Here is a 57,671-nt window from a genome sequence, read left to right on the forward strand (position 1 = left end):
CTGTAAATATGATTTTAGCAATGGTCATTTACACTGGTTTACTCATGGCTTATGGCGAAGAATATTTACCTATGAAAAATGCTACCAATGGTATTATGGTGGTAGATAGTATTGGCTATGATTTAGGTTTACAAGATGGCGATAAAATTATTAGCATTAATGGCAATGCAGTAGAAAATTTCAACGATTTTGAAGGTGATTTATTACTCAACCAAGCTAAAACAATTAGAGTTTATAGAGACAACCAATTTGTAGATTTGCCTGTAAAAAGTGGTGTTATTAATAAATTTATTAAGAAAAGTGGTAAGAATGGTGGTGTTGCTATTATAGAACCAAGATTTCCAACTATAGTAGATCAAGTAACAGATGGTAGCAATGCAAAAAAAGCAGGTTTACAAGTAGGCGATAAATTTCTAGCAATCGATAGTGTAGCTACACCTTTCTTTGATGAAGTAAAAACTCAACTCAGTTTACATAAAAATGCAACGATAAATATTTTGGTAGATAGAAATGGAACAGAAAAAATATTAACTGCAAATGTTACTAAAGAAGGCACATTAGGTTATGCTCCAAATCTTAGCTTATCAGAATTTTATAAAACAGAAAAAAAATCATACGGTTTATTCGCTGCAATTCCAGCAGGAATCAAACAGTCGTTTGAAACTTTAGCAAAATATTTTAAAAGTATCAAAATGTTGTTTACTTCACCAGAAGTAAAAGCAAAAGATTCTTTAGGTGGCTTTTATAGTATTGGTAAAATTTTTCCTAGAACTTTTGATTGGCGTGCATTTTGGAGTATTACAGCATTAATTTCTGTGATATTAGCATTTATGAATATACTACCAATACCAATGCTAGATGGTGGTTATGTATTGTTTTTGTTGATTGAAATGCTTATAGGCAGACCAGTTCCTCAAAAAATACAGAATGCAGCTCAAACTGTAGGATTTGTAATTGTATTATTCTTATTATTTTACTCTAACGGATTAGATATAATGAGAGCATTTGGAAAATAATTGTATTTTTATTTTTACATTTGCACCGCAGTTCTTTTTAAGTACAGAGTATTGAGTACTAAGTATTGAGACCTTGTACAATACTATTGACTAATAACTTTTTACAAATGACCAATAACTAAACATGCCGTGGTGGCGGAATTGGTAGACGCGCACGACTCAAACTCGTGTTCTACGGAGTGTGGGTTCGATTCCCACCCACGGTACAAAATTTTAAACTCCTTGTAATCTTTATTGCAAGGATTTTTTGTTTTATCAAGATTATGCATTAGAAATATAGTCTAACCTAAATGCTATTTGAATTTACAATCCATTTACTTCATCAACTACTCGCTTCGCTTCACCAATGTTATAAAAGTCTACTGCTAAAAAGTTCACAAAATGATTTTGTTCTACACTACAACTATCTATTCTTTTCTTAACAATGTCATATTGATTCGCAACATGAGCTTTACTTTTATTTGGCAAACCACCATTCGACAACCAATGATTTACTAAAAAGAGTTCTTTGCTTCCAGAACGACCTCTAAAAATATTGCAATTAAAATCAGAAAGTTTTTCATATTCAAAATGCGTATCAAACATAATATCATAGGCATTCATCATCCAAGCAGGTTGACTTTCACTATCATATCCATACTCAACATAAATTACTAATCGCTGATTATTGTCAATCATTTGTTGTAGCGTTTGCCATGTACCATTATGCGTGTATAAGTATTGGTCTAAACCAGCATCATCAATAGCATTGATTAATTGTTCTAACGGACAATAGTTTTCAAAAACAATACTTACTACTTCTTGTGTATTATTATCTAAAAATGTTTTTATTTCATCAAGTACTTCCGTTAAAAATTGATTTCCACCAATTGAAACACCATGATAGACTAAAGCTTGGCTAGTGCCTTCATAAGCGTCAATCATCAAACCACGAACACCATCTGCTAGCTGTCTTGTAATGCCATAATCTTGATTAGGCAATAAATAATAATTTTCTTTTGCATTAAAAGCATTATGTGTAGTTAAAAAACACACTTCATTATATTTTTTTTGAGCTAAAGGATTTGCTGAGTTATTTATATTGCTACCTTCTTTTTTACATGCATTGAGTAATAATAAAGATGATGCTAATACAATAATATGAAAAAATCTAAAATTAAGCATAAATTATTATTTCGTTGAATTTACTAATAATTTTGGTTAGAATAATATTTTATCTTAAATTTCTATTTCTTTAGGATAAAAAAATGGCAAAAAAAAATACAACCATATTAAAACAAATTTTTAATGATGATGGAATAGATGAATTCATCAATGTTTTTCCAAATAAAGTTGGCTCTAAAGGTTTTGATGCTTGGGGATTTAATTTAAGAAGTTTAAAAGATAGTTTAAGAGTAATTAAATTCTTATATGAAGACTATTTTAGAGTAGAAGCGTTTGGCTTAGAAAATATACCTAAAGAAGGCAGATGTTTAATTATAGCCAATCATAGTGGTCAACTACCTATTGATGGTTTGCTAATAGCTTATGCTATGGTTAGTAATACTCATGGAGCAAGAGCACCAAAGGCAATGGCAGAAAAATTTTTTCCTACAGTTCCTTTTGTAGGCAATTGGCTAAACTCTGTAGGTGCTGTAGTTGGCGATACTACTAATTGCGAAAGAATGTTGAATAATGAAGAAGCTATCGTAGTATTCCCAGAAGGTGTTAGAGGTTCTGGAAAACTATTTTCAAAAAGATATCAATTAGCAAGATTTGGCAATGGATTTATGCACTTAGCCATGAAAAACAAAGCACCAATTATTCCTGTAGGTGTTGTTGGTTGCGAAGAGTCTATCATTTCTCTTACAGATATGAAACCTTTGGCTAAATTATTAGGAATACCATATGCTCCATTAGTAGTACCGTTTGTAATTCCTTCAAAAGTATATTTGCATTTTGGAGAACCAATGTATTTTGAAAATGATGTACATTCAGAGCATTTAATTACTAAAAGAGTAGATACAGTTAAAGCAGCAATTAATAATTTAATTAAAGATGGATTAGATAAAAGAACTTCAATTTTTCAGAAATAATGAGTGCAAGAAAAAAAATAATGGTTACAGGTGCAGCTGGTGCTTTAGCCAAGAAAGTTATTGAACATTTAAAAAAGGACTTTAAAGTTATTGCTGTTGACTTTAGAACTAAGGTAGATTTGGGTGTTCCTGTTGAAAGCTATAAAGTAGATTTTAATAAAAGAATTTTCGAAGATATTTTTAGAGAACACCAGTTTGATGGTATTATTCACTTAGGTAGAATTTCTACACAAGAAATGAATCGTTTTTCTCGTTATAATGCTAATGTAATTGGTACTAGAAAATTATTCGATTTAGCTAAAAAATATAATGTACCAAAAACATTAGTTTTATCTACCTATTTTGTTTACGGAGCAAGTCCTTATAATCCTTCTTTATTAGATGAAAAAACACCATTAAAAGCATCTGAACTAACTATGGATTTAGTAGACTCTGTAGAGTTAGAAAATTTATCAAACATATATTTATACAAACATCCTGAATTAAATATCACTATACTAAGACCTTGTAATATTGCAGGACCAGGAATTAGAAATACTTTTTCAATGATGTTAGCGGCTAAAAGTTCACCAGTACTTTGGGGCTTTTCTCCATTAATGCAGTTTATACATATCGATGATATGAGAGATGCCATTTGTACTGCATTCGAGCAAAACAAACCAGGCGTTTACAATGTTGCACCAGCAGATTATATTGCGCTACAAGATGCAGTAAAAGAATCAGGATGTATTCCAATACAAATACCATCTGTACCACCAGCACTTACCGAGCGAATTGTAAAATCTTTCAAACTCAAAACAATGCCATTGTATTTAATCAATTATTTCAAATATCCAGTAATTATAGATGGTAGCTTATTTGAAAAAACATTCAATTTTCATCCAAAGAAAACACTACATCAAATCTTTGCATACTATAAAAATATAAAATAAATACACATAATATTAATTTAAACTTATTAGCGACATTACCAAATTAGCTAATTATAAAATTTACTACCTTTACAGCAATGGCAAGCATCAACCAAAGTTTTGAATCATTAGTTGCTGAAGAACAAAAACAAAAAAATCAAGCAACACCATTGCAACACTATATTGCAGGAAAAGCTCCTTTTTTAAGAGGACCATATCCAACAATGTATGTTCAAAAACCTTGGACAATTAGACAATATGCTGGATTTTCTACAGCAGAAGCATCTAATGCCTTTTACAAACGAAATTTAGCTGCTGGTCAAAAAGGTTTGTCTGTCGCTTTCGATTTACCTACACATCGTGGCTACGATAGCGACAACAATAGAGTTACTGGCGATGTAGGAAAAGCTGGCGTTGCTATCGATACCGTAGAAGACATGAAAATTTTATTCGATGAAATTCCACTCGATAAAATTTCTGTATCGATGACGATGAATGGTGCTGTTTTACCAATCATGGCATTTTATATTGTTGCAGCACAAGAGCAAGGCGTAGCACAAGAACAACTCAGTGGTACCATTCAAAACGATATTCTCAAAGAATTTATGGTGCGAAACACTTACATCTATCCACCACAAAATTCCATGCATATTATCGCTGATATTTTTAAATATACCAGTCAATATATGCCAAAATTCAACTCTATTTCTATTAGTGGTTATCACATGCAAGAAGCTGGAGCTACTGCTGCTATAGAATTGGCGTATACCATTGCAGATGGTTTAGAATACATTAAAACTGGTTTAGCTGCTGGTTTAAATATTGATGACTTTGCACCACGATTGTCTTTTTTTTGGGGAATTGGCATGAATCATTTTGAAGAGATTGCTAAAATGCGTGCAGCAAGAGTTTTATGGTCTTTCGTAGTAAAACAGTTTCAACCAAAATTACAAAAAAGCTTGATGTTGCGTACGCATTGTCAGACTTCTGGTTGGAGTTTAACAGCTCAAGATCCTTTTAATAATGTAGCAAGAACTTGCATCGAAGCAATGGCAGCTGTACTTGGTGGAACACAGTCTTTGCATACCAATGCATTAGATGAAGCTATTGCATTACCAACCGATTTTTCTGCTAAAATTGCTAGAGATACACAATTATATCTACAAAAAGAAATTGGAGTTACACAATCTATCGATCCTTGGGCTGGAAGCGAATTAGTAGAAAATTTAACTTTAAATATTTTAAATGAAGCTATTGAGTTATTGAAAGAAATTGATAGTTTAGGTGGAATGACTAAAGCGATTGAAGCTGGAATTCCGAAACAAAGAATTGAAGAAGCTGCTGCAAAAAAACAAGCAAAAATAGATAGTGGTGAACATATTATTGTTGGATTGAATGATTTTATCACCGATGAAAATACAGATATTGACATCTTGGAAATTGATAATACAGAAGTTAGAAATAAACAAATAGAACGATTACAGCACATTAAAAGTACTAGAAATGCAAGTAAAGTACAAGCGAGTTTACAAGCATTAGCAGATGCCGCTAAAAACAAAGGCAATAATTTATTAGCTTTAGCAATAGAAGCAGCTAAGGCAAGAGCAACATTAGGCGAAATATCTGATGCTTTAGAAACACATTTCAGAAGATACAAAGCCAATAATGCAGTAATTGCTGGCGTTTATAAATCGTCGATTAAGATGAATAGCAATTTTAATAAAGCACAAACATTAACGGAGCAGTTTGCTAAACAATATGGCAGACAACCAAGAATTTTAGTAGCTAAGATTGGTCAAGATGGACACGATAGAGGTGCTAAAATTATTGCAACAGGTTTTGCAGATATTGGCTTTGATGTGGATATTGGTGCTTTGTTTCAAACAGCAGCAGAGGTAGCCAAACAAGCAGTAGAAAACGATGTACATATTGTAGGTGTGAGTTCATTAGCTGCTGGACATAAAACACTAATTCCAGAGTTAATTCAATGCTTGGCAAATTACAATAGAGCAGATATAAAAGTAGTTTGTGGAGGCGTTATTCCAAAGCAAGATTATCCATACTTATATGATAATGGTGTAGCAGCAGTCTTCGGACCAGGAACTCCAGTTGCAGATGCTGCTATTACCATCTTAGAACAATTTATAAGCAACTTACAATAAATTGATCGAAATAAAAAAAGCAAAAACCAATGCAGTATAGCGTAGAAGCATTTTTAGCAATAGATGTAAATGTATCGAAATTGTATTGCGAGGAACGAGCAATAAGCATGAAGATATAAATTTATCATCGGTTTACTTCACCAAAATAAAAATAGAGTAAAGTAAAATTGCCTTAAATGCTTCTTGACTCTTGCCTGCTGGCAAGCAGGTTTTGATTTGTTTTGCCTGTTTACCAACAGGTAAATATCAAGACAAAATGAATAAAAGTCTTCTTTTAATATGAAAAAATATTTATTAAATATTATATTTATATGTGAAAATAATTTTTAGAATAAATTTCAAATGCGTAATTTGAGCTTTAAATAATCTTTGATGAATGACTAAAACAAAACTAGCACTACATTGGAAAATTATTATAGGAATGCTATTAGGTGTATTAATAGGTTATCTTGCCAACCAATGTAATGCTCAAAAATTAGTCATTGAATTCATTCAACCATTTGGTACTATATTTATTAATGTACTCAAACTAATTGCAATACCATTAATAGTAACATCACTAATCAAAGGCGTAACAGATATTAAAGACATCACCAAACTATCTACACTTGGCGTTAAAACAATTGGCTTGTATATATTAACCACAGTTATTGCAATCAGCGTAGGTTTAATTATGGTATCTATAATCAAACCAGGAAAAAGTGTACAACCAGAAACCAGACAAATTTTATTAGAGCAATATGCATCAGAAGCAATTCAAAAAAAAGAAAATGCAAATACTACAAAAGCCAATGGTACACTACAACCATTGGTCGATTTATTTCCTAGTAACATCATTGAATCTGCAAGTAACAATGGCAATATGCTACAAATTATTGTAGTAACACTTTTCTTTGGCATTGGATTAATATTAATTCCTTTTGAAAAAGCACAGCCAGTAATTGCTTTTTTTGATGGAGCGAATGAAGTATTATTAAAATTGATTGATTTAATAATGAGCGTAGCACCAATTGGTGTGTTTGCACTAATGGCAGCTATGATAGTCAATATTCCAAGTGCCGATGTTTTTTTAGCATTAGGAAAATATATGTTTACAGTCATTTTTTCACTACTATTCTTAGTAATCATTATATATGGATTCTTAATAAGATTTTTTGTAAAAATAAATTTGCGTCGATTTTTTAGTGCAATAGCACCAGCACAACTTCTAGCATTCTCTACCGCATCATCAGCCGCTACATTGCCATTAACTATGGAAAGAGTAACTGAACATCTTGGTGTAGATGACGACATTAGCAGCTTTGTTTTGCCATTAGGTGCTACCATAAATATGGACGGAACTAGTTTATATCAAGCAGTAGCAGCTGTTTTTATAGCACAAGTATTAGGCATCGATTTAAGCTTTGCTACACAATTAGGCATCATAGTTACCGCAACATTAGCATCTATTGGTTCAGCAGCAGTTCCAGGTGCTGGTATGGTAATGTTGGTTATTGTTTTAGAACAAGCAGGAATTCCTTTAGCAGGCATTGCTCTTATTTTTGCTGTTGATAGAATATTAGATATGTGCAGAACAGTTACTAATGTAACAGGCGATGCAACTGTTGCAACACTCATTGCCAAACAAGAAAATTTGTTGCGTTAGCTATATTCTCTCCTTCTTAGAATGGGCAGTCTCTACATGGGTTGACTTGCATATCAAATCTTTGTAGTGATTTGAAGTCGTAGCCACCTCCTACTATTCTAAACTCTGTTCTTCTGTTTCTTTGGTGTTCGTACTCGCTACATGGTACACCATCGGTACAGCCATTCACTGGTTGTGTTTCACCATAGCCTTTGGCTTGTAGTCTATTCTTGCTGATGCCTCTTGCTATCAACCAGTTCACTACACTCTGTGCTCTGCGTTGCGATAGCTTGATGTTATAATCATATGGTGCTCTTGAGTCGGTATGTGAGCCAATTTCTACTATCACACTTGGGTTCTCTTGCATGAAGCTAAGTAACTTGTTTAAGTCGCCTTCACTCTCTTCTCTTATATACCACTTGTCAAAGTCATAATAAATGTCTTTTAACACGATTGGCTCTGATATGGTTCCATCTGGATAGCTGTCTGGTATGCCATCGCCATCTGTGTCTATCATACCACCTGGTATTGGATCTAGTATTACTTCTACTTCTTTTGGATTAACACCACATCTCATGTCTATCTTACAATCGCCATCATCTTTGATTACTTCTGTATATCCTGGTAGGTATCCTTCTTTGTTGGCTACTACTATGTAATCACAGTCGCATCTTACTATCTCGCATATCTTACCATTCTCATCTGCTACTAGTGCTTTTGTCCATCCTTCACACTTGCTAGACAATAGTATCTTCGCTCCTGCCAGTGGATGTGTATTCTCTGGTGTTTTGTTGTCTATGTTTTCTATGCTTTCTGGTGTCGTAGTATTTGGTGTGTTTAAGCTCTCTAAGCTCTTACCTAGTACCGTGATGCTCATAGCATATTCTTTGCTCTTCTCTAATGGTATTTTTACAAATACTGTTCCACCTGGCTCTACGCCTTTGGTTGTAGCACACACACTATTGTTGCTTGCATAACCTTCTGCACTCGCCTCAAAACAGTAATCCATATTCTTAATCACTCCAAACTCAAACTCACCATCGCACTCCGTTTCTGTTCTACCTTCTTCACTGCTCGTAGTTTTGGCGATCATCTTTACTTTACTCTCACAGATTGGCTCGCCTGTTTGTGCATCTACTACTATTCCTTCTAGGTAAATTCCATCATCCTCAAAGCTATAAATGTCATCTAATCCATGTCCGCCTTCTCTGTTTGATGTAAAATATCCTGTGCTTTTGTCTTCGCCATATACTAAGCCAAAGTCATCATAAGAGCTGTTGATTGGTGCTCCTATGTTTCTTATCTTACCTACTTTGTCTGTCTTTGCGTCTACTTTCGTTCTAAAGATGTCTAGACCGCCTAAACCGCCATGTCCATCACTAGCAAAATATAGGTTATTATCCTTATCTACATACGGAAACATCTCCATGCCTTCTGTGTTGATTTCTGGTCCTAAGTTCTTTGGTGTACCCCAACTGCCTTCGCCTTCTTTCTGTGTTACATATACATCTGTACCACCGTAACCACCTGGCATATCACTGATAAAATACATCGTATTACCATCTGGTGTAAGTGCTGGATGTCCTACACTATACTCATCATTGTTATACGCAAACTCTTTGTCTTTGTCCCACTTCAGTCCATTCACCTCCGATTCGTATATCTTTAACTTTACTATCTTATCATCACTCTTGCCTGTCTTGCCATGATAATAGTTGTTTCTGGTGAAATAAACCTTATTCCCTTCTGGTGTGAAGCTTGGTGTTGCTTCGTGATACTTCGTACTGGCATCGTCTTTTAGCTGTTTTGGCTTGCTATCGAACTTCGTACCTTTTCCTTCTACAAAATACATATCAAAAAACTGTGTCCCTGTCCATGTGTGTTCTCTGCCTATTGCTTTTGAACTGTCTCTACTTGAGGAGTAGTATAAGCCACCGTCTTTGTAATATGGTCCAAAATCATATCCACCACTGTTAAAATCTAAATTATGTATTTCGTATCTATCTCTACTTAGTAAGTACTGTCCGTAGTCCGCACTTGCTTTGAGTTGATTCCCTGCTCTTTTATCTTCTGGTACACTTTGCTTGTAATTGGCATACCACTTTGCTGCTTCTTCATACTTCTCATTTGCCTGTAGCATTTGTGCGTAGTATAGCTTGTATTTTGGATCTAATTCATCTCCTGCATTTACTGCTTTGCCATACCAATACTCTGCTTGTACAAAGTTAGATGTTAATCTATAGCAATCGCCTAACTCGCTCATCGCTTTGACATCGCCTTCACCTTTTTTCTTTAGGTAATCTTCATATAATGGTATCGCTTCTTTGTAGGCTAAGTCGTTGTATAACTTCTCTGCTTTGCTTATGCCTCCTATTGCATTTTCTGTAACTCCACCGCCTTCTATTACTTGTGCTTTGGTTTGCATGCCTAAAAACAGGAGCATCATAAGTAATAGTACTATTTTGCTTATGTTTATTTTTATTGCTCTTTTTATATATTTTTGTCCCTTTTTCATTTGTATTTCTGTTTTAGGTCTTTTTAAAAATATCTTGGTGTGATTACTTTTTTCTTCTCAAAGCCAAAGTCATAGCCTAGTATCACTTCATAACTACCATTGTTATAATCTCCGAGTTTGGTTAGTGTATAATCATAGGCAAAGCCTATTAACAGTTGTTTGGTTGGCCATACCTCTAAAAGTGCATCGAAGCTATCGCTGTTCGTTAGTCCTGTCTTCTTGTTGTGAAAGGCAGTTCTATAGGTTCCGCCTATGTTTACTCTATCGTAAATGAGTAAGCTTAAGTTAAAGTCAAACTCATGTGGTATCTTTTGCTCTGCACTAGCTATGTATTTGTACATTATCTGTGGTCTGATTTTAAGTACCTTACCTGCTGGTATTACACCTCCTGCTAGTGCAAAAAAGTGTGGTGTTCTGCTTGCACTTGTAAAGCTACCTTGTGAACTCTGTGCTAGTGCGTCTACTTGGTCTTTGTTGTACAAGTCGCCTTTGATAAAGTTAGGTACACTCGCTCCTACATAAAAATACTTGTGATAGATATATAGTCCTGCTCCTACATCTGGAAGTATTCTACTTACATTCTCTTGGAATACTGGATCTTGTTGTTCCAATGGATTTAACTCCGATAAGTTGCTCTTATACCATAGTATACCTGCATTGATACCAATGCTTAACTTTACGCCTTTGCCTAGTGGTACTCGGTATGCGTAACTTACATCAAACCATGTTTGGTTCGTTACACCTAGTCTGTCGTTCACTAAGAAAAAGCCCATGGCTGAGTGTTCTTTCTTAAACGGTGAGTGAATACTCACTGTCGTTGTCTGTGGTGCTCCATCTATGCCTGTCCACTGGTTTCTATACAGTGCCCTAATGCTTAGCACCTCTCTAGAACCTGTGTAACCTGCGTTGATTGGCAACTTGTTATACATGAACTGCGTGTACTGTGGTTCTTGTTGTCCGTATACCACTCCTGCTTGTAATAGTAACAGTAGCAACGCCATTTTACCGAATACTTTAAGACTATTTATCATCTCTTTTCTTTTTATTTGTTCCTTTTATTGTTCCCTTTTTTGCCTTTGGGGCAGCATGCCTTCTATTACACGCTGCCTTATTGGCTTTTTGGTATTCTCTCTCTTTTCTTATCTATTACCTGTGAATGACTATAAATCCTGCTTTGTTCACCTGCTCTCCTTCTCTGGTTAAGTATTTCAACACATAGTAGTAAGTACCATCTGGTAGTGGTGCTCCTTTGTACTCGCCATCCCAGCCAGACAAGTTGCTATATGCCTCGTTTCTATACACCTCTATGCCCCATCGGTTGTAAACGCATAACACTACATCTACTGACTCTTCTATACATGGTATGTACCAAGTATCGTTGATACCATCTCCGTTTGGTGAGATCGCATTTGGTATGATACAGCTTTCTATCTCTATAAATACCCATGCTGTATCGTTACCATCTGGATCGCAGATTACATACTGGAAGCTGTCTACTCCTCTGTAGTCTACCTGTGGTGTATAGGTTATCGTGCCGTCTGTATTCACTACCACACTTCCATGCTCTGGTGCTGTAATGATACCTTCTGGACTACATACTTGTAGTGGATCACTATCGGTTTGTTCGTCATTACCTAGTACCGTTATTGTAATTGGTGTGTTTACATCGGTTACCACTGTATCATTATTTGCTACTGGTGGCACGCCTGTTACCGTGATGATAACCGTAGTCTCGAAGCATTCGCCGTCCTCATTACATGCACTTATACATAGTGTATCTGTTCCCTTAACATCACCTGCCGTGTAAACCAAGCAACCTTCCTCATTAATGTACCAACTAATATAGTCTTCTACGCCTGCTGTCGCTCCTGTGCATGCCGTTATCGTAATAGCTGTGCCTGCCGGCGTAGTGAACTCACAGATGCTGTCCGTTTCGTTGATTGGTAGTGTCTCTCTTATAGTATCTTTTGGCTCTTCTACTGTAATGATAATAATTGTCGTATCACACATGCCTAAGTCATCGCATACTGTAATACATATCGTATCGTTGCCTGTAAAGCCATCCTCTGGTGTATATACTATACATGGATCTGTGCCTGTTATCTCTACATTTGCATTGTCATCGCAGGTAGCAATACTCGTTACTGTACCTGATAACTGTGTAGTATCTAAACATACTGTTATCGGACATCCATAACAGGTCGTATCTCTAATCGTATCCACTGGTATACAGCCGCTGAGATCTACACATACCCATACACTATCTCTACACAAGTTCTCCTTGCCTTCTACTACTACCCAATGACAACCACCTGGTACTACTATCTCGCTACCTAAATAGGTGATTTCGTAGTTTGGTTTTACATATGAACTTAACAGTGGTGATACTGAGAATATGGAGATGATGGTATCTGTTGCATCTGCAAAAATATGTGGATTGTCTGAATAAATTGTCAAACCATTTAATCGCCACGCTCCTTCTGGATTTACACTATTCATATAAGCTACCAACTCATCTAGTGTAGTAAAGCTTACGCTATCTGCCTCTGTTATTGTTAAGCTGTCATTTACTATCCACTGTTCTAAAGTATGTGGTATTCCATCTACATAGGTTTGTGCATTGATGGAGTATCTTCCTACTATCTGTTCATCACATATATCTATTCCTGAGGTATATAAATCTCCACTTACATAAATGTTATAATCCTCTATTCTATTCATTGGTATTGGTAAGCACAATTTACCTTCGTAGTTATCACATACTAAGTCTATCGTATCCTCTACTATTAAACTATCGCAGGTTGGACATACGATACATATTTGTGCTGTATCGCTACACCCTGTCATCGTATCTACTAAAATCACTTCATGACAGCCTTCAGTAAGTGTTAATTTAGTAGCACTATAGCTAATTCTATTATTATACTGTGCTGTATAAGTAGATGCTTCTGGTGTCCATGCAAAATAATGAATGCCTGTGCCTGTACTGTACGATAAATTTGGATTGGCAGACTTGACATTCAGTCCATCTACAAACCACATGCCTGATGCGTCTACACTATTCATATAAATTGCTAACTCAGCTAATGTATTAAAGTTAACCATTGGATAGATGCTTGTCGTATCATTGATACTCCACTCTTCTAACAAGTGTGGTACATTGTCTACATATCTTGTAATCTCAAAGTTATAACCTCCCTCTACACTTGTCTCGCCACAACCACTTGCACTGCTAAACTGTTGTGCACTTAGCGTACCATCTATATAGATTTGATACCTTTGAATAGTATTCAAATCTAATGATATACAATAGTCGCCTTCTCCATTAAAGTTACATGCAATTGTAGTATCAGATATAAAGTCGCAATGGTCTGGTAAATTACTCACTATTAGTACCGTCGTGTCTTTTATTCCTGTTACCGTGTCGGTCTTAATAATACATAGTGTGTCTAAATTATAGCCTGCAGTTGTACTTCTGTCTATCACTATACAGCCATTCTCATCTAAAGTATACACATTGCCACTGTTGTTACTATGCCCACAGTCTTCTATCTCCGTTATGATACCACTCATCATTGGCTCCACCTCAACACATATCGTATCTAGTGTTAATATCACGCCAGTATCATATATTGTCTCTGTTGTTGGTAGCTTCTGAATAATTATCACCGTAGTATCACAACTGATAAATACTAGTGTATCTACCTCTACCGTGTCTTTGCCATAATATATTAAACAGCCGGTAAGCGTATCAAAACCCCAGTCTTCTCGATATAAACCAACCACTGCTCCATCTACTATTCTACCAACTTCTATAATTGGTTGATTATTGCCATCTATACAAATAGTATCAAAACAGAATATGGTAGAATCATTAGCATAGATGGTATCTGTAATAGTATCGTTTACAGGAAGTACGCTTACAATGACTTCCGTTGTATCGCAAACGCCTAGTGTATTGTCACATACTACTACACAGAATTTATCTTCGCCGATGTTTGTTCCTGTATAAGTTACATTGATGCAACTACCATTAATTGTAGTCGTTGGCATAGTGATATTATCTAATGTGCCGTTACATAGCACAATACTAATATCGTCTGCATCCATACTTTCTTCTATCTGTACACATACACTATCCGTCTGACCTATCTTGATTGTATCTGGAATTGTATCTGGAATTGGTAACTTATGAAGAATTATCACTGTAGTGTCACAACTAATAAACACTAGTGTATCTACCTCTACCGTATCATTGCCATAATATATTAAACAGCCAGTAAGCGTATCAAAACCCCAGTCTTCTCGATATAAACCAACCACTGCCCCATCTACTATTCTACCAACTTCTATAATTGGTTGATTATTGCCATCTATACAAATAGTATCAAAACAGAATATGATGGAATCATTAGCATAGATGGTATCTGTAATAGTATCGTTTACAGGAAGTACGCTTACAATAACTTCTGTCGTATCGCATACGCCTAGTGTATTGTCGCATACTACTACACAGAATTTGTCTTGTCCAATATTCGTGCCTGTATAGGTGATATTGATGCAATTACCAGTGATGTTTGTTGTTGGTGTTGTGATGTTATCTATCGTGCCATCACAATATACGATTTGTACATTGTCTGCTGACATGCCTGCTTCTATCTGTACACAAATGCTATCTGTCGTACCTATGCTTATCGTGTCTTCTACTACATCTACTGTTGGTGTAATTTGGATTACTACTGGTACGCTGTCGCAGATGTTGTTTATCGTATCACATACTATAATACATAGTGTGTCTTTTCCTATGATTCCGTTCGATGTGTAAGTGATACATCCTGTGGTACTGTCTATTGAATATGTTCCTAGTCCACTTGTTGCTTGCTGTGTTCCATCGCATAGTGTCCAATGGCCTGGTGTGATGTTAAATATCGTATCTAAACATAGTGTTTCGGTACATGTATCACACACTGGTAAGATTGGTGTGCTGTCTTGTGGTAACACTGTAATGATGACTTCTGTGGTATCACATACGCCTAGTGTATTATCACATACGACCACACAGAATTTGTCTTGTCCAATATTCGTGCCTGTATAGGTGATATTGATGCAATTACCATTGATGTTTGTTGTTGGTGTTGTGATGTTATCTATCGTGCCATCACAATATACGATTTGTACATTGTCTGCTGACATGCCTGCTTCTATCTGTACACAAATGCTGTCTGTCGTGCCAATAGTGGTTGTGTCTTCTACTACATCTACTGTTGGTGTAATTTGGATTACTACTGGTACGCTGTCGCAGATGTTGTTTATCGTATCACATACTATAATACATAGTGTGTCGCTACCTATAATACCATTTGATGTATAAGTTACACAACCTGTGGTACTGTCTATTGAATATGTTCCTAGTCCACTTGTTGCTTGCTGTGTTCCATCGCATAGTGTCCAATGGCCTGGTGTGATGTTAAATATCGTATCTAAACATAGTGTTTCGGTACATGTATCACATACTGGTAATGTTGGTACTGTGTCTTGTGGTAAAACTGTAATGATGACTTCTGTGGTATCACATACGCCTAGTGTATTGTCGCATACTACTACACAGAATTTGTCTTGTCCGATATTCGTGCCTGTATAGGTTACATTGATGCAATTACCATTGATGTTTGTTGTTGGTGTTGTGATATTGTCTAGTGTGCCATCACATAGTACAATGCTTACATCATCTGGTGACATACCTTCTTCTATTTCTACACAAATGCTATCTGTCGTACCTATGCTTATCGTGTCTTCTACTACATCTACTGTTGGTGTAATTTGGATTACTACTGGTACGCTGTCGCAGATGTTGTTTATCGTATCACATACTATAATACATAGTGTGTCTTTTCCTATGATTCCGTTCGATGTGTAAGTGATACATCCTGTAGTGCTGTCTATACTGTATGTGCCTAGTCCACTTGTTGCTTGCTGTGTTCCATCGCATAGTGTCCAATGGCCTGGTGTGATGTTAAATATCGTATCTAAACATAGTGTTTCGGTACATGTATCACATACTGGTAATGTTGGTACTGTGTCTTGTGGTAAAACTGTAATGATGACTTCTGTGGTATCACATACGCCTAGTGTATTGTCGCATACTACTACACAGAATTTGTCTTGTCCGATATTCGTGCCTGTATAGGTTACATTGATGCAATTACCATTGATGTTTGTTGTTGGTGTTGTGATATTGTCTAGTGTGCCATCACATAGTACAATGCTTACATCATCTGGTGACATACCTTCTTCTATTTCTACACAAATGCTATCTGTCGTACCTATGCTTATCGTGTCTTCTACTACATCTACTGTTGGTGTAATTTGGATTACTACTGGTACGCTGTCGCAGATGTTGTTTATCGTATCACATACTATAATACATAGTGTGTCTTTTCCTATGATTCCGTTCGATGTGTAAGTGATACATCCTGTAGTGCTGTCTATACTGTATGTGCCTAGTCCACTTGTTGCTTGCTGTGTTCCATCGCATAGTGTCCAATGGCCTGGTGTGATGTTAAATATCGTATCTAAACATAGTGTTTCTGTACAGGTATCACACACTGGTAATGTTGGTACTGTGTCTTGTGGTAACACTGTAATGATGACTTCTGTGGTATCACATATGCCTAGTGTATTGTCGCATACTACTACACAGAATTTGTCTTCGCCAATATTAGTACCTGTATAGGTTACATTGATGCAATTACCATTGATGTTTGTTGTTGGTGTTGTGATGTTATCTATCGTGCCATCACAATATACGATTTGTACATTGTCTGCTGACATGCCTGCTTCTATCTGTACACAAATGCTATCTGTCGTGCCTATGCTTATCGTGTCTTCTACTACATCTACTGTTGGTGTAATTTGGATTACTACTGGTACGCTGTCGCAGATGTTGTTTATCGTATCACATACTATAATACATAGTGTGTCGCTACCTATAATACCATTTGATGTATAAGTTACACAACCTGTGGTACTGTCTATTGAATATGTTCCTAGTCCACTTGTTGCTTGCTGTGTTCCATCGCATAGTGTCCAATGGCCTGGTGTGATGTTAAATATCGTATCTAAACATAGTGTTTCGGTACATGTATCACATACTGGTAATGTTGGTACTGTGTCTTGTGGTAAAACTGTAATGATGACTTCTGTGGTATCACATACGCCTAGTGTATTGTCGCATACTACTACACAGAATTTGTCTTGTCCAATATTCGTGCCTGTATAGGTGATATTGATGCAATTACCAGTGATGTTTGTTGTTGGTGTTGTGATGTTATCTATCGTGCCATCACAATATACGATTTGTACATTGTCTGCTGACATGCCTGCTTCTATCTGTACACAAATGCTATCTGTCGTACCTATGCTTATCGTGTCTTCTACTACATCTACTGTTGGTGTAATTTGGATTACTACTGGTACGCTGTCGCAGATGTTGTTTATCGTATCACATACTATAATACATAGTGTGTCTTTTCCTATGATTCCGTTCGATGTGTAAGTGATACATCCTGTGGTACTGTCTATTGAATATGTTCCTAGTCCACTTGTTGCTTGCTGTGTTCCATCGCATAGTGTCCAATGGCCTGGTGTGATGTTAAATATCGTATCTAAACATAGTGTTTCTGTACATGTATCACACATAAGACCACTGTGTCTTGTGGTAACACTAATGATGACTTCTGTGGTATCACATACGCCTAGTGTATTATCACATACTACTACACAGAATTTGTCTTGTCCGATATTCGTGCCTGTATAGGTTACATTGATGCAATTACCATTGATGTTTGTTGTTGGTGTTGTGATGTTATCTATCGTGCCATCACATAGTACAATGCTCACATCGTCTGCTGACATGCCTGCTTCTATCTGTACACAAATGCTATCTGTCGTGCCTATGCTTATCGTGTCTTCTACTACATCTACTGTTGGTGTGATTTGGATTACTACTGGTACGCTGTCGCAGATGTTGTTTATCGTATCACATACTATAATACATAGTGTGTCTTTTCCTATGATTCCGTTCGATGTGTAAGTGATACATCCTGTGGTACTGTCTATTGAATATGTTCCTAGTCCACTTGTTGCTTGCTGTGTTCCATCGCATAGTGTCCAATGGCCTGGTGTGATGTTAAATATCGTATCTAAACATAGTGTTTCGGTACAGGTATCACACACTGGTAATGTTGGTACTGTGTCTTGTGGTAACACTGTAATGATGACTTCTGTGGTATCACATATGCCTAGTGTCGTATCACATACGACTACACAGAACTGGTCTTCGCCGATGTTTGTGCCTGTATAGGTTACATTGATGCAATTACCATTGATGTTTGTTGTTGGTGTTGTGATGTTATCTATCGTGCCATCACAATATACGATTTGTACATTGTCTGCTGACATGCCTGCTTCTATCTGTACACAAATGCTATCTGTCGTGCCTATGCTTATCGTGTCTTCTACTACATCTACTGTTGGTGTAATTTGGATTACTACTGGTACGCTGTCGCAGATGTTGTTTATCGTATCACATACTATAATACATAGTGTGTCTTTTCCTATGATTCCGTTCGATGTGTAAGTGATACATCCTGTGGTACTGTCTATTGAATATGTTCCTAGTCCACTTGTTGCTTGCTGTGTTCCATCGCATAGTGTCCAATGGCCTGGTGTGATGTTAAATATCGTATCTAAACATAGTGTTTCGGTACAGGTATCACACACTGGTAATGTTGGTACTGTGTCTTGTGGTAACACTGTAATGATGACTTCTGTGGTATCACATATGCCTAGTGTATTGTCGCATACTACTACACAGAATTTGTCTTCTCCTATATTCGTTCCTGTATAGGTTACATTGATGCAATTACCATTGATGTTTGTTGTTGGTGTTGTGATGTTATCTATCGTGCCATCACAATATGTCTGCTGACATGCCTGCTTCTATTGTACACAAATGCTATCTGTCGTGCCTATGCTTATCGTGTCTTCTACTACATCTACTGTTGGTGTAATTTGGATTACTACTGGTACGCTGTCGCAGATGTTGTTTATCGTATCACATACTATAATACATAGTGTGTCTTTTCCTATGATTCCGTTCGATGTGTAAGTGATACATCCTGTGGTACTGTCTATTGAATATGTTCCTAGTCCACTTGTTGCTTGCTGTGTTCCATCGCATAGTGTCCAATGCCTGGTCATCTATAAACATAGTGTTTCTGTACATGTTAAATATCGTATCTAAAAACAGTAGTACTACACAGAATTTTGTACATTGATGTAATTACCATTGATATCACTGTATCACATACAGAACTGTTGCCGATGTTTGTGTGTATTGTCGGCCTAGTTGTGCATCGTGATTATTGATAATGATGACTGCTGACATGCCTGCATGCACAAATGTATCTGTCTGTTTCCCTATTCTACTACAGTGTTTCTACTGTTGGTAATTTGATTTGTATTACTTTCGCATACGTATCACAGAATAATACATAGTGTAATTCCTATGATTCCTATTGATACATCCTGTGGTACTATCTATTGAATATGTTCCCTAGTCCACTTGTTGCTTGTATGCATATGGCTATTGCCATCTATATACCACACACACTGGTAATGTTGTACTGTGTCTGTGACTAACACTTTATCTGTACACAATGCTATCACATTACATACGACATCTACAGAACTGTTGTCGATGTTTCGTATGTGAATTGACTACAGGTAGTTGTGGCATCTGATATTGTCTACATCACATAATACTATTGTTATTCTATCTGTACACAAATGCTATCTGTCGTGCCTATGCTTATCGTGTCTTCTACTACATACTGTTGGTATGATTTGGATTACTACTGGTACGCTGTCGCAGATATTTCACTATGTATGTATCACATACTATAATACATAGTGTGTCTTTTTCCTATGATTCCGTTCGATGTGTAAGTGATACATCCTGTGGTACTATCTATTGAATATGATTTTTGCTGTGTTCCATCGCATAGTGTCCAATGGCCTGGTGTGATGTTAAATATCGTATCTAAACATAGTGTTTCGGTACTGTATGCACACTGGTAAATGTTGGTACTGTCTTGTGGTAACACATCACATGAAACTTCTGTATATCACATATGCCTAGTGTCTAGTGTATCACATAATACTACTGAAACATACTGGTCTTCGCCGATGTTTGTGCCTGTATAGGTTACATTGATGCAATTACCATTGATGTTTGTTGTTGGTGTTGTGATGTTATCTATCGTGCCATCACAATATACGATTTGTACATTGTCTGCTGACATGCCTGCTTCTATCTGTACACAAATACTATCTGTCGTGCCTATGCTTATCGTGTCTTCTACTACATCTACTGTTGGTGTAATTTGGATTACTACTGGTACGCTGTCGCAGATGTTGTTTATCGTATCACATACTATAATACATAGTGTGTCTTTTCCTATGATTCCGTTCGATGTGTAAGTGATACATCCTGTGGTACTGTCTATTGAATATGTTCCTAATCCACTTGTTGCTGTTTGACTGCCATCGCATAGTGTCCAATGGCCTGGTGTGATGTTAAATATCGTATCTAAACATAGTGTTTCGGTACAGGTATCACACACTGGTAAGATTGGTGTGCTGTCTTGTGGTAAAACTGTAATGATGACTTCTGTGGTATCACAAATACCTAAGTCGTTGTCGCATACTACTACACAGAATTTGTCTTGTCCGATATTCGTGCCTGTATAGGTTACATTGATGCAATTACCATTGATGTTTGTTGTTGGTGTTGTGATGTTATCTATCGTGCCATCACAATATACGATTTGTACATTGTCTGCTGACATGCCTGCTTCTATCTGTACACAAATGCTATCTGTCGTGCCTATGCTTATCGTGTCTTCTACTACATCTACTGTTGGTATGATTTGAATCACTACTGGTACTGTATCACAGAAATTGTATATGCTATCACATATGACAACACATAATGTATCTCTGCCTATAATACCATTTGATGTATATGTTATACAACCTGTAGTACTGTCTATTGAATAGCTTCCTAATCCACTTGTTGCTGTTTGACTGCCATCGCACAATGTCCATATACCTTCTACATTGTCAAAGATGGTATCTAAACACAATGTTTTCGTACAAGTATCACACACTGGTAATGTTGGTGTACTATCTGCACATAATGAAATTGATAATGTTACTGTAGTGGTTATAACACTGTCGCAACCTGCTGCTGCCATACAAGTATCTTGATATACTCCTGCTGTTTTATATACATTGCCACTACACATTACTAAACTATCGCCCAAACACAATATTACATTCTGTACTTTTGAAATAATTGTACTTGATGTTAAAATGGTTGTTATTATACTATCGCAACCATTTACACTTGTACATGTATCTATATAAGTACCTGATGTTTTATATACATTGCCACATACAACTATACTATCGTTTAAACAAATTTGGATATCTCTAGTAATTGTATCTAGTGGTCGTACTGTTAAGTTGGTATTGATGATGCTATCGCAACCTTGTGCGTTGGTAAGTGTATCTGTGTAGTTGCCTGTTGTTGTATAGGTATTCGCTCCTACTGTTACGCTCTCACCGAAGCATACTGTTGTATCCTTGATTCTTACATCTTCTGGTAGTACAGTTAAGTTTAAGTTGATGATGCTATCGCAACCTTGTGCGTTGATGAGTGTATCTGTGTAGTTTCCTGTTGTTGTATAGGTATTCGCTCCTACTGTTATGCTCTCACCGAAGCATACTGTCGTATCTTTGGTTCTTACATCTTCTGGTAGTACAGTTAAGTTTAAGTTGATGATGCTATCGCAACCTTGTGCGTTGATGAGTGTATCTGTGTAGTTGCCTGTTGTTGTATAGGTATTCGCTCCTACTGTTACGCTCTCACCGAAGCATACTGTTGTATCTTTGGTTCTTACATCTTCTGGTAGTACAGTTAAGTTTAAGTTGATGATGCTATCGCAACCTTGTGCGTTGATGAGCGTATCTGTGTAGTTGCCTGTTGTTGTATAAGTATTTGCTCCTACTGTAACACTCTCACCGAAGCATACTGTTGTATCTTTGGTTCTTACATCTTCTGCTAATACTGTTAAGTTTAAGTTGATGATGCTATCGCAACCTTGTGCGTTGATAAGCGTATCTGTATAGTTTCCTGTTGTTGTATAGGTATTCGCTCCTACTGTTACGCTCTCACCGAAGCATACTGTCGTATCTTTGGTTCTTACATCTTCTGGTAGTACAGTTAAGTTCGTATTGATGATGCTATCGCAACCTTGTGCGTTGATGAGTGTATCTGTGTAGTTGCCTGTTGTTGTATAGGTATTTGCTCCTACTGTTACGCTCTCACCGAAGCATACTGTTGTATCCTTGGTTCTTACATCTTCTGGTAGTACAGTTAAGTTCGTATTGATGATGCTATCGCAACCTTGTGCGTTGATAAGCGTATCTGTGTAGTTTCCTGTTGTTGTATAGGTATTCGCTCCTACTGTTACGCTCTCACCGAAGCATACTATTGTATCTTTGGTTCTTACATCTTCTGGTAATACTGTTAAGTTCGTATTGATGATGCTATCGCAACCTTGTGCGTTGATGAGCGTATCTGTGTAGTTTCCTGTTATTGTATAGGTATTTGCTCCTACTGTTACGCTCTCACCGAAGCATACTGTCGTATCTTTGGTTCTTACATCTTCTGCTAATACTGTTAAGTTTGTATTGATGATGCTATCGCAACCTTGTGCGTTGATAAGCGTATCTGTGTAGTTTCCTGTTGTTGTATAGATACTTGTTCCTACTATTACACTATCGCCAAAACAGATTGTTTGAGTATCTTTAATTGTATCTGCATAATTAACTATTACATAAACGGCATTACTTGTATCTGAAGAACAACCTAATGTATCTGTTCCTACAATTCTTCTATACCATAAATCTGTAGTAGCAGTGCTTAAGCCATAATTTTGCGTTGTTGCACCACTAATAGTAGTCCAAGTTATACTATCTGTACTTGATTGCCATATGTATATAGAATCATCTGCTGGAGTTATCGTTGGTACTGTACCAAAAATAGAATCTGTTGTGCTTCCGAAACACATTTGATTCACAGCATTAATAATATTATTCGATATATCTGAACAACAAGCATTAATTGTACTATCTAATGCTAAATTTAGATATGTACTTGTGTAAGTTACAGTTGCATTAATACTATCATTTGTTTCAATACTATTGGCTAAACCATTTGTACCATAAGGTCCATTAACTATTGAATCTGTAGAAGAACCATTTTTTGTAGCACCAGTTACACCTGCTTCATAAGAATCTGGACAGCCATCTCCATCACTATCTAAGTCCAAATAATTTGGTATTCCATCGCCATCATAATCCTGAGCAGAGCAATCGTAATCTATAATATTAAAGCTAAAACCAAATGCTTCTAATACATTACCCGCAAATGCTTCTAAGTGTAATTTATTTACATTTGGCACGATAGATGTAACAGACCAAGCTAATGAACCATTATTTTCATCTACCCCTTGAAAGAAAGTATCTAAAGCACTATAAAAATCTCCAGTATTGTAATTGGTAATTTCTGATTGAGGATCATTGAATACTCCATCATAGTTTAATATATAGTAATCGTAAATTGAAATTGGATTATAATTTGCTGAACTACCATAAACAGTAACACCAAAATCATTTCCTGTTATAGTTCCTGTTTCTGTATGACTTGTAATTTGGAAATCAAAGACATCATCATGAGTAGTACCGTTGGTTTGCACTGCTACTCTACCACTGCTACTAGCAACTACACCATCTAATGTTCCAGTTCCGTTTGGTCCTCTTGAATAATTTAGTTGCCAAGTACCATTTCCACTAATACCTGCACCATCATTATAACTAAAGGTACCAGTTGCTACACCAGTAGCACCAGTAGTAACGCTACTTACTGTAAAAGTAGCTGGAAGTATACTATTGATGAAACAAGGTACATTTTCATCAATATCTAAAATGCCATCATTATCATCATCTATATCTATTAAATCTGGAATACCGTCACCATCTGTATCTATACATAGAGATAAAGTGCTATCTAAAGCATATGCGTTATAGGTACTAGAATAAGTTACTTGAGCATTTGAATTATCATTAGTTTCTATACTATCTGCTAGACCATTATTTCCGTAAGGACCAGCAACAGTATCTACTGAAGCTATGCTTCCTGTAACATTTGCTTCGTATGTATCTGGACATTTATCTCCATCTGAATCTAAGTCTAAGTGATTTGGAATGCCATCGCCATCAAAATCATCGGAACAAGTTTGTTTTGGATTTGCACTTGAACCATAAGCTACTAAACTACTTAATGTAAAGTGTAATTCTGGAAAAGTATATACATTTGTAGCTAATGTAGTACCTGCACCATTTACAATTTTAATACTATAGTATTTATATGCAGTTGTATTAGTTGTTGGAAAATTTTCTGGATTATAAGCACCGTCACCTATATTAACATCAGCAGTACTTAAACTCACCCAAGTTGAACCATCATTAGAACCGTATAAACGAGCAGTAGCACTTGTATTGCTGGTTACTCTACCTACAAAATCTATATTAGATAATACTATTGGATAAGCAAATTCTACTGTAAACAATTCTGATCCTGCAGTTAATGCTTGAGATGCTGTAAAGTTAAAACTATTAGCTAAGCTAGCTCCTGTTTCTTGTCCATCGATTAGCATAATTAAACTATCTGTAGCATCAAAAGCATAGTCTGTTGAAATATTTGTAGGTATAAGTATTTCGGTTGCAGAATAAAAACAATCTGGACTTTCTACTGCATCTAAGATACCATCATTATCATCATCAATATCTATTAGGTCTGGAATACCATCATTATCTGTATCTGCACATGCGTTTAAGTTAGTACTTAATGCTATTGGATTATATGTACTTGTATAAGTTGTTTGAGCAGTAGTACTATCGTTAGTTTCTATATTATTTGCTAGACCATTGTTTCCATAGTCGCCTTCAACTATTGCTCCATCTACTACTGTTGAAGTATAGTTACTTCCATCATAATTGACAATGGTTCCTGACAATAGATTTCCACTTACACTTGCTTCCGTTGCATCTGGACATCCATCGCCATCACTATCTAAATCTAAGTGGTTTGGAATTCCATCGCCATCAAAATCATCGGAACAATTTGGCTTTGGATTTGCACTTGGTGAGTAGGTTGATGAATTAGCTATAATGGAAATTTCTTCTACACCTGTGCTTAACATTGTACCAGCCAATCCTTGTAATCTGTATTTAGTATATGAACCACTATCTTGAGTTACTGGTATGGTATAAACTGATCCTGTACGCAATATTGGACTTTGTGGATTTAGTTGAGCTGTTAAATTAACCCATGCAGTTCCGTTCCATGCTTGTAATTGTATAGAAGCTGCTGTACTAGAAAATAAGTTTGCAGCAGCAGCAAGTGTAATTTCAAAACTACTCATGGTAACTGGTGCATTAGACTCGAATTCAAATATTGTTTTATTGGTTTTATCTTGACCATTATCGAAGTTAAAACCTCCACCAGATATTTGTCCGTCTATAAGTGTATTGATATTATCTGTAGATGGATAAGTTAATTGTGTTGAAACTGATTTTAATGATTTTGCTTCATTGAATGTATAAAAACAACCTGGACTTTCTACTGCATCTAAGATACCATCATTATCATCATCAATATCTATTAGGTCTGGAATACCATCATTATCTGTATCGGCACATATATTTAATACATTTGATGAAGCATATATGTATTTATAAATGTCTTTATAAGTATTAGTATCTGCTACTGCTTGTAATGCATCTGCAAAGCCATTGCCATTATATGGTCCTGGTGCTATACTATCTGTTGCACTAGCATTTTTTGTTGCACCTGTTACACTTGCTTCATATGAATCGTAACAGCCATCGCCATCTGAATCTAAATCTAAGTGATTTAAGATGCCGTCTCCATCTGTATCATTTGTACAAGTTGGTTTTGGATTATATGATGCTGAATATTTGTTTGGATTTATGTATATTTCTTCTAATCTACCATTTACTAAGCTTGTTCCGCCTGCACTTCCTACTATTCTATATCTACTATAATAAACTCCTGCTGTACTTATAGTTTTGGTAAATGTATAGGTAGTATTTATTGTGTTTAATGCTTGTGGTGCAGATAAAGTATCCCATGAATTACCATTCCATGCCTCTAAATAAAATGTTGATGAAATATTTTGCGATATAGCCACTCCTCCTACTTCAATTTGTACATTTCCTAATGGTACTGGTGCTGCTAATTGAACATCAACCAAGGTTTTATTTGCTATGCTTGTTCCTGATAAATCTGTTATCTGACCATAGGTAGTATTATTTCCATCATATGTTCTATCTAACGAGTTAGTTCCATTCCATGAAAAATCTGATTTAACTGCTGTAATTACTTTTGCCTCTGTTTCTGTATAATAACAGCTTGGACTTTCTACTGCATCTAAGATACCATCATTATCATCATCAATATCTATTAAGTCTGGAATGCCATCATTATCTGTATCTGCACATGCATTTAAAGTTGTACTTAATGCTATTGGACTATAAGTACTAGAGTAAGTTGTATTGGCAGTAGCACTATCGTTGGTTTCTACAGCATTAGCAAGACCATTATTACCATAAGGTCCTTCTGCTATTGCTCCATCTGTAATGATATAAGTATAAGTAGTTCCATCAAAATTAATTACGCCACCAGAAACTAAGTTACCACTTACACTTGCTTCTGTAGCATCTGGACAACCATCGCCATCTGAATCTAAATCTAAGTGATTTGGAATACCATCTCCATCTGTATCTTCAAGACAAGTTTCTGCTCTTGGATAATATTCTGGAACGAATGAATCGCACAAAGTAACAAATAATTCGTTTGTAGTACCATTAACATTTCCTGTACCTGAGATACCCAATAATCTATATTGTTGATAGTAATTACTGTTTTTTGTAACTGTAAATATTTCTTGACTTGCTGTTGCCACAGCATCCATTGTTATAGTATCTGTTAGATTGTACCATGAACTACCATCGAATGCCTGAAGTACAACTGTTGAAGGATTATTAACAAAGCTTGTTGTTGAGCTCATTTTAAATCGGAACTGGCAAACTTTTAATGGAAGATTGTATGTCCAATTAAAGATATCTTGACCTGCAAGTGATTGACCTGCCAAGAATCTGTAGCCAGCAGTTACTGAGTCGTTATCTATTAATTTAGTTATAACTGAAACTGAATTAAAAGGTGCCATATCTGTAGTGATGCTAAATTCTTCGGTTACTTCTGCTAAACTACTATAAAAACAGCTTGGAGATTCTGTGGCATCTTTAATACCATCATTATCATCATCTAAGTCTTGTACATAATCTTTAATACCATCATTATCGCTATCGGCACATATATTTATGCTTTTTGAAGCTGCATAGTAATATGTAATAAAAGGAAAGATAGTAGTTGTATTATAAGCATCTGATACCTCTATTGAATTTGCATAACCATTGTTTCCATAATCACCTTGAGCTATAGCACCAGCTATAACAGTGGTAGAATCTCCATTGACAACATTGCCTGATAATAGTGTACCTACAACTGAAGCTTCTATAGCATCTGGGCAACCATCTCCATCTGAATCTAAATCTAATTGATTTGGTACTCCATCGCCATCTATATCAAAAAAGCAATTTGGTTTTTGATAGGTACTAGCACCAAATGATGATGGTAAGTTAAATTCTGCCTCAAAACGAGAATTTGTTGCAGTAGTACCAGAAAGACCATATAAACGATAGAACTTATATTTTCCTGCATTTTGTGTAACTTTCATTGAATCGAAGCTTGTTAAAGTACCACTTAAATTTGTCCAAGATGCACCCGTACTACTTCCTTGTAATACTAAACTTGATCCAGCAGTTAACACTTTAAATGTATTGTCATATATAAATGAAATAGCTTTTATTTCGACTGGAATAGGAAATTCTACTTGATATATGGTTTGATTTGCAGCCGGTTGAGCTCCTGTAAAACTTGTATTGCTTGTAGGATAAATACCATCAATACTCATATTTAATGTAACACCACTTACTAAATCCAAATCGGAAGTAATATTTAATATTGAAGTTCTATCTCCAGTACTAATTTCGTTTTTGGTGTAATAACAAAATGGACTTTCTACAGCATCGAATATCCCGTCATTATCATCATCAATATCTAATAAATCTGGTATTCCATCTCCGTCAGAATCAATACATATACTTAAAGTACTATCTACGGCATAGTAATAAGTTGGAATATAATTACTAGATGCATTAAATGAATCGTTAGTTTCTACTGAAAGACCATAACCATTGTTACCATAAGGAGCAGCCACTATACTGTCATTAGCATTGGTAACTGAACCAGATTCGTAACTATCAAAACAACCATCATTATCACTATCTAAATCTAGTCTGTTAGGAATACCATCTCCATCTGTATCAATATCTGTAACAGTACAAGGAGCAGTTGAATTATAAAAAGTATTTGGGATAGGCGCCCAATTAGTTCCACCATCAGTAGAGTATTCCATATAGTGTGGAGCCCATTGATTGACTGGATCGACTTGCCAGTTAGAAAAGTAATGACCGTCTGGACTTACTGTAATTGTAGCATGAAAAGCAGTTGGTTGATTTCTTGGAGCAGGAATAATAGCACCATCTCCACCATTAGCTGGAGATTGAGCACCTGAAAGTCCTTCGTATCTAGGATAATCTGTAAAACCAAAAGGTGGTTGATTCCAACCTTGTACTGGATTATAGAAACCAGTAGTATTGTTCATATCTAGTAATGGAACACCTGTGCTTGTTGTTGGATCTATCCAATTATATGGATTTTCATCTGTAGAAATAACCCATGCACCAGCACCAACATTACCAGCAACAAAATTAGAAGTTCTTATTGTAATAGTTTGCCCATAAAGTTCTGGTGGAAAATGAATCCAACCTTGCCATCTTAGTACATCTATATTTTGTAAAAAATCTGTACCTGCTGGACCATTTATGCCATTTACAGTTCCTGTTGTAGTTGGTGTTAAATTATTAGTTGGTAATCCGTATTCATCTACATCTGGCCAAATATTTAAAGTATAAGGACCACCAACACCACTAATAGGAATCATATCGTGCCAACCAATAGATGTCCAATAATCCCAGTATTGATAATTTGTTTTTCCATCTGGTGCAGTAGTAGGACATGTTGCTTGTTCATCGATATCTAACACCCCATCGTTATCATCATCTATATCATAAATGTCTAAGATTCCGTCTCCATCTGTATCTAAACATCTGGAATTTGTAGAGTCTAATGCATATTCATCATAAGTACTAAGGTAAGTAGTTCTTGCTGTAGCTGTATCTTTATTTTCTATACTATTCGCCAAACCATTAACTCCGTATGGACCAGCAATAGTATCTATAGTATAAATACTACCAGTTACACTAGCTTCAAATACATCAGGGCAGCCATCGCCATCGCTATCTAAATCAAATTGATTGGGAAATCCATCATTATCCATATCTGCAATACATGGATTTTTAGGATAATATTCTGGAATAAAGGCACAAATAGTTGTATTAATTTCTGCGATATTTCCAATAGAATAAACCGTACCATTATTTCCTAATAATCTATATTGTTGATAATAATCTGCATTTTTTGTAACCTTAAAAATTTCTAAACTGCCTGTAGCTATTCTATCATAAGCAACAGAATCTGACAAATTGATCCAAGAAGTTCCATTAAAACCTTGCAATGTTACATAGGTATTAACGCCTACAGTAAGTACATGATTTAAAAAACTATTAGAGTTTTCCATTTCAAAAATAAAATTGCAAGCTTTAATTGGAAATGGATAAGACCATTTAAAAATTTCTTTGCCTGCAACACTTTGAGCATTTGTTGTAAAATTGAAATAAGTGGTATTATTGTTATCGTATAAATTAGTTAGTGAAGCAGTACTTATTAATTGAGTTGTTACGCTTGTTATTTGAGTAACTTCTGCTTCAGTATAAAAGCAAGAAGGTGACTCTGTAGCATCTTTAACGCCATCATTATCGTCATCTAAATCTATACTATTGATGATTCCGTCGCCATCAAAATCGCAAGAAGCACAAGTATCTGCCAATGTCCAAGCTAGATTGAAATTATAGTCGGGAAAATAAATAGGGTTTTTATGTTTCCCGACTTCCAGTGTCCAATCGCCATCTTTACCTGTAATATTTGTAGATGCTGCGATGTTTATATTTAAGTTTTGTTCTAAATATGCTATTGCTTGTTTTCCTTTTTTTGCTTTGGCAAACTCACAACCGAAGATATTTAGCGTTTTAATATTGCTATTTAATTTAGGTTTTATAAATGCTACTATTTGTTGTGCATTCATCCATTGATTATTAATAAACAACTCGCCTGATTTACCATGAGTAAATAAATAAAAATCGTTGTTTTGCTTTACCAACTTTAATTGGTACAAAATTTGCTCTTTTGCATTTACTTCTTCATCGATATAGAAGTAATTAGCTTTAATGGTTTTGTTGTTACTGTTTTTTGATACAGTTTCTTTTTCAACCTCATTAGCATTAATTATATTTGTATTTGCTGCAAATAATAAGATAGCAACAATGTACAAATATGAGCTGTAGAATGCTTTCATATTCAACATTTTAATTATTTTTTAATATGTTGCTAAACGAAAATGAGTTTAGCTAGTAGTCTGATGCAAAGATAACAATAATTTACAAAAAAGTAGTTACTTTTTACACTTTTTAGTAAAATCATTATAAATGGTTATTCTAATTTATACAAAACCCATTAGAAACATTCTTATTATAATTTTATCAAACTACTTATTATCTTTATTTGTAAAGTAAGAGAATAGGAGAATTAAGAAATCTGAAGAATGATATTAAATGACTTTTATACACTTAGTCATAATTTCAGTTTTTAATTAAAGATTTGACTTTATTTTCTTGCATTTTTAAGTATTATTTGTCAATAATTAAAATTAATGCAAGCTAAGTGTCTAATCTAAAAATTGTTCACTTCTCTTAAATCTACTTACTTTACAATAGGATACTTATGTTTGTAGTCTTGTTTCTTGATGTAAAACTATTAATTAAGCACCTGTTGTCTTATTTCAGTTTTAGCAAAAATATTATGTCCGAATTAGTAAATCTTGCTATATGAATTTTCGACTTAATATTGTTTTTACTTTATTTTAACGCTGTTAAGCTTATTCTTTAAGCAATTGTATCTTCTTAGTGAAAAAGTTATTAAACGCTAATAACTACTGTTACATAACAAGGTATTTTTTTTTATTGTTTTTGAGTATTATTATGCTGATGCATTAGATTTATAGCACTTAGTAAGTTTTCGTAGTGTATAATTTCTGCATCTAACAATATATCTTCATTTGGATCTTTAATGTTTAAGAATGGGTTTATTTGAGATTCAAAGTTGTTTTTTTCTAACTTAATTAATGCATTAATTAATACTTTATTTCTTGCGTGTTTTTTGGTTTTAAAATACCTAGAACTATATACTCTAAGCGTGCCAATAGTTTGACTTGCTTCATCTAGTTTTTGTTTGTTTATAAAATACATTATTTTAAGTAGTATAAGTGAAAAATTAAATCCGCTTTTATCATGAAAAACGGTAGGACAATCGTTGATTAATGTATAGATGTTATTGGCAAACTCTGTATTGTCTATTATAGATTGATAGAGTTGCAAGCTATAATTATAAATTTGCCATACTTCTTTATATTTAGATGGTAGTGAGTTATATAAGTTATGTCCTACAACTCCATTATATATATGTTTGGCTAATTTAAATTCTTTATTATTGAGTGCTATTTTAAATCTAATTTCGTTTGCCATAAACCAATTCAGTCCAAACATTTTGTCTTTTATCTGCTCAATTAAGATTTCACAATTGTAAAAATCTCGTTGCTGGTATTTCATTCTAATTATAAAATAATTGACCAAAGAGGTATAAGATTGCTTGATTAGAAAATCTCTTTTAGACAATAAATTAAGTACATTATGACAGTTATTAATTCCACTATCATAATTTAATGAAAGTTCATCTAACAAAATCATGGTCATATAGGCATATATTTTTGTTAACTCTGACTCACTATTTTTTATTACTGTATCTACTTCTGCTTGCTTTTTTTGAATTAACTTAGTATTGGGTTTATCATCTGATGTTAAGATGTTAACTTCATTAAACAGTATAAATGCTAAGTTTTCTTCTTTTGTAAGATTTGAATATTTGATATATTTTTCTTTCTCTTTTTGTACTTGATTGTAGTTTGCCTCTAGTGTATAATAGTTGATTAGTTTATTAGAATATTCTGCTAATATATTATAAAATTTATACTTTTTAGCAATATTATAATTATCTGTAATTATTTTATGTACTAAACTATTGTTTCCGCCAAATTTTTGAATGATGTCTACTTCATATATAGATTTAATTCCTTCAAAATAATCTTTCTGAATTTTGGTATTATATTCCTTGTTAGATAAATCAAGGAAAAAAAGTGTATTTAAAATTCTCTTTTTAAATCTATATTTAAATTGTCTGTAATTATTTAAACTAGTTTCTGAATCATCTCCATATAAAAAAACAACAGCATCATTATCATCTTTAATCAAATCTTCTAGTATTCCATGATAGAATTTGCTATAAAGACTATCTTTATTAGACAATAGTGTTTTATCTAAAATTTCTATGTTTTGAAGTTTCTTTTTACTTATAACTTTTAACAAATCAATAAAAAAGTCCATAATTTCTTTTGTGTTTGGGTTTTAATTTCTTGTTCGATTAAAATCGACTGCAATGCTAGTAATATTTTATAACAATCTGAAATCAAAAAAAGTTATAATATATCATAGCTTTGCATCAAGAGTTCTTTACACAAAGATTCAATTTCTGAATTTTTTTATTCTGTTAGAAAGAGCAACTTTTATTACTACTAACTATAAAAGTTGCTCTTATTATTTTATTTTCAGCACTTTATAAGTGCCTACATATTTATCTTGACCAATATTTACATCTAATTTTAAAAAATAATTGCCTGCTGCTAACTGTTGCACATTAATTTTTTCTACGCTTCCTTTATCTATAATTATTGGCTGATGACTCAATACTTCTGCTCCTTTTTCATCTACTAAACTGTAAATTATTGTTGCTTTACTGAAATTGTTTTTAAGATTTATTTCAAACTCACTTGGATTAGGAAATACTAAAAAATCGTTTATGGTTAATAAATTATCTTTTATTGATGTTGTTAACTGACTTGGCTGCAACAGTCCTTGTGTTATTATTAGTGTAGCACTTGTTCCTGTTTCAATTATTGTTTCACCTACATTATATTCATATTGTGTTGAACCAATAACAGCACTTCCACCAGCTGAATTAATAACTTGTTGTCCTAATACTACATTAATTACACTAATTAGTAGTACCATTATGAGTACTTTAATATTCTGCATAATGCAAATTTATTTAAAAAATCTGAAAACTATTCTAAAAAAGCAATACTTCCATTTCATTTTTCAGCTGAAGTGCTGCTTCTCTTGCTTTTTCTGCAAAGTCTTTTCCGTTAGAAGCATAAATAATACTTCGAGTAGCATTTATCAACAAACCAACATCTTTTGTTTTACCATTAGCAATAACGGCTTGTAAATCGCCACCTTGAGCACCAATTCCTGGAACTAACAAAAAATTATCTGGACATATTTTACGAATAGTTTTAAAATAGTCTTCTTTGGTTGCTCCAACCACAAACATTGTGTTTTCTTTAGTGCCAATAGCTAAACTCTTTTGTATTACTGTTTGATAAAGTGGAATTCCATTTTCTTCTACGAATTGAAAATCTTTGGCACCATTATTGGAAGTTAGTGCTAAAACAATGACCCATTTATTTTTGTACGCTAAGAATGGTGCAATAGTATCTAATCCCATGTATGGCGAAAGTGTAATAGCATCGAAGTTCATTGTTTCAAAAAATGCCTTGGCATATTGTTGTGCTGTATTACCAATATCGCCTCGTTTGGCATCTGCAATTTTAAATAGATTATTAGGAATATATTGTGCTGTTGTTGCTAATGCTTGCCAACCTTTTGCACCATAGCTTTCATAAAATGCAATATTGGGTTTGTAGGCAACACATAAATCGTGCGTAGCATCAATAATGGCTTTATTAAATTCTAAAATTGGATTGTTGTATTGTAAAAGGTGTGGTGGAATTTTATCTAAATCGGTATCTAAACCAATGCATAAACAAGATTTTTTTGTTTGAATCTGTTCTACTAATTGATGATAAGTCATATTATTTAGTTAATAGCTACTACTGCTTTTATTTCTGGCACCGATGTTATAACTGTACTTTCTACACCAGCTTTCATGGTAGACATACTCATTTTACAAGTTTCGCAAGCTCCAATCAATTTTACTTTTACAATTAAATCATCGGTAATATCAATCAACTCAATATCGCCACCATCTGATTGTAAAAACGGACGAATATTGTTGAGTGCATCTTCTACCTTATGTTTTAAATCTATTTCCACGCTACAAAAGTACTAAGTTGTTACGAAATTTGCATTATGTATAGCAATTTGTTGTGCTACACTTTGTGCTAAATCGCCAAATGCTTTAGCTGCTGGATTAGAAAATTGCAATGCCGCAGGTTTTCCTAAATCGCCACCTTCTCTAATTACTTGTTCTATTGGCAACTCTCCTAAGAAAGGAATTTCAAATTGTTGAGCAATCAATCTGCCACCACCTTTTCCAAAAATGTAATACTTTTTTTCTGGCATATCTGGCGGAATAAAGTAAGCCATATTTTCTACTACACCTAAAATTGGAATTTTTATTTGGTCTAACTGATAAAAAGCCACTGCTTTCCTTGCATCGGCTAAGGCAACTTCTTGTGGTGTAGTAACAATTACAGCACCAGTAATTGGAAATGATTGTGCTAAAGTTAAATGAATATCTCCTGTTCCTGGTGGTAAATCTAAAATCAAATAATCAAGTTCGTCCCATAGTACATCTGTCATAATTTGTCGTAGTGCAGATGTAGCCATTGGTCCACGCCAAGCAACTGGTTGTTTTTCACTAATTAATAATCCAATAGACATTACTTTCATGCCTAAATAATCTACAGGAACAATTTTACTTTTATCGTCTATTTTTTGCAAACCAGGTTTTTGTCCATGTATTCCTAACATTGTAGGAATAGAAGGTCCATAAATATCTGCATCTACTAAACCAACACTAGCACCACTATTAGACAATGCCAATGCTAAGTTTACTGCTACGGTAGATTTTCCTACGCCACCTTTTCCTGAAGAAATAACTACAATATTTTTTACATTAGGCAGTATGTCTTTTTTATCTCGAAGTGTAGTAACTCTCGAAGTAAAGTTAATGGTTACTTTAGCTGTATTAGAAACCATTTGAGCAATTGCATTTCTACAATCTTGTTCTATTTGGTCTTTTAACGGACAAGCTGGCGTGGTTAATTCTACTGTAAATGAAATATTATTATCATCAAATGTAATGTCTTTTATCATTCCTAAAGACACTAAGTCTTTTTTAAAATCTGGATCTTCTACTTGTGATAAAGCTGCTATAATTTGCTCTTTGGTAATACTCATAACTATCTACAACAAAGGTATAACTTTTTAGATGATTATCTTGTTTCAAGAGAACATCTATCAAAATATCAAATGCAATTAACATTAGCACAATAATTTCGTTTTATTGTGCTAATTATTACCATTTTAGAAACAATAGTTTGATTTCGGTTATAAGCTCATTTATAGAAATGAAAAATGGTTTTGTATATTTAGTGTCTATATGACTTAACTTCAAACTAACTAATGCAACAACTCTTTCACATATTTAAAGTTAATACAGAAGAAGCTAACAAGATAGCACAGCAAACTATTGAGCCACACAATCACGATTTTGAAGAATTACTTATTGGAATAGAAGGTGAGTTAGAACATTTTATTGATTTTGAAAATGAGACCATCAAAGCTCCTTTTGTAAGCTTTGTAACTAAAGGTAAAACACATCGAGTAATTCCTAAATTGGTAAATGGTAAATGCGAAATTTGGGGCATTCGTTTTAAAAGTGAGTTTATTCCAGAAACTACCTTTCAGTTGTACTCACTATATCATAACCAAGCCAATATAGAATTAGAACGAAATTTATGCTTCAAACGATTAATTACGCTGAGTGAAATGATGTACGATGAAACCAAACAAGAAACTATTGATTATGCTATAATTCGGCAATTATTGGCTGTAGTTTTAACAATGATAGAAAACGAACGAAAAAAACATAGTTCTGAGAAAAAAAATACACAAAAAACACAACAAATTGCTTTCGGAAGTTTTCTTCATATTCTAGAAGAAAATTATAAAAGAGCTGTTGGTGTAGAATTCTATGCCGAAAAATTATTTATGTCTTCTCGCAATCTCAATTTAATATGTCAAAATATTATGGAGCAAAGCGTTTCAGAAATCATTGAAACGCGAAAATTAATTGAAGCAAAAAATCTTTTAATTTCAACAGATAAAACTATTGCAGAAATTAGTTATGAATTAGGATATAACGAAGGATCTTATTTTTCGAAAGTATTTAAAAAGAAATCAGGTCAATCGCCAGGAGACTTTCGTGAAGAAATGCAAAATACACTCATTTCCTAAATTTACCCAAGAACTTCCAATAAGTATAAAATCAAAAATTGGTTTTTCTTCACCTTTGTACTATCAATTTATAACAATAATTAAAATGACTAAAAGATGAAAAAATTAAAATTATTTTTAGGAGCATTCACACTAATTGGTTTTCTAATGGTAAGTGCTCAAGCGTTAAAACAAGTTTGGACAAATGACTCAGCTCATTCTCAGCTATATTTTACAGTAACACATTTAGGATTTAACAACATTAGTGGTACTTTTGATGATGTTACTATTAATGTAACAACTACAACACCTGATTTTAGTGATGCTACTATTGAACTAAGTGCCAAAACAAATTCAATTAATACGCTTATAGAAGCAAGAGACAATCATTTAAAAAGTGCCGATTTTTTTGATGCAGAAAAATTTCCAGCGTTAACATTTAAGAGTACCGCATTAAAGAAAAAAAGAAAAGGCAAATATAAGCTTACAGGAAATCTTACAATGCATGGCGTTACAAAACCTGTTACATTAGATTTAGTTTTTAAAGGACAAAAATTAAATCCAATGAGTTCAAAACCAACTACTGCTTTTGAAGCTACTGGAATTATTAAACGCTCAGAATTTGCAGTCGGTGATAAATTTGCAGAAGCAATCATTAGCGATGAAGTAAGCATTAAATTCAATGGAGAATTTCTTCAAGCAGATAAAGAGTAAAATTTATTTCTAATAATAATACTTAATAAAACAAGCATAACTTACTTAAGTGAAGCGTAAAGACTTTCTAAAATCATTGGCTATATTGCCATTAATTGGATCTGCTATGAATCTAAAAGAATTAGAAAAAACAACTTCCACATTTAGCAATACAGAAAAAATGCCTGTATTATTTTTAGGTCATGGAAGTCCAATGAATGCCATTGAAGAAAATGAATTTGTTCAGGGCTTTCGAAAAGTAGGAACAGAAATTAAAACACCAAATGCTATTATTTGTATTTCTGCACATTGGGAAACCAAAGGCACTTTTGTAACAGCAATGAAATATCCACCAACAATTCATGATTTTGGAGGATTTCCAGAAGCACTGTATGAAGTGCAATATCCAGCACCTGGAAGTCCAGAACTAGCAAAAGAAGCACAACAAATCATTACTAAAACCAATGTTGGTTTAGATGAAAAATGGGGATTGGATCATGGTGCTTGGAGTGTTATAAAACATCTCTATCCAAATGCAAATATTCCAGTTATAGAAATGAGTATTGATTATACTCAACCAGCACAATATCATTACGAACTAGCAAAACAAATTAATATGCTTAGAAATAAAGGTATTTTAATTATTGGTAGCGGAAACATCGTTCATAATTTACGCATGCTCGCTTGGAATAAACTAAATGATGAGTTTGCTTATGATTGGGCTACCGAAGCCAATGAAAAAATGAAAAATTACATATTAAATGGCGACCATCAAAGTCTAATTAATTTTAGAAGTCAAGGAAAAACATTTGATTTAGCCATTCCAACACCAGAACATTATTTACCATTATTATATACCTTAGCATTACAAGAAAAGAATGAAACCATAAACATTTTTAACGACAAACCAATTGCTGGTTCATTAACAATGACTTCTTTAAAGATTGGAAATTAGAACAAATTAAAAATATTACAAAATGAATAATCCACTATACCAAAAAGGACAACAATTACCCAAGGATTGGTTTGTAGGAAATGCTTTCCTTACACCTTTAGTTTCAAAAGATAAAAACAATGAATTTTCTATTGGAAGTGTTTGGTTTGAAAAAGGAGCAAGAACAAATTGGCACACACATCCAAAAGGACAAACATTAATTGTTACAGAAGGCGAAGGTCTTTATCAAGAAAAAGGAAAACCTGCACAAGTTATTAAAAAAGGAGATGTTGTAATTATTCCAGAAAATATAGAACATTGGCATGGAGCATCTGTTAATACTGAAATGGTACACTTAGCCATTACTAATTTTAAAGATGAGGTACAAGTTACTTGGTTAAATCCTGTAACTGATAAAGAGTACAGTCAATTGTAAATAATTTTTGTACAGACCACACAGATACTCACAGAAAAAACTGCTACGAAAATCAACAAGTCATACGAGAAAGTAATACAAGAATATTTCTGCGAAAGTCCGCGAGTTCTGCGGAAAAGTAAAAAGAATTCGTTAACTTTAATATATGAAAGAAAATGAAATCTCATATGATATTAGAGGAGCAATATTTAAAGTTTATAAAGAATTTGGTCCAGGACTTTTTGAATCTGTTTATCAAGCAGCTTTAAGATATGTTTTAGAAAAGATGGGATATCATGTAGAATGTGAAGTACCAGTACCTGTTTATATAGATGAGCATAAATTAGAAGTTGGTTTTAGGATAGACTTGCTAATAAATAAAAAAGTCATCATTGAAGTTAAATCTGTTGAAGAATTAGCTAAGGTTCACCATAAGCAAGTCTTAACTTATTTGAAACTAACAAAATTAAAACTTGGCATTTTAGTAAACTTTAATGTTAACGACATAGAAAAAGGGATTTTTAGAAAAGTAAACGACTTATAATTTTCCCGCAGACAACACAGATACTCACAGAAAAAACTGCTACAAAAATTAATGAGTTATACGAGAAAATAATACAAGAATATTTCTGCGAAAGTCCGCGAGTTCTGCGGGAAAGTAAAAAAGAAAATCAACATAAGTAAATTTTCTTTCAACTAATTGTTTTATAATGATTAATTTTAATTTATATTTAGTTGTGGTATAATATTTGAAGTTTATACTACACAACAATATGAAAAATTAAACAATATAATATGAAAAAACAATTTATTATCTTAATGTTTGCAAGCTTTTTATTTACAGCTTGTTCTACTACAAAAAATAGTGTTTTTTGGGTAAGTGGCATGAAAACCGAATGTGCTAATGGTGCAGGAAAAACTACTTGTTTAAATGTTTCTAAATCAGATAATTTAGAGGATGCCAAATGGGAAACATTTTATGCTCCTATTGAAGGTTTTACTTTTGAAGAAGGTTATTTAAAGAAAATTAAAGTAAAAGAGGAAAAACTAGATGCCAACAAAATTCCTCAAGATGTTTCTAGTATAAAATATACCTTAGTCACTGAATTAGACAAACAAGTTGACCAAAGAGCTTTAGCTCATGGCGATTGGCTACTAGCAAAAATAAATGCAGGACCAGTAAATAAAATGGTAAAATTACCTACACTAAATGTAGATGTACTACAAAACCGAATTAGTGGAAACAATGGTTGTAATAATTATACAGCAACAATCAAAAATATCAATCAAACTGAATTACAATTAAGTGTTATTGCTTCTACCAAAAAAATGTGTGTAGATATGACATTTCCTAATGAGTTTGACAAAGTATTAGCTACCGTTACTGCCTACAAAGTAGAAGACGACAAACTAACTTTGATGAATAGCAATAACGAAGCAGTTTTAATGTTTATAAAAGGAGCACCAAAAGCCGAAGCCGATTATAAGTTGAACGACATTTGGTCTGCCATTCGTATTGATGGTGGAAAGCTTGATAAAAGTGTAGCTATTCCAAGTTTAGAAATCAATTTGAGTACTATGAAAATTATGGGAAGCGATGGTTGTAACAATTATAGTGGCAACATTGAATCTATTGATGATAAAAACATAGCATTAGGTAATACAGTGAGTACATTAAAAGCATGTATAGGTAAAAATGTTGCAGACAAATACAACAGTGCTTTATCTAAAATTGCAAGTTATAAATTAGATGGTTTAATATTACAATTTTTTGATAGCAATGGTAATGAAGTATTGGCTTTCTTAAAAGCAGATTAAGTAACTTAGTATATACTTTCTAAAGATTCCGAACTAGTTTCGGAATCTTTTTATTAATACTAAATAGCATTCAAAACAGCTTTATTCTTTAAAAGTTTAAATCACTTCTTCAATAGATGCTAAAATCTACCTGTTTGATAGACCAGCAAGTTCAACAAGTAAATCTGCATCTTGTTGTTTCGTGAGACACGAACCAAGGTGTAGTTTTTCAGAGTTCTCTATCGAGTAACTCTGAGAGTGTAAAAGAATAAATAGCAAAATCTTCTAAAACAAAAGAGCAGATACCTTTGGTATCTGCTCTTCTATATTCTATATAAAAAATACTTACGATTTTACGCGTTCCATGTACTCGCCAGTCGCCGTTTTTACTTTTATCTTATCGCCTATATTCACAAATAAAGGAATCATTACTTTTGCTCCTGTATTTACTTCACAAGGTCTAAGTGTATTGGTTGCAGTGTCGCCTTTTATTCCTGGTTCTGCATACATTACTTCTAACTCAACAGTATCTGGTAGTGTACAAGTTAAAGGCATTTCATCGTCTGCTTGAACTGCAATTTTGACTATCATGCCTTCTGTTAAGAACTGTGGTGCATCAATTATGTTTCCATTTATTGCAATTTGTTCATAGGTTTCATTATTCATGAAATTGTACAAATCTCCTTCTGGATATAAATATTGATACTCTCTGTGTTCTACTCTTACTTCGTCTAATTTTGCACCAGATGGAAAGGTATTGTCTAACACTTTGCCATTGGTAACACTTTTTAGCTTGGTTCTAACAAAAGCAGCTCCTTTTCCTGGTTTTACATGCAAAAACTCTACTATCTGAAAAATATCAGAGTTAAATTTTATGCACATACCATTTCTAATATCAGAAGTTGATGCCATAAAAATTAATTTTTGATGTAACCTTCTATTAAAACTTTGCCTTTGTAGTATAAATCTGTACCATGTACATATGCTCTGTGCATTAAATGACTTTCTCCTGTAGTTTTACAAGTTACTACATTTGGTGCTTCCATCTTATAGTGCGTTCTTCTTTTATCTCTTCTTGTTTTCGAAGTTTTGCGTTTTGGATGTGCCATAATATATTAATTTAATTTATCTTTTAATTTATTTAAATCGTCCCAAATATTTTCTTCTTCCTTGTTTTCTTTGATCGTATTGTCTTCCACTTCGTGATTGACATACTTTAAAATATCTTTGTTGCAGTAGTCATATGCTCCTGATTGATCACATACTTTATGTATAGGAATACAAAGTTGTGCAAACTCAAACAACAATGGTGCTACATCTATTGCTTCTTGATTGTGATTAACATACAATATCTCATCTTCGTTTTCGTCTTCTTCATCAAAATCTGAAATGTATTTGATATACAACACAAATTGTTCATCTACGAACATAGGAAAATTTGCTGTACATCTATCGCATTCTGTTTGAATAGTTCCACTAATATCAAACGAAATTTGATGAGGTGTTGATGCTTTATCAAACACTACTTTACATTGCAGATTGCAATCTTCAATCAATGCATCTGGATATTTACCAAAGAACGCTTTGTCTAAAACAAAATCAAATTCATGACTTGCTTTTTTCAACCCAATATGAGCAATGTTAAAGTCCTTATCCTTATGGTTACTTTGGTTTAGCATTGCCACACATTTAAAACGGTTTGCAAAGGTACTACATTTTTTTGAATAATTATATAGTGTTCAGTGTGTTAAAGTTTTCTTTATTTGGGTAGTATTATTGGACTCAGAAAAGATATTTATATTTTGGGCTTTGAAGTTAATAAATTATATAATATCTAATTTTGACTACTTCATATCAAATATTAATTTGTTGTACTTTCTCAGTTTAATTATTTCTTCGCAATTGTTTTTATAAAAATGTGTGTAACTAAATTTTTTTGAACAAAACTTCTTCCATTCTGAATCAGTAATTGCCTTATGAAATGGATTTTCAATTTGATTTTCGACAAGCACTCCTTTCTCACTATCTAAATTTGCTTGATTATAAAATTTTCTTTTTCTTAATAAGTCTGTTAAATAATCAAATGACCTAATCTCAATTCCTAATTCATCTGCAATCTGATTTCTTTTTTCTATTTCAGATTCATTATATGCTCTACGTCCAATTATAATTAGGAACTTAATACAGCTATTATTTAATATGCGAGTAGAATATGTTGGTAAAAATTTTTTAAACCAGCTTTTGTTGTCAATTAAAAATCTTTTCCAATCTCTTATTTGTTGAATAGCACTATTAAAGTCTTTTGAAGGAAGTCCATTTTTATTAAAAAGTTTGCTTTGAGGTTTTTCTATTTCAATAAATTCGTAAATAAGCCCATTGCTTCTTTGATCTTTTATATTTACAAAATCAGTCTCAAGTTCGCTTGATAATTTTAACTTTGATATTGACAAATAACAGTTATAATCTGAAAAAAAGAATCCAGTATGTTCTTTTAAGAATTGATGATATTCTTTTTCTAAAAGTTCTTCGTCTAACAGTTTTTCCCATTTTGAGAGAATATTTCTAACTATTATAGAATTTTCACTTTCAAGACTTATCCAATTATATGTTTTTTTTATGTTCATTAAATACTCTGCAAACTTTCTTTATTTAGCCAAGTAATTTTGCCGTTGGGTAACTCTACTTTTATCCAATTGGCATCGTAGTCTAATTGTTTGACTTTATTGCCTGCTTCTATTAATAAATTAATTTGGCTGTTGCTAGTTGGTTTACTGTGTGCTTTTGTGTTTTCCATGACTATAGCAAATTGATGTTTGGTTTGTAGTTGATTGAAACGATAACTTGCTACAAATAAAATGATGCTTGTAAATAAAAACAAAAAGGCAAATTTACTAGCAATGTTCTTGATTTTGTTTTGAGTGAGAAAGTAGATTATGCTACAAACAACAAATACAACTAAGCTAATCAAAAAGAGAATGGTCCAAAAATTTTGTTGTTGATGTATGTAAAAATCCACCATAGCTTTTACTACAAAAAACTGATTTTTATTTTCGATTTTAGTAAGTGCTTTGTTTTGTGCTATTTTTAAATTGTGTTGTATTTTTTTGTTGCTTCCATCTAGCAATAATGCTTTTTCATAAAATAAAATAGCATTTGGATATTGTTTAAGCTGAAAATAAGTATTGCCTAAATTGTAGTACAACGATGCATCTTTTATTGGTTGATTAACTAAAGCAATATAAGTATTTACTGCTTCGGTGTATTGTTTGTTTTTATAATAGGTATTGGCTCTTTCAAAGTTTTCATCAACAGTAGTTGCTAAGCAAATATTGTTTGCCAATAAAATGAATAATATTATATATGTTATTTTATTTTTCATTATTTTTATTAATCATTAAATCAACATCAGTTATCCAATTAATAGCTGTATTATAAGTCTGTTGCATGGTGTCTTGTTTGCCTTGCGATGCAAATAATGCTTCTTCGCAATTGTTTAGCATTACAATTAATTCATCTATTTTATTTTGTTGAATATTTTTATTTGTTAACTGTACAGCCATATTTTCTTTAGATAAATCGGTAGTGGTAATGTGCAATTTATCAGAAACATATTGCCACAATGCCCTAATGACTTCGTTATAAAATGGTTTTTCTTGATTGCTTTTCATGAGTGTATTAGCATATTTCAATCGTTTTAAAGCCATTTTGTTCGCTTTGCTTCTTCGTTTGCCTAATAACTCTGCATCAGAATAATCTCTTTGTCTGAAGAAAAATGCCAATAAAAATAATACACTTGAAATACCAATTGTTCCATAAAATATATTACTATTATATAATTTTGATTGGTGATTCAACTCTTTTTCTATGTTTTGTAGTTCATTTTGTTTTAGTTCTTCTTTTTCTCTTTTCTTAAAGTTTAACAAATTAACCGATGGTTTTGCTTTTCCAGTAACTTCAATTTCTGTTTCTGGTAAATTAAACGAAACATATTTTCCTTGCTCTGGATTAAAATAACCAAACTCGTAAGCAGGCATTTTAAAAGTTCCACCATCTTGTGGAATTAAAGTGTATTCAAAAGTTTTGCTTCCATCTACAACTGCACCTTTGTTGTCGTAGTTGTCTATTGTTTTTGGAGGATATGCTTCAAAGTCATCAGGAAAAATAAGCTTTGGTGCTGTAATGAGTTTAAGATTTCCTGTTCCTGTATAAGTTAAGTTAAGTTGTATTGGCTCGCCAACTTTTACTTTGGTTTTATCGTAATTGGCTTTGAACGAAAAATTGCCTACTGCTCCACTAAAATTTTTAGGTGCTGGTTGTGGCAATGGCAATACATTAATATTTAAATCATTACATTTAAATTTATATTCATAAGGTTGTGGAATGGTAAAAAATGGATTATCGAAATATGGATCTGGCATTTCTACCATTACTACACTTTGAAATTCCATTGGTTCGATAGAAACTTTTCCTGCTTTCTGCGGAAATAATACCACGCGTCTAAATTCGTTGGTATAATATTTTTGTCCGTTATACGATTCAATTTCTGGTTCTTTGTTTAAGTCAACATCAAATTCTTCCGACAAAAAATTATTATAAGATGGTGCTTTGGTAACATACAAACCTTGTGCTTGAATACGATAGTAGATTTTATAAATTAGTGTTAATTGGTCGCCTTCATACACTGTAGATTTATTAGCTGTAACTTTTACAAAAAAGTTTTTTGCGATATCTGCTTTGAGTTGATCTGAAGATTTTGGTTTAGATTTTTTTCCTTGATTAGAAAATGGATCTGGAAAAGGCCAAGCATTTTGTTGTTGTTGATGCTGTGGTTGCTTGGCTTCATCTATTACTTTTATGGTAAAAGATTTAGTAATATACTTTTTTCCATTAATTATTGCACTTGCTTCTGGAATAGTAAATGTGCCTTTTGATTTTGGTTGTAGCGTATAAGTAAGCGACACACTTCTACTTACATTGCCATTAATAATATTTGTTTGATTGCTTTGCATTGGACCATAGGCATCAAATCTAGAGAATTTAGGTGGCGTAAAGTTTTCTAAGTTGCCATTTTCTACGGTAAAAGTTACATCTACTGTGTAGTTTAATGGTACTTCTTTATCTGATAGTTGAATATAAAATTTTTGTGCAAAACTACTTTGTGCAGCAATAATAAATAATAAAAATATAATATATTGTTTTATATATTTCAAACTACCAATCTTTTTGAACTTTTACTTTCTTACCATTTTTTTGTTGCTGATTTATTTTCTGTTGCACTTTTCCTTCTTCACTTTCTAAAGCATCTAGCAATCGTTGAGCTTCTTCTTGACTTAACTGTCCTTGTTGTTGTTGTTGCTGTTTTTGTTGTTGTTCTTTCTCTTCTTGATTTTGATTGCCTTGCTGTTGTTGCTGTTGTTTATCTTGTTGATTTTTTTGATCTTGATTTTGTTGTTGCTGCTGTTTTTGTTGGTCTTTATTCTTATCTTGGTTTTGTTTATCGTTTTTATTGTCTTTGTTTTTGTCTTGATTTTGTTGTTGCTTTTTCAACTTTGCCATTGCCATCATTAAATTGTATTTAGCATCTTCATCTTTCGGATTTATTTTCAAAGCATCTTTATACGCTCTTACACTTTCTTCGTATTGCTCTTGTTTATATAAACTATTTCCTAAATTAAATTTAGATTTGAATTTAATTTCGCTGTTGTTTGTACTATTGGCAATGCCTTTAAAATATTCTTGTGCTTGTTTGTATTCTCCTAATTGATAAATAGCATCTGCTTGGTTGAAATTGGCAATAGCATTGTTTGGTTCTTTTTCTAAAGCACTACTGTATTTTTCTGTTGCTTCATTATACTTAGATTGATGATATGCTTTATTGCCTTTTCTAATGATGTTGTTGACACTTTCTGCAATAGAAAAATTTGGCGACAACAAGACGAATGCTACTATTAATTTTAAAGCAGACTTTCCTATAAAAACCAATGCTAATGATTTTTTATGGACTTTAAATTTTGCTTTTATATTTTCTATATCAAACATAATTAATCTTTTTTATATTTTATAAAAACATCTACAAATATCAACAATAAACCAAATGCTAAGAAATATTGATATTGTTCTACGAAATTGGTAAATACTTTATCGTTAATTGTTTTGGTTTCCATTTTAGCAATATCTTTTGAAATAAAATCAGCTACTTGGTTTGCATTGTCTAAGATGTAGTAATGACCTTTGCCTGCGTCTGCCAACTCTTTCAACATTTTTTCATTGAGTTTAGATACAACTACTTCTCCATTAGCATCTTTCTTCTCGCCTATTTTTACTTCATTTTGATTATAAAAAGGAATGGTGCCACCTTGTGTTGTTCCTACACCAACTGTAATAATTTTTGTACCTTTTTTACTTACATCTTTAGCATAATCTATTGCATCTTGCTGATGATCTTCTCCATCAGAAATTAATATAATAGATTTATATTTATCATCTTTAGTATTAAATGCTTTCTCTGCTTCTTCTAATGCTTCGCCAAGTGCTGTGCCTTGCGTAGGAATGGCATTAGTGTTTAATGCTCTTAAATACAATAACAAAGAAGAATAATCGACTGTTAAAGGCATTTGCAAATAAGCATTTCCTGCAAAAACAACTAAACCAACTCTATCGCCATCTAGCTTACTAAGCATTTCTTGCATTAAAAGTTTCGCTTTTCTTAGTCTGTTTGGCAAAACATCTTCAGCCAACATACTTTTCGACAAATCTAAACAAATCACTACATCAATACCTTTTCGTTGTACTTTTTCTTCTTTCGTTCCCATTTGTGGCGAAGTGAGTGCAAGAATAATAAAAGCAATAGCTACTATGAGTAAAGTAAATTTTATAATGGTGCGTTTGTTATTTTTACCATTAAACATTTTTGCTACAAACTTATTATCACCAAAAATATTTAATAATTTATCTTTTTGTTTAATCGAAACAAAGTATATTAATATTAATATTGGAATTATTAATAATAAAACAAAATATGCACTATGTCCGAATTTTAACATTAGTAAACGACGCTTTTAAGATAAGTGTTTCGCAATATTATTTCTGTTAATAAAATTAAAAGTGCTATAAGCGCAAATACATGAAAGCGTTCTTTCTTTTGATGATAATTAGCAATTTTAATTTTAGATTTTTCTAATTGGTCTATTTGCTGATAGATGTTTTCTAACTTGGCATTTCCTGTAGCTCTAAAATAAACACCACCAGTTTGATTAGCAATTCGTTGTAGTAACTTAGTATCAATTTCTACAGGCATATTTTGAAAGTAAGTATTTCCATTTTGGTCAACTACTGGATATGGTGCAGTTCCATTTTTTCCAATACCAATAGTATAGACACGAATATTAAAACTCTTAGCAATTTTTATAGCACTTTCAGGATCGATGTAACCAGTGTTGTTCACACCATCGGTCATTAAAATAACGATTTTAGTTTTAGACTTGCTTTCTTTTAATCGAGCGACAGCAGTAGCCAAACCCATTCCGATTGCAGTACCATCTTCTACCATTCCGTTTTTAATATCTTTAAACAAGTTCAATAAAATTTGATGGTCGATAGTTATAGGACACTGTGTAAAACTTTCTCCAGCAAAAACCACTAAGCCAATTCTGTCGTTTGGTCTATCTTTTATAAACTGCATGGCTACGCTTTTTGCAGCTTCTAAACGATCTGGTTTAAAATCTCTTGCGTTCATACTGCTCGAAATATCTAAAGCCAATACAATATCAATTCCTTCTGTATTGATTTCGCTATTAGACATTTCTGATTGTGGACGAGCCAATGCTACAACTATAAAAATAAATGCTACAATTCTTAATATAGGTAAAAATTTAAATAGTTTTATTTTTAATGTAGTATATTTTTTGGCAACAACATCGTGAGATACATTAAAACTTGGATAGTAATTGCTTTTTCTAAAGTAATACCAATACACTAACAATGGCAATAGTATCAATAAATAAAAATATTGAGGATGAGCAAATTCGTATGGAAAAATTTTAGGCATTTACTTTTTCTTTTTGGCAGTACTATTATTTGTTGGATTTGGTTCTTCTACTTTTTTTGTTTCCTGAATAAATGATTCTACTGTTTGAATAGCATTTTCATTATCGATAACATCTGGATTGGCTTTTGCAAACTTCACAAAATCGCTCAACATTAAAAACTGATTGATATTTTCTTTTTGTTTTTTATGAATGATACCTTTATGCATAGCTCGCATTAGTTCATCGGTAGTATTTTCTAATGCAGGAATATTAAATCTTAATTCTATATAATTTCTTAGAATATCAGATAATTGCACATAATATTCTTTGATATTACCCTTTTGCCAGAGCTTTTGTTGCTTTAACTTGTACAATTCTTTCAAGGCCCATTCGTGTGATGGTAATAAATATCTTTCGTCTATTGGTTCTTTTTTCTTTTTTCTCCATTTAATAAATAATAAAATTGCTAAAATAATTGCTACTAGTAATAATACAATACCAATATATGGTAGTAATTCTTTAAATGTATAAGGCACATTTAATGGTTCTTTAATTGGTTTAATGTCTTTAGAAGTGTCGATTTTTACACCAGCAACATGAATCATATTGGCTTCGGTGTAAATGGTGTCTTTTTTTCCTAAATTATCTACAAGCACAGGAAATGGATTAAATAAGATATTTCCAGTATCAAAAACAATAAAATTTACTAATAGATGATATTGATTAATATTACCATTTCTAATAGTATCTACTGGTGAAACATTTACCACTTCTATAGCACTATTTACACTACTGTCTTTTTGATTAAAATTTGGAAAATAAACTTTAGCATTGTTTGGAGCAGAAACACTAATATCAACAGGAACCCAATCGCCAATAAGTATATCTTTTTTATTGGCAATAGTTGCCGTTGCTTGTTGTGCAGATAAATCAATACATAATAATATTAAAATACTTAATACTATAAATTGAACAATATTTTTATGATTTATTTGAATCATCTACCTTTAAAAAATTTCATGAGTTTGTAAATATATGGCTCGCCTGTTTTAATTTCTATTTTATCTGCACCAGCTTTTCCAAAACTTTGTTCAAAGTATGTTTGATACGCATTGGCTTTATCTTTATATTCGTTCAACATTGTTTTATTGTTGGTGTCTAACCACACTTCGTGTCCGCTTTCTACATCGTGTACTTGTAACAAACCTATATTTGGTATTGCTTCATCTAATTGATCATAGACTTTAATGCCTACTACATCGTGTTTTTTTGCTAAGTGCGACAAGCTATCAAAATAATCATCCAACAAGAAATCAGACAAAATAAAAACAATACTTTTTTTACGCATTTTGTTGTTAAAACCTTCAAGTGTTTTAGCAATATTGGTTTGTCCACTTTTAGGTTGATAATCTAACAATTCTCTAATCAATCGTAATATATGTTTTTTTCCTTTTTGTGGAGCGATATACAGTTCAGTTTGATCGCTAAAAAACAACAATCCAACTTTATCATTATTATTGATAGCAGAAAAAGCAATAACGGCACAAATTTCTGCAATGATTTCTTTTTTGGTTTGTTTGTTGGTTCCTATAAAAGAAGATTTACTAACATCGACCAACAACATTACGGTAAGTTCTCTTTCTTCTTCAAACACTTTTACAAATGGTTGATGAAATCGTGCAGTAACATTCCAGTCGATATTTCTAATATCATCGCCATATTGATATTCTCTTACTTCGCTAAACGACATTCCTCTTCCTTTGAACTTAGAGTGATATTCGCCTGAAAAAATATGATTGGTAATGCCTTTGGTTTTAATTTCTATTTTGCGAACCTTTTTTAATAAGTCGGAAGTTTTTTGCGTATTGTCAATAGTAATATCAACTATATTCTTTTTTTTAGCCAATAATAAATTGTCAATATATATAATAATTGATACTATAATTAATCCTACTATGACAATAATGGCAGTTTGCATAAAAATTTATGTGTTATACAAAATGGTATATTAAGGAACTTCAACTGTATTGACAATCTTAGTTATAATTTCTTGTTGGAAGATATTTTCTGCTTCTGCTTCGTAAGTGATACCAATTCTATGTTGTAGTACATCTTGACAAACTGCTCTAATATCTTCTGGAATAACAAAACCTCTTTTCTTAATAAAGGCATACGCTTTTGCAGCCATAGCCAAACTAATACTAGCTCTTGGCGAAGCACCATAGCTAATTAAGTTTTTGAAGTTTTCTAATTTATATTTTTCTGGATTTCTCGTAGCAAAGACAATGTCTAAAATGTACTTTTCAATTTTTTCGTCCATGTAAATTTCTCTAACACACTGTCTTGCTTCAATAATTTCACTTGGATTTACAACTGGCATTATTTTAGTTTTTACCTCGTTTACATTCTGACGCATGATTAATCGTTCTTCTTCAAACTCAGGATACGAAATAATTACTTTGAGCATAAATCTATCTACTTGTGCTTCTGGTAAGTTGTAAGTTCCTTCTTGCTCAATTGGATTTTGTGTAGCCATTACCAAAAATGGTTCGTCTAAGTTATATACTTGACTTCCTAATGTAACCGACCTTTCTTGCATGGCTTGTAGTAAAGCACTCTGCACTTTTGCTGGAGCTCTGTTAATTTCATCTGCTAAAATAAAATTAGAAAAAATTGGTCCTTTTTTTACTTCAAAATCGCCTTTTGCTTGATTGAAAATCATAGTACCTAAAATATCTGCTGGCAATAAATCTGGTGTAAATTGTATTCTGCTAAACTTAGTATTAATAGCATCAGACAAAGATTTAATGGCTAATGTTTTTGCCAAACCAGGAACACCTTCTAACAAAATATGACCATTTGCTAATAAACCAATGAGCAATCGTTCAATCATATATTTTTGTCCAACAATAGATTTTCCAATTTCTAGGTTGAGTAAATCTAAGAAAGCACTTTTTTGCTGAATTTTTTCGTTTAGAGATTTAATGTCGATAGATTCCATACGCTTTATTTGTTATAAAGCAAATTTAGTATAGCATTTATTAGTTTAAACATCAAATAAGTTAAAAAGTGCTAAGCAAAGGCTTGTTGTAACATTATTTTACAAAGCAGTATGTAAAGTTGTGGTTTGATGAATTGTATTAGTTTATACTAAATCTTGCTGTAATTGGAAAATGGTCAGAGTTTTTATTATTTATTTTCTTGTAATTAATGAAATTTATTTTATCGTTGGCTAAGATATAGTCTATTCTAAGCAAAGGAATTTTACCATTATAAGTAATGCCTAAACCACAACCTTTTTGCAAAAAGGCATCTTGGAGATTGCCTTTAATTTTATTGACTGCATAACTGTTTGGCACATCATTAAAATCGCCACACATAACAAATGGCAACGATTGTTCTTTTAAAAAACTATTCAATTCGTTGGCTTGTATGGCTCTTCGTTTATAACCAGTATTTAGTTTTCTTGCAATAGTTAATATTTCTCGTTTGTCTATTGCCTGTTCTTTTCTTAATTCATCAATGGATTGATAATCTTGTTGTCCAAAATAAATAGATTGTAAATGTATATTAAAAATTCTTACTTTTTTATTGTTCAGTAATATATCTACATACAAACCTTTATATGGTTTTTTATTATATGCTGATGCAAATTGTTGTTTTAAAAGTAATCCTTTGTCTACAATTGGCATTTTAGAAAAGGTTGCAATTCCCCATTCATTTGTTTCGTGAGATACTAATTCTCTTGTGAAATAATAATGCTGATAACCTAATTTTTTGAGTCGCTGAACAGTATTGAAATTTTCTGTTTTATCGGTATAAAATTCTTGAAAGCAAATAACATCTGGATTTTCTGTTTTAATAGTTTCAAATATATGATTAACTGAGTTTTTATTTTCTGTCCAGTTGTACAAGTCAAAAACTCTTACATTAAACGACATAATTTTTATTGACTCAACATTGTTTTTTTCTGAATTACCAAAACAGTGTATTGCAAAAAAGTTTTTCCATTGTATAACAGACAATAGTATCGCTAAAATAGAAACCCAAATAAATTTTCTTTTTCTAAATTTCCATATAATAATAAATAATATATTTATTATTAAAGCAATTGGAAATAACAAAGACAAAAATGGTGCTAATGCAAATGAATTTGGATTAATATACGATGCTACAAAACACAATAATAAAAATAGTACTGCAATAATATTAGCACTTCTTGAAGTAAATGATATGAGCCATTTTAAGAATTTCAATCTTCTTTACTAATTTTAAACAAGAAATCTTTTTCTGCTTTGCTTAAACTGTCATAACCAGAAAGTTTAATTTTATCTAATATCTCATCTAAGTGTTGTTGTTTGTCTATGTCTTGTTGCTTTGACTTGGGTTTTTCTTTATCTTTATTAATATATTCTACTTTTATGTTTTTTTCCTTACTAAATAAACTTTTCACTTTGTCAATAATACTATAAAACCAAAGCGACCAATCGTTACCATTTTGTAATTGCTTGATATAAATAAAACCAAACAAAGCACCACCAAGATGTGCAATATGTCCTCCACTGTTACTACTACTAATCATTGTAATATCTAAAAAAACATAAACGGCTGCAATCCATTTTAATTTTATATTTCCTAAAAATAATAATCTCATTTCTGCATCTGGCGAAAGTGTAGCAGCACTTAATACTATTGCCATTACACTTGCAGAAGCACCAATAGCATAATTGTTAATCATTTTTGGATAATTATTACTCAATAAATAAGTTCCTACAATAAAAAACAAAGCACCAAATAATCCACCAAGAATATAAATAGGTACAATTTTTTTATTACCTAATAAATTAGTAATATATGATGAAAACCAATAAAAAACTAACATATTAAATAACAGATGAAAAAAATCTGCTTGTACAAACATATAGGTAAAAATTCCCCAAGGTTTTTTTAGCAATGCACTACCAGTATGTAAACTCAAGTTTTTTATAGCTAATAAACCTAAGTTTGGACCTTTCATTAAAAAATCTACCAGAATTAGTAGATTGATAATTATAAAAATACCAATATTAATTAATATTAATTTTATAGTAGGAGAACCATACTTAGACTGCCATTTTATGTCATTAACAATAGACTGTAACATTACCAAACTTTATTACTCTTTTTCCAATATAAAATTAACAAGAAACCAAATAAAGCACCACCTATATGTGCATAGTGTGCTACATTATCTAAACCGTATTGTGCAAAAGCTATGTCGTATACTATTATAATTAATGGAATCATATATTTTGCTTTTATTTGTATTGGTATAAACATAAACATTAATGGTGCATTTGGATACAATACACCAAAAGCAGCTAATACACCATACAATGCTCCAGAAGCACCAACAATACTTGAAAAATAAATTTCTGCCAACTGTTTATTGGTTACTGTATTCATCAACGCATCTCCAGAATTGAAGAAATATTGTACACCTTCTCTAGTTAAAAAGTTTTCTGGTTCTAATGCCAAATGTCCTGTCTGCTGATAAACTACAAAACCATTTACTGCTAAATGTAATGCCACAGCACCTAATCCAGCTATAAAATATAAATAGATAAATTTATTGGAACCAATTCTTTGTTCTACTATTGAACCAAAAGCATACAATGCATACATGTTAAATAAAATGTGAGCAAATCCACCATGAACAAACATATGTGTAATAATTTGATATGGTTTAAAGGCATCGCTTGTAGGATAATGCATTGCCAATAAATCCATAATTGTTCCACTTGGATCTAAAAATTGTGTAACAACAAAAACAGCTATGTTTATAATTAATAACACTTTTACTACAGGTGTTATGTTGTTCAAAAAATTGCTTCTACCAAATTGACTCATTATCTGTTAAATTTTTGGTGAATGTCTTCAATATTGTAATTCATAAGCGTTGGTTTTCCTGATGGATTGATGGTTGGTTGCTCGCAAGCAAATAATTCATCTACCAATTGTTGCATTTGACTTTCTTTTAATACAACACCTTGTTTAATACTTGTTTGATATGCCATTGCTTTTGCTAACTGTTTCCTTTTGTCGAACGATTCACTTTTTTCTGATTGTTTGTATTCTTCTAACAAGTTTTCAATGATTTTTGTTTCATCTTCATTAATTAAATCCATTGGCATACCATGAATTACAAAACTATTTTTGCCAAACAACTGAATGTCAAATCCTAGAACTTGTAAGTCTTCTAAAATATCTTCTAAAATATATGCATCGCCAGCATTTAAATTGATAGTTTTAGGAAACAGCGTTTGTTGCGAAGCATTTTTTTGATTGGCAAATTGCTGAATGTATTTTTCAAACAAAATGCGTTGGTGTGCTCTTTGTTGGTCGATTAAAATAAATCCACTCTTAATTGGACTTAATATATATTGTTGATGCAATTGAATTAGTGGTGTTTTATTCTCTACAAAACTATCACTTTCATCTAATGACATTTTACTTTGAATAGTAGTTACTCGCTCTTGCTCTTCTTCATCAAACGCATATAATTTTTCCCAATTTTCGTTACCTACATGTTGTGAACTCTTGTACTCACTATCCATATTTTTAGCAAAACTTTCTTTGTTTAAGTTCGATTGTGCTACTTTAAAAGGTTGTTGTGTATAAGCATTATCATTGATAATTCGATTAAAGTTAGATTGATGTTCAAAATCTAAAGTTGGCATTACACTATATTGCGACAAACCATGTTTTGCAGCTGCATGTAATATTAAGTAAATAGCTTTTTCGTCTTCAAATTTTATTTCTTGTTTGGTTGGATGTACATTTACATCGATAGTTGCTGGATCGACTTCTATAAATAAACAGTAAAACGGATAACTTTTTTCTGCAATTAAACCTTCGTAGGTTTTTACAATGGCATGATTTAGAAAATTGCTTTTAATAAATCTGTTGTTTACAAAGAAGTACTGCTCTCCTCTTGTTTTTTTAGTGAGTTCTGGTTTTCCAATAAATCCTTTGATAGTGATATAATCAGTTTGTTCTTCAACAGGAACTAATTTTTCATTATAGTTTTTGCCAAAAATACCTACAATTCTTTGTCGCAAGTTACCAGCTTTTAAATGAAATACTTCCGAACCATTATGATGCATAGAAAAGAAAATACTGGCATGTGCTAGTGCAATATGTATAAATTCATCTATAATATGTTTAGTTTCTACAGCCGTAGATTTTAAGAAATTTCTTCTAGCAGGAACATTGTAAAATAAGTTTCTAACGGCAATGTTTGTTCCAGCTTGTGGTGCACTTGGCTCTTGACTAATGACTTTTGAACCTTCAATAACTACTGTTGTAGCAAATTTGCTATCTGCCAAAGCTGTTTTTAACTCAACATGAGCAATGGCTGCAATCGATGCCATGGCTTCGCCTCTAAAACCCATAGTATGCAAAGCAAATAAATCTGCTGCCGATTTAATTTTAGAAGTAGCATGTCTTTCAAAGCACATTCTTGCATCAATTTCGCTCATGCCTTTGCCATCATCAATAACCTGAATTAAAGATTTTCCAGCATCTTTTATAATTAACTGAATGTTTTTAGCACCAGCATCTATGGCATTTTCCATCAATTCTTTTACAACAGAAGCAGGTCTTTGAATGACCTCGCCTGCTGCAATTTGATTAGCAATGCTATCAGGTAATAAATGAATAATATCTGACATGATACAATTATACATAATTAAATGCTATTGGTGATATTTAGTTTATTTTTTCACAATTTTTAAATACTATTGGCATTAAAATTGGCATTATATTGCTAAATATTTATTTTGCGAATTTTATTGGAAAGGTTTTTGTTATAACATAAAGAAATATGAGGATTGTAAGCATTTTTTTGACAGCTATTGTACTGCTAGGTTTTACTAACTATAAAACGATACCACCTTTTTTACAAAATAAAGATACTGTTTGGGCCGATTCTGTACTTAACAGTATGTCATTAGACGAAAAGATAGGTCAGTTACTAATGGTTGCGGCATATTCTAATAAAGACGAAACACATTATCAGGATATTGATCGATACATTCGAGATTATAAAATTGGTGGAGTGATTTTTTTTCAAGGAACTATCGCTAAACAAGCAGAATTGACCAATAGGTATCAAATGCAATCTAAAACGCCATTGTGGATTGGTTTTGATGGAGAATGGGGTTTAGGTATGCGATTATCTGATGGTATTTCTTATCCAAGACAATTAGCACTAGCAGCCATTGATGATGAAGATTTAATTTATGATATGGGTGCTGAAATTGCTAGACAAATGAAACGCTTAGGTATTCATATCAATTTTGCACCAGTGGTAGATGTTAATATCAATCCAAATAATCCTATAATTAACGATAGAGCTTTTGGAGAAAACAAATACAATGTTACACTAAAAGCCAAAGCATATGTTCATGGTATGCAAGACAATGGCATTATGGCTTGTGCTAAACATTTTCCTGGACATGGCGACACAGAAACTGATTCGCACAAAGATTTGCCAGTTCTAAATCAATCGAAAGAAAGATTAGAAAATGTAGAATT

Annotated in this window: 40 protein-coding genes and 1 tRNA gene (2 of these 41 running past the window's edge); 13 read left to right on the plus strand and 28 right to left on the minus strand. The window is 32.9% G+C overall.

Going from position 1 to position 57,671, the window contains the following annotated elements:
• Together rseP and H6553_10290 are read left to right on the plus strand one after the other, a co-directional pair.
• A protein-coding gene (gene rseP, locus H6553_10285; protein ID MCB9034215.1) for an RIP metalloprotease RseP crosses the window boundary here: on the plus strand, window positions 1-1,016 show its 3' portion. The gene continues 358 nt to the left of window position 1, outside the view; only the last 1,016 of its 1,374 coding nucleotides appear in the window; the start codon falls outside the window, past its left edge; the stop codon is at window positions 1,014-1,016.
• Between the two features lie 126 nt (window positions 1,017-1,142).
• A tRNA-Leu gene (locus H6553_10290) sits at window positions 1,143-1,222 on the plus strand.
• A 97-nt stretch (window positions 1,223-1,319) separates the two neighbouring features.
• Here the strand turns inward: H6553_10290 and H6553_10295 are convergent.
• Entirely contained in the window at window positions 1,320-2,180 is an 861-nt protein-coding gene (locus H6553_10295) for a phosphatidylinositol-specific phospholipase C domain-containing protein (GenBank protein ID MCB9034216.1), read from the minus strand.
• A gap of 83 nt (window positions 2,181-2,263) precedes the next feature.
• Here H6553_10295 and H6553_10300 point away from each other — a divergent pair, with 83 nt between their 5' ends.
• The 4 genes from H6553_10300 to H6553_10315 all read left to right on the plus strand — a co-directional run bounded on the left by H6553_10300 (window position 2,264) and on the right by H6553_10315 (window position 7,809).
• Window positions 2,264-3,091: an acyltransferase family protein gene (locus H6553_10300; protein MCB9034217.1), complete on the plus strand. Its 828-nt coding sequence runs from the start codon at window positions 2,264-2,266 to the stop codon at window positions 3,089-3,091.
• Window positions 3,091-4,023, plus strand: a complete 933-nt coding sequence (locus tag H6553_10305) for an NAD-dependent epimerase/dehydratase family protein (protein ID MCB9034218.1) — start codon at window positions 3,091-3,093, stop codon at window positions 4,021-4,023. The genes H6553_10300 and H6553_10305 overlap by 1 nt, the downstream gene beginning before the upstream one ends.
• Window positions 4,024-4,100: 77 nt before the next feature.
• Entirely contained in the window at window positions 4,101-6,164 is a 2,064-nt protein-coding gene (gene scpA, locus H6553_10310; protein MCB9034219.1) for a methylmalonyl-CoA mutase, read from the plus strand.
• Between the two features lie 376 nt (window positions 6,165-6,540).
• Window positions 6,541-7,809, plus strand: coding sequence for a dicarboxylate/amino acid:cation symporter (locus H6553_10315; GenBank protein MCB9034220.1), 1,269 nt, complete (start codon window positions 6,541-6,543; stop codon window positions 7,807-7,809).
• 16 nt (window positions 7,810-7,825) lie between these two features.
• Here the strand turns inward: H6553_10315 and H6553_10320 are convergent, their stop codons facing one another.
• The 11 genes from H6553_10320 to H6553_10370 all read right to left on the minus strand — a co-directional run bounded on the left by H6553_10320 (window position 7,826) and on the right by H6553_10370 (window position 36,190).
• Complete coding sequence (locus H6553_10320) at window positions 7,826-10,303, minus strand: OmpA family protein (GenBank protein MCB9034221.1); 2,478 nt, start codon at window positions 10,301-10,303, stop codon at window positions 7,826-7,828.
• 23 nt (window positions 10,304-10,326) lie between these two features.
• Window positions 10,327-11,304 carry a type IX secretion system membrane protein PorP/SprF gene (locus tag H6553_10325; GenBank protein ID MCB9034222.1) on the minus strand — a complete coding sequence of 326 codons (978 nt, stop codon included), beginning with the start codon at window positions 11,302-11,304 and terminating at the stop codon, window positions 10,327-10,329.
• A 145-nt stretch (window positions 11,305-11,449) separates the two neighbouring features.
• Window positions 11,450-19,117, minus strand: a complete 7,668-nt coding sequence (locus H6553_10330; protein MCB9034223.1) for a gliding motility-associated C-terminal domain-containing protein — start codon at window positions 19,115-19,117, stop codon at window positions 11,450-11,452.
• Window positions 19,118-19,303: 186 nt separating this feature from the next.
• Window positions 19,304-19,564 (minus strand): hypothetical protein, encoded by a 261-nt coding sequence (locus H6553_10335; GenBank protein ID MCB9034224.1) that lies wholly within the window; start codon window positions 19,562-19,564, stop codon window positions 19,304-19,306.
• Between the two features lie 692 nt (window positions 19,565-20,256).
• Window positions 20,257-20,469, minus strand: coding sequence for a hypothetical protein (locus H6553_10340; protein ID MCB9034225.1), 213 nt, complete (start codon window positions 20,467-20,469; stop codon window positions 20,257-20,259).
• A gap of 21 nt (window positions 20,470-20,490) precedes the next feature.
• Window positions 20,491-31,173 carry a DUF4347 domain-containing protein gene (locus H6553_10345; protein ID MCB9034226.1) on the minus strand — a complete coding sequence of 3,561 codons (10,683 nt, stop codon included), beginning with the start codon at window positions 31,171-31,173 and terminating at the stop codon, window positions 20,491-20,493.
• 661 nt (window positions 31,174-31,834) lie between these two features.
• Window positions 31,835-33,313 carry a hypothetical protein gene (locus tag H6553_10350; GenBank protein MCB9034227.1) on the minus strand — a complete coding sequence of 493 codons (1,479 nt, stop codon included), beginning with the start codon at window positions 33,311-33,313 and terminating at the stop codon, window positions 31,835-31,837.
• A gap of 210 nt (window positions 33,314-33,523) precedes the next feature.
• Entirely contained in the window at window positions 33,524-34,021 is a 498-nt protein-coding gene (locus H6553_10355) for a T9SS type A sorting domain-containing protein (protein ID MCB9034228.1), read from the minus strand.
• A 34-nt stretch (window positions 34,022-34,055) separates the two neighbouring features.
• Entirely contained in the window at window positions 34,056-34,859 is an 804-nt protein-coding gene (gene pyrF, locus H6553_10360) for an orotidine-5'-phosphate decarboxylase (protein ID MCB9034229.1), read from the minus strand.
• A gap of 5 nt (window positions 34,860-34,864) precedes the next feature.
• Complete coding sequence (locus H6553_10365; protein ID MCB9034230.1) at window positions 34,865-35,095, minus strand: NifU family protein; 231 nt, start codon at window positions 35,093-35,095, stop codon at window positions 34,865-34,867.
• An 18-nt stretch (window positions 35,096-35,113) separates the two neighbouring features.
• Window positions 35,114-36,190, minus strand: a complete 1,077-nt coding sequence (locus H6553_10370; GenBank protein ID MCB9034231.1) for an Mrp/NBP35 family ATP-binding protein — start codon at window positions 36,188-36,190, stop codon at window positions 35,114-35,116.
• A gap of 225 nt (window positions 36,191-36,415) precedes the next feature.
• Here H6553_10370 and H6553_10375 point away from each other — a divergent pair, with 225 nt between their 5' ends.
• From H6553_10375 to H6553_10400, 6 genes are all read left to right on the plus strand, one after another.
• Window positions 36,416-37,249 carry a helix-turn-helix transcriptional regulator gene (locus tag H6553_10375; protein MCB9034232.1) on the plus strand — a complete coding sequence of 278 codons (834 nt, stop codon included), beginning with the start codon at window positions 36,416-36,418 and terminating at the stop codon, window positions 37,247-37,249.
• Between the two features lie 96 nt (window positions 37,250-37,345).
• Window positions 37,346-37,942 (plus strand): YceI family protein, encoded by a 597-nt coding sequence (locus H6553_10380; protein MCB9034233.1) that lies wholly within the window; start codon window positions 37,346-37,348, stop codon window positions 37,940-37,942.
• 106 nt (window positions 37,943-38,048) lie between these two features.
• The gene (gene ygiD, locus H6553_10385; GenBank protein ID MCB9034234.1) at window positions 38,049-38,876 is read left to right on the plus strand and encodes a 4,5-DOPA dioxygenase extradiol; all 828 of its coding nucleotides are present in this window, start codon (window positions 38,049-38,051) and stop codon (window positions 38,874-38,876) included.
• Window positions 38,877-38,898: 22 nt separating this feature from the next.
• Entirely contained in the window at window positions 38,899-39,291 is a 393-nt protein-coding gene (locus H6553_10390) for a cupin domain-containing protein (protein ID MCB9034235.1), read from the plus strand.
• A 145-nt stretch (window positions 39,292-39,436) separates the two neighbouring features.
• The gene (locus tag H6553_10395) at window positions 39,437-39,814 is read left to right on the plus strand and encodes a GxxExxY protein (protein MCB9034236.1); all 378 of its coding nucleotides are present in this window, start codon (window positions 39,437-39,439) and stop codon (window positions 39,812-39,814) included.
• Window positions 39,815-40,065: 251 nt separating this feature from the next.
• Window positions 40,066-41,088: an META domain-containing protein gene (locus tag H6553_10400; protein ID MCB9034237.1), complete on the plus strand. Its 1,023-nt coding sequence runs from the start codon at window positions 40,066-40,068 to the stop codon at window positions 41,086-41,088.
• Between the two features lie 324 nt (window positions 41,089-41,412).
• Here the strand turns inward: H6553_10400 and efp are convergent, their stop codons facing one another.
• The 16 genes from efp to mutL form a co-directional block, all read right to left on the minus strand.
• The gene (efp, locus tag H6553_10405; protein ID MCB9034238.1) at window positions 41,413-41,979 is read right to left on the minus strand and encodes an elongation factor P; all 567 of its coding nucleotides are present in this window, start codon (window positions 41,977-41,979) and stop codon (window positions 41,413-41,415) included.
• Between the two features lie 5 nt (window positions 41,980-41,984).
• Window positions 41,985-42,176 carry a 50S ribosomal protein L32 gene (gene rpmF / locus H6553_10410; GenBank protein MCB9034239.1) on the minus strand — a complete coding sequence of 64 codons (192 nt, stop codon included), beginning with the start codon at window positions 42,174-42,176 and terminating at the stop codon, window positions 41,985-41,987.
• 6 nt (window positions 42,177-42,182) lie between these two features.
• Window positions 42,183-42,746: a DUF177 domain-containing protein gene (locus tag H6553_10415; protein MCB9034240.1), complete on the minus strand. Its 564-nt coding sequence runs from the start codon at window positions 42,744-42,746 to the stop codon at window positions 42,183-42,185.
• Window positions 42,747-42,911: 165 nt separating this feature from the next.
• Window positions 42,912-43,691: a DUF4263 domain-containing protein gene (locus tag H6553_10420; protein ID MCB9034241.1), complete on the minus strand. Its 780-nt coding sequence runs from the start codon at window positions 43,689-43,691 to the stop codon at window positions 42,912-42,914.
• Entirely contained in the window at window positions 43,691-44,446 is a 756-nt protein-coding gene (locus H6553_10425; GenBank protein ID MCB9034242.1) for a tetratricopeptide repeat protein, read from the minus strand. The genes H6553_10420 and H6553_10425 overlap by 1 nt, the downstream gene beginning before the upstream one ends.
• Entirely contained in the window at window positions 44,436-46,277 is a 1,842-nt protein-coding gene (locus H6553_10430) for a protein BatD (protein ID MCB9034243.1), read from the minus strand. Before H6553_10430 ends, H6553_10425 begins: the two co-directional genes overlap by 11 nt.
• Window position 46,278: 1 nt before the next feature.
• Entirely contained in the window at window positions 46,279-47,106 is an 828-nt protein-coding gene (locus H6553_10435) for a tetratricopeptide repeat protein (protein MCB9034244.1), read from the minus strand.
• Window positions 47,107-47,108: 2 nt separating this feature from the next.
• Window positions 47,109-48,110 (minus strand): VWA domain-containing protein, encoded by a 1,002-nt coding sequence (locus H6553_10440; protein ID MCB9034245.1) that lies wholly within the window; start codon window positions 48,108-48,110, stop codon window positions 47,109-47,111.
• Window positions 48,110-49,114, minus strand: coding sequence for a VWA domain-containing protein (locus H6553_10445; GenBank protein MCB9034246.1), 1,005 nt, complete (start codon window positions 49,112-49,114; stop codon window positions 48,110-48,112). The genes H6553_10440 and H6553_10445 overlap by 1 nt, the downstream gene beginning before the upstream one ends.
• A complete protein-coding gene (locus H6553_10450) occupies window positions 49,115-50,095 on the minus strand; it encodes a hypothetical protein (GenBank protein MCB9034247.1) in 981 nt (326 codons plus the stop codon).
• The gene (locus tag H6553_10455) at window positions 50,092-51,072 is read right to left on the minus strand and encodes a DUF58 domain-containing protein (GenBank protein ID MCB9034248.1); all 981 of its coding nucleotides are present in this window, start codon (window positions 51,070-51,072) and stop codon (window positions 50,092-50,094) included. The genes H6553_10450 and H6553_10455 overlap by 4 nt, the downstream gene beginning before the upstream one ends.
• Window positions 51,073-51,102: 30 nt before the next feature.
• The gene (locus tag H6553_10460; protein MCB9034249.1) at window positions 51,103-52,104 is read right to left on the minus strand and encodes an AAA family ATPase; all 1,002 of its coding nucleotides are present in this window, start codon (window positions 52,102-52,104) and stop codon (window positions 51,103-51,105) included.
• A 130-nt stretch (window positions 52,105-52,234) separates the two neighbouring features.
• Window positions 52,235-53,350 carry an endonuclease/exonuclease/phosphatase family protein gene (locus H6553_10465; GenBank protein ID MCB9034250.1) on the minus strand — a complete coding sequence of 372 codons (1,116 nt, stop codon included), beginning with the start codon at window positions 53,348-53,350 and terminating at the stop codon, window positions 52,235-52,237.
• Window positions 53,347-54,237, minus strand: a complete 891-nt coding sequence (locus H6553_10470; protein MCB9034251.1) for a rhomboid family intramembrane serine protease — start codon at window positions 54,235-54,237, stop codon at window positions 53,347-53,349. The genes H6553_10465 and H6553_10470 overlap by 4 nt, the downstream gene beginning before the upstream one ends.
• Window positions 54,237-54,983, minus strand: coding sequence for a rhomboid family intramembrane serine protease (locus H6553_10475; protein MCB9034252.1), 747 nt, complete (start codon window positions 54,981-54,983; stop codon window positions 54,237-54,239). The genes H6553_10470 and H6553_10475 overlap by 1 nt, the downstream gene beginning before the upstream one ends.
• On the minus strand, window positions 54,983-56,806 hold the full coding sequence (gene mutL / locus H6553_10480; protein MCB9034253.1) for a DNA mismatch repair endonuclease MutL: 1,824 nt from the start codon (window positions 56,804-56,806) through the stop codon (window positions 54,983-54,985). The genes H6553_10475 and mutL overlap by 1 nt, the downstream gene beginning before the upstream one ends.
• 173 nt (window positions 56,807-56,979) lie before the next feature.
• On the opposite strand from mutL, the gene H6553_10485 reads away from it, so the two are divergent.
• Window positions 56,980-57,671, plus strand: the beginning of a protein-coding gene (locus tag H6553_10485; protein MCB9034254.1) for a serine hydrolase. It continues 2,203 nt past the right edge of the window; 692 of the gene's 2,895 nt are visible here — the first part of the coding sequence; the start codon lies at window positions 56,980-56,982; its stop codon lies beyond the right edge, outside the window.

The organism is Chitinophagales bacterium (assembly GCA_020636535.1).
GTDB lineage: Bacteria > Bacteroidota > Bacteroidia > Chitinophagales > JADIYW01 > JADJSS01.

What these genes read in the sequence shown, in the direction of transcription:
- H6553_10295 (MCB9034216.1), bottom strand. Translation starts at nt 2,180, where the DNA reads ATGCTTAATTTTAGATTTTTTCATATTATTGTATTAGCATCATCTTTA.
- H6553_10300 (MCB9034217.1), top strand. Translation starts at nt 2,264, where the DNA reads ATGGCAAAAAAAAATACAACCATATTAAAACAAATTTTTAATGATGAT.
- H6553_10305 (MCB9034218.1), top strand. Translation starts at nt 3,091, where the DNA reads ATGAGTGCAAGAAAAAAAATAATGGTTACAGGTGCAGCTGGTGCTTTA.
- scpA (MCB9034219.1), top strand. Translation starts at nt 4,101, where the DNA reads ATGGCAAGCATCAACCAAAGTTTTGAATCATTAGTTGCTGAAGAACAA.
- H6553_10315 (MCB9034220.1), top strand. Translation starts at nt 6,541, where the DNA reads ATGACTAAAACAAAACTAGCACTACATTGGAAAATTATTATAGGAATG.
- H6553_10320 (MCB9034221.1), bottom strand. Translation starts at nt 10,303, where the DNA reads ATGAAAAAGGGACAAAAATATATAAAAAGAGCAATAAAAATAAACATA.
- H6553_10325 (MCB9034222.1), bottom strand. Translation starts at nt 11,304, where the DNA reads ATGGCGTTGCTACTGTTACTATTACAAGCAGGAGTGGTATACGGACAA.
- H6553_10335 (MCB9034224.1), bottom strand. Translation starts at nt 19,564, where the DNA reads ATGACCAGGCATTGGACACTATGCGATGGAACACAGCAAGCAACAAGT.
- H6553_10345 (MCB9034226.1), bottom strand. Translation starts at nt 31,173, where the DNA reads ATGAAAGCATTCTACAGCTCATATTTGTACATTGTTGCTATCTTATTA.
- H6553_10350 (MCB9034227.1), bottom strand. Translation starts at nt 33,313, where the DNA reads ATGGACTTTTTTATTGATTTGTTAAAAGTTATAAGTAAAAAGAAACTT.
- H6553_10355 (MCB9034228.1), bottom strand. Translation starts at nt 34,021, where the DNA reads ATGCAGAATATTAAAGTACTCATAATGGTACTACTAATTAGTGTAATT.
- pyrF (MCB9034229.1), bottom strand. Translation starts at nt 34,859, where the DNA reads ATGACTTATCATCAATTAGTAGAACAGATTCAAACAAAAAAATCTTGT.
- H6553_10370 (MCB9034231.1), bottom strand. Translation starts at nt 36,190, where the DNA reads ATGAGTATTACCAAAGAGCAAATTATAGCAGCTTTATCACAAGTAGAA.
- H6553_10375 (MCB9034232.1), top strand. Translation starts at nt 36,416, where the DNA reads ATGCAACAACTCTTTCACATATTTAAAGTTAATACAGAAGAAGCTAAC.
- H6553_10380 (MCB9034233.1), top strand. Translation starts at nt 37,346, where the DNA reads ATGAAAAAATTAAAATTATTTTTAGGAGCATTCACACTAATTGGTTTT.
- ygiD (MCB9034234.1), top strand. Translation starts at nt 38,049, where the DNA reads ATGAATCTAAAAGAATTAGAAAAAACAACTTCCACATTTAGCAATACA.
- H6553_10390 (MCB9034235.1), top strand. Translation starts at nt 38,899, where the DNA reads ATGAATAATCCACTATACCAAAAAGGACAACAATTACCCAAGGATTGG.
- H6553_10395 (MCB9034236.1), top strand. Translation starts at nt 39,437, where the DNA reads ATGAAAGAAAATGAAATCTCATATGATATTAGAGGAGCAATATTTAAA.
- H6553_10400 (MCB9034237.1), top strand. Translation starts at nt 40,066, where the DNA reads ATGAAAAAACAATTTATTATCTTAATGTTTGCAAGCTTTTTATTTACA.
- efp (MCB9034238.1), bottom strand. Translation starts at nt 41,979, where the DNA reads ATGGCATCAACTTCTGATATTAGAAATGGTATGTGCATAAAATTTAAC.
- rpmF (MCB9034239.1), bottom strand. Translation starts at nt 42,176, where the DNA reads ATGGCACATCCAAAACGCAAAACTTCGAAAACAAGAAGAGATAAAAGA.
- H6553_10415 (MCB9034240.1), bottom strand. Translation starts at nt 42,746, where the DNA reads ATGCTAAACCAAAGTAACCATAAGGATAAGGACTTTAACATTGCTCAT.
- H6553_10420 (MCB9034241.1), bottom strand. Translation starts at nt 43,691, where the DNA reads ATGAACATAAAAAAAACATATAATTGGATAAGTCTTGAAAGTGAAAAT.
- H6553_10425 (MCB9034242.1), bottom strand. Translation starts at nt 44,446, where the DNA reads ATGAAAAATAAAATAACATATATAATATTATTCATTTTATTGGCAAAC.
- H6553_10435 (MCB9034244.1), bottom strand. Translation starts at nt 47,106, where the DNA reads ATGTTTGATATAGAAAATATAAAAGCAAAATTTAAAGTCCATAAAAAA.
- H6553_10440 (MCB9034245.1), bottom strand. Translation starts at nt 48,110, where the DNA reads ATGTTAAAATTCGGACATAGTGCATATTTTGTTTTATTATTAATAATT.
- H6553_10445 (MCB9034246.1), bottom strand. Translation starts at nt 49,114, where the DNA reads ATGCCTAAAATTTTTCCATACGAATTTGCTCATCCTCAATATTTTTAT.
- H6553_10450 (MCB9034247.1), bottom strand. Translation starts at nt 50,095, where the DNA reads ATGATTCAAATAAATCATAAAAATATTGTTCAATTTATAGTATTAAGT.
- H6553_10455 (MCB9034248.1), bottom strand. Translation starts at nt 51,072, where the DNA reads ATGCAAACTGCCATTATTGTCATAGTAGGATTAATTATAGTATCAATT.
- H6553_10470 (MCB9034251.1), bottom strand. Translation starts at nt 54,237, where the DNA reads ATGTTACAGTCTATTGTTAATGACATAAAATGGCAGTCTAAGTATGGT.
- H6553_10475 (MCB9034252.1), bottom strand. Translation starts at nt 54,983, where the DNA reads ATGAGTCAATTTGGTAGAAGCAATTTTTTGAACAACATAACACCTGTA.
- mutL (MCB9034253.1), bottom strand. Translation starts at nt 56,806, where the DNA reads ATGTCAGATATTATTCATTTATTACCTGATAGCATTGCTAATCAAATT.